The following is a 56,414-nucleotide window of genomic DNA, read 5'->3' as shown; positions in this document are numbered from 1 at the left end:
TGTGCGGCGCCAGCGCGCCGCCGGGCTGCTCGAACTGGTCGCGATGTCCGCGTATGCCGGGCGCAAGCCGGCGCAGTTATCCGGCGGCCAGCAGCAGCGCGTGGCGCTCGCGCGCGCGTTATTGAATCAGCCCGGCTGCCTGCTGCTCGACGAACCGCTGTCCGCGCTCGACCCGTTCCTGCGCGTGCAGATGCGCGCCGAACTCAAGCGCTGGCAGAAAGAACTCGGCATTACCTTCGTGCACGTCACGCACTCGCAGGAAGAAGCGATGGCGCTCGCCGATCTCGTCGTGGTGATGAGCCGCGGCCGTATCGAACAGAGCGGCACGCCGCACGAAGTGTTCAACCGTCCACGCACCGAATTCGTCGCGCGCTTTCTCGGTGGACATAACGTCTTCAATACGAATGGACGCCTCTTCACCGTGCGCGCCGATCATCTGCGGGTGGTGCCGCACGGCGTCACGCCGGTGCAGAACGCCAGCGGCGAGGGCGGCCTCACGCGCATCGGCGGCGTGCCCTGCAAGGTTCGCGAAGCCGAGTACCAGGGCACGCATCTGCGCATGACGCTCGACCCGCTCGACGGTTCGCCCGAATTGATCTCGCTCGTGAGCGACCGCGACTACGATGCGACGCGCTTCGGTCCCGACGCGCGTGTGGTGGTCTGGTGGAACGAGCAGGACGCGCATCCGCTGGCAGCGTGAGTGCCTGCGTGACAGCGGATCGCATCGCAGTGAATACAACGTCAACTGAGGAGAGCAAGCAATGAACGAAACGAACGAGAGCCCGGCAGCAGCCGCCACGGATGTGAAGGAAAAAGGCCTGTCGCGCCGCACGTTCATCAAGGGCGCGGTGGCCGCGGCCGGCATTGCCGGTTTCCCGTACGTGCATGCGCAGGAAAAGATCACATTGCGCTACCTCGGCACGGCGGTCAATCAGAGTGCCGACATCGCGAAGAAATTCAAGGAAGACACCGGCATCGAGATTCAATACGTACCGGTGACCACCGACGACGTCGCCAAGCGCATCATCACGCAGCCCAATTCGTTCGATATCGTCGACACCGAATACTTTGCGCTCAAGAAGCTGATTCCGGCGGGCACGCTCGCCGGGATGGACACCAAACGCATCAAGCTCGCCGACAGGATCACGCCCGTGCTGACGCGCGGTGAAGTGAACGGCAAGAAGATCGGCGACCAGGGGACCGCGCCGAAGAAGGTGATGTTCCTCACCGGTGCGCGCTCGACCGAATTCTCCGCGACACCCACCGAATGGATGACGTTGATCCCGACCACCTACAACGCGGACACGCTCGGCATTCGTCCCGACCTGATCAAGCGCCCGATCGACAGCTGGGCGGAACTGCTCAATCCGCAGTTCAAGGGCAAGGCGGCGCTGCTGAACATTCCCGCGATCGGCATCATGGATTCGGCGATGGCGATCGAGGCGATGGGCCACCTGAAATACGGCGACAAAGGCAACATGACCAAGGCCGAGATCGATCAGACCATCAAGATCCTGATCGACGCCAAGCACGCGGGCCAGTTCCGCGCGTTCTGGAAGGACTTCAACGAGAGTGTGAACCTGATGGCGTCGGGCGAAGTCGTGATCGAGTCGATGTGGTCGCCGGCCGTGACGAAGGTGCGCACGATGGGTATCGCGTGCAAATTCCAGCCGCTCAAGGAAGGTTACCGGTCGTGGGCGTCCGGCTTCGGCTTTCCGCGCTCGCTGCAAGGCAAGAAGCTCGACGCCGCGTATGAGTTCGTCAACTGGTTCCAGGACGGCTGGGCGGGCGCCTACCTGATGCGCCAGGGCTACTACCCCGGCGTGATCGAGACCGCGAAGACCCACATGCAGCCGTACGAATGGGACTACTGGATCGAAGGCAAACCGGCCGCGCAGGACATCAAGGCGCCGGACGGCCAGTTGCTCGAAAAGGCCGGCGCCGTGCGCGACGGCGGATCGTACACCCAGCGCATGAGCGCGATTGCGTGCTGGAACGCGGTGATGGACGAGAACATCTACATGGTTCAGAAGTGGAACGAGTTCATCGCGGCCTGACCGACGCAACCCGTGGCGATGTGTTTGCCGGCGCATAACGCGCCGGCCGCGGCTTTATATCGCCGTGTAGCCCAGCGCAGCCGTTTCCCTGCGCGGCGATTTTTGCCGCGCCAGTCATCCTGTAGACAACCCGCCCATGGCAACGATCGATCTTCCCTCGCACGCGCAGGACACCCCCGTCAAACACCGCCGCGCGCCGGCATGGTTGCAGGCGACGCCGCTGTCGCTGACCTTCCTGCTGTTCTTCATCGTGCCGCTGGTCATCACGCTGATCGTCAGTTTCTGGGACTTCAACGAATACCAGATCATTCCCGCGTTCACGCTGAAGAACTACGCGGCGATCTTCAACGGCTGTTCGTCGATGACCGATGTCTGTGTGACCTTCAAGACCTACTGGTCGACGCTGAAGTTCTGCGCGATCGTGTGGGCGGTGACGCTGCTGCTGGGCTTTTCGATCGCGTACTTCCTCGCGTTCCACGTGCGCACGACGAGCATGCAAACCGTGCTGTTCATCGTCTGCACGATTCCGTTCTGGACCTCCAACGTGATCCGGATGATTTCGTGGATGCCGCTGCTGGGCCGCAACGGCCTCGTCAATCAGGCGTTGCTCGGCGCGCATCTGATCGATCAGCCGCTCGAATGGCTGCTGTATTCGAACTTCTCGGTGGTGCTCGCGTTCGTCCATCTGTACACGTTCTTCATGATCGTGCCGATCTTCAACGCGATGATGCGCATCGATCGCTCGCTGCTCGAAGCCGCGCGCGACGCCGGCGCGAGCGGCTGGCAGGTGGTGCGTGACGTGGTGTTACCGCTGTCGAAGACTGGCATCGTGATCGGCTCGATCTTCGTGATCACGATCGTGATGGGCGACTTCCTGACCGTCGGCGTGATGGGCGGCCAGCAGATCGCGTCGGTCGGCAAGATCATTCAGGTGCAGACCGGCTACCTGCAATTTCCCGCCGCGGCCGCCAACGCGATCATCCTGCTCGCCGTGGTGCTGATGATCGTGTGGGGTTTGACGCGGGTCGTCGATATCCGCAAGGAGCTGTGAAGATGCAAGCCAATCGTGCCAAACACCGGGAACGCCGTCCGGCAAGTTTCTACTGGCTCGCGCTGCTGTTCGGCCTGTTCGTGCTGTTTCTGTACGGACCGGTGATCACGATTTTCATCCTGTCGTTCCAGGGCCCCGAGGGCGGCCTGACGTTTCCGATGCGCGGCGTTTCGCTGCACTGGTTCGCGGTGCTGCGCGACGGCGTCGGCGATGTCGATATCTGGGCCGCGTTCGGGCGCTCCATCCGGCTCGCGCTGGCGGTCACGGTGCTGACCGTGCTGTTTTCGGTGGCCGCGGGCCTTGCCTTCCGTCGAAAATTTCGCGGCGACACGGCGGTGTTTTACGTGTCTGTAGCGAGTCTGATCATGCCGTCCATCATCGTGTCGCTCGGTATCGGCCTGACGTTCCGGCTGCTGGATAACGGCGTGAAGTATCTCGCGTCGGCATGGGGCTATCAATCGTTCGCCGATAGCTATACGACCTCGATGGACCTCTTCACGTCCGCGCTCGGCGCGCATCTGACGTGGACGCTGCCGTTCGGTTTGCTGGTGATGTTCGCGGTATTCAACCGTTTCAATCCGGCCTACGAAGAAGCGTCGCGCGATCTGGGCGCGACGCCGTGGCAGAGTTTCCGGCATGTCGTGCTGCCGATCATCGGACCGTCGGTGGTGGGCGTCGCGATGTTCGGCTTCACGCTGTCGTGGGACGAGATCGCCCGCACGTCGCAGGCGATCGGCGATCAGAACACCCTGCCGCTCGAACTTCAGGGGCTCACCACGTCGGTGACGACGCCGGTCATTTACGCGCTCGGCACGATCACGACGGTGTTGTCGCTGACCGTGATGGGCACGTGTCTGCTCGCGGTGCGGTTGCTCGCGCGCCGGCGCGCGGCGGCGGGGTTGCGATAGAGGCTTGCACTTGCTTGCTCACTCGCGGCAAGCCTCATTCTCCTGCGATCATCCGCGGGGCCGCGTCTGTCTGAACGCCAATGCGCATAACGAGTGCTTCGGCATCGCGCGGCTTACCTCGACGGCCTGAATCATGTGGCACAGTATCGCCAGGTGCACGCACGACGCGTACGCCACCGTACAGCCCCATGAGCGACATGACGACATTGCCCGCCTACGAGCCTCCGGTCGACGAAAACGAACTACTGCTGAAGTGGATCCGCCGCGCACGCGAATCCCAGATGAGTCACTACGACATGGCCGACCTGCTGTCGGCGCGCGACCGCTGGATCGGCTGGCTGGTGACCGCCTTGACCGCCTTCGTGGGCACGGCGGCGTTCGCGGCGCTGACGCTCACCGCGATCTCGATAGAAATGCGGGTCTTCGTCGGGATCGTGAGCGTCACGGCCGTGGTGTCGGCCGCGTTGCAGACCTTCCTGCGCTATGCGGAGCGCGCGGAGAAGCACCGCGCGGCAGGTGCGCGCTATGGCGCTGTGCGTCGCAGGCTCGAAGCGGTTTTTGCCGGCGACCCCGACGCGCGCGACGGCCACTACCTCACCGCGATTCGCGACGAACTCGACCGGCTCGCGGAAGATTCGCCGAACGTGCCGCCGCACATCTTCTACCGCACGCAGCGCACGCTGTCGAGGGACACGCCACGCAGTCGCGATGCGTGAGCGACCGACCGACTGGCTGCGAAGAGTCGTTGCATACTCCCGCAGCGCGAGCCTTAACGCGACACACAAGCGAGCCTTTTTGCCAACCGCCTGGCCAATCGAATCGTGATGCTCGAAACGGCACGTTCGAAAGAATCCGAACGTGGCTGCCATCCTTCACCGCGTCAAAGATCGTCGGCGTTGATCCCCAACTCCGCCGCCATGCGCCGCACCACCGTTTGCAGCCTGCTCACCTCGTCGGCGAGGCGCTTCTGCTCGGCCTTCACCGCCTCGAAGGCGGACAACGGCACCGCATCATCCTCGACGCCTGGCTGCGCAAACTCGCTCGCGCTCACTTCGCCGCACAGCAGATGCATCCAGCGATTCTCGCGCTCACCCGGCGTGCGGCCCAGCTTGACGACGCGTGGCGGATCGTTGGCAGCCAGTTCATCCAGAAACGCCTCGACCGACGAGATATCGGCAAAGCCATGCAAACGCGCGCTGTTCAGCCGCAATTCGGCGGCGGTCTGCGGACCGCGCAGCAGCAACGTGGTCAGCAACGCCGCCGACTGGCTCGGCAAACCGAGCACGCGATTCATGTTGTGCTCGAAGCGCGTCACGCGGCTGCTGCTGCCCTCCATGACGAGGCTCAGCCGCTTCAGGCCGTCGACGGCGGTCAGCACCTCGGCCTCGGTCGCGTTCATCACCGGCGCGCGGCCGGTCTTCTGGTTGCAGCCGAGCGTCAGCGCGTTCAGCGAAAGCGGGTAACTGTCGGGCACGGTATGCTGCTTTTCGACGAGCACGCCGAGCACGCGTCCTTCGAGCAACGTCAACGCACGGATCGAAGGACGGGAGAAAGCGTCGGGAGTGGAGTTCATAGATGATGTCGCGGCATGAGCCGCCGGGTCTCGTGGATGATGCGCGTTACCGTTGCACAGCTGGCGGCGCGTTGTGGTTTGTGGGCACTATGATAAACGGCCCGGGGCATCGCGGGGTACGAATCCCGGCAGCTGGCGCGGGTCGGGCACACGGCGTGCTGCGGGCGATGGTTCCGGCTGGTCGAGCGTGGGCGAACCGGGCGGGCGTGATCTGTGGATGCTCACGCGCGAGCCACGGCCGGTGGCGCGCGAGAAGGATGCGCTGACCGAGCGGGTGCGCGCTCGCCTATGACACGTCGATGCAGAGGATGACGCGGCACGAACAGGTTGCGCTCGCGCTTTTCCTGGCACCAGGCAATCGCACGCGCCGCTCGCCGTCGCGACTTCTCACGCCGTCTTCGAATACTTGAACGTCCCCTGCGCGCTCGCGATCAGCAGCTTGCCGTCCACCCACGCTTCGCCGCGCGAGAAAAAAATCGAGCGGCCCTGGCGCTCCAGAAAGCCCTTGGCCGTCACCGATTCGCCGAGTCCCTTGTCGAGATAGTTGGTGGTCAACGACAGCGTGAATGCATGCCGCGCCGGCTGGCCCATTGGCGCATAGAGGCCCGCGTAGCCCGCCGCCGCATCGAGCAGGGTCGCGATCGCACCGCCTTGCAGTACACCCTGGCGATTGAGCTTGCTCGGGTCGATCGGCATGAGCAGTTCCGCGTAGCCGTCGCGCCATTGCGTCAGACGCACGCCGAGCGATTCGAGAAACGGGTTGTCGATGGGAAAGTCGGACATGTTCAAGCCCTTGCTGTTTTCAATCGGATCAGGAAGGCGCGCAGCGCGCGGCCAATGATGAACAGTGAGCATACTAGCGTTCGCTCTCCGGCAGCGCCGAGCCGGGCGCCCATCTCACCCGCCCGATCCCACGCTCGGACGCACAATCCCGGTTTCGTTCCACTCGCGGGCCCACGCCTGCGCTCCCCGGCAAATTCCGTCACATCTGCTAGTGTTGTCTGATCAGCATCTCTTTCGTGGAGGATCCATGCCAACCGCCCGCCTCGCGAAGCACGAGCCGGCGCAGCGCGCCGGCCGAGGGACTGACGCCGCCACGCGCCTGAGCGACGCGCAGATCGCGGCGGAAGCGATCCGCCGCCTCGCGTGGGACGCCGCCGTGCCCGAACACACGGTCAAGGTGAAAGTCTCGCGCGGCCGCATCACGCTGCGCGGCGAACTGCAACGCGAACAGCAAAAAGCCGCCGCGCTCGAAGACGTGACGCGCCTGTTCGGCGTAACCGGCGTGTCGGATCGCACGGTCGTCAAGCCGGGATAGCGTCGGCCCGCGCGGCTTGCAGCAGCGCCCGGCCGTGCCGCGCGATCTGCTTGTCCTCCTCGGTGTGAAGCGCCCTCACCTTGCCCGCCGGATTGCCCTTCGCGTCACTCTCCGTCAGCCCCATGAAAGCCAGCCCGAAGGGCTGGCATATTCATAGGCATCCCCGTTCAGCCTTTCCACGTCCAGTTGCGGATCTCTTCCTTGTCGATACCCTCGGCATGCGCGTAAGCCAGATGCTCGATGATCTGCCCGCGCAGCCATTCCTTTGTATGATCGCCGACGCCGCGCAGCGACGGCACGCGATTGATCACGTCGATCGCCAGCGAGAAACGGTCGACCTGATTGACGATCGCCAGTTCGAGCGGCGTGTTGATGTTGCCCTTTTCGTAGTAGCCATGCACGTGCAGGTTTTCGTGATTCGTGCGGTTATAGGTGAGCTTGTGCACGAGCGACGCATACGAGTGGAAGTTGAAGATCACCGGCTTGCTGGTGGTGAACAGCGAGTCGAAATCGCGATCGGACAGCCCGTGCGGATGCGCATGCGCGGGCATCAGCCGGAACAGATCGACCACGTTGACGAAGCGGATCTTCAGACCGGTAAAGCGCTCCTTCAGAATCTGCACGGCGGCGAGCGCTTCCATCGTCGCGATGTCGCCCGCGCAGGCGACCACCACGTCCGGATCGGCGCCCTGATCGGTCGACGCCCAGTCCCAGATGCCGATGCCTTTGGTGCAATGCGTGACGGCCGCGTTCATGTCGAGATACTGCAGATGCGGCTGCTTGTCGGACACGATCACGTTCACGTAGTCGCGCGAACGCAGGCAATGATCGGCGACGCTCAGCAGGCAATTTGCATCCGGCGGCAGATAGATGCGCACCACGTCCGGGCTCTTGTTGGTGACCACGTCGAGAAAACCGGGGTCCTGGTGCGTGAAGCCGTTGTGATCCTGACGCCACACGAGCGACGTGATCAGCAGGTTGATCGACGGCACCGGCTGGCGCCAGCCCAGGTCGCGCTTGGCTTTTTCCAGCCACTTCGCGTGCTGGTTGAACATCGAATCGATCACGTGGACGAACGCTTCGTAAGTGGCGAACAGACCGTGACGGCCGGTCAGCACGTAACCTTCGAACCAGCCTTCGAGCGTGTGTTCGCTGAGCATCTCCATCACGCGGCCGTCGGGCGCGAGTTCGCCGCCGTCCGCGTCGCCCGGCTCGGTGTCGGCGAGCCAGGTCTTCGGCGACGCTTCATAGACCGCGTTGAGCTTGTTGCTCGCGGTTTCGTCGGGGCCGAACACGCGGAAGTTCGTCATGTTGTTGCGCATCACGTCGCGCAGGAACGTACCTAGCACGCCGGTCGGCGACGTGGACGAGCCGCCGGGCTTCTTCACCGTCACCGCAGAGTCGCGAAACGGCGGCATGTCGAGCATCTTGCACAGCAGCCCGCCGTTCGCATGCGGATTCGCGCTGATGCGGCGCGTACCTTCGGGTGCGAGTTCGCGCAGTTCGTCGACGAACCGCCCGGCTTCGTCGAACAGCGTCTCAGGCCCGTAGCTGCGCAGCCAGCTTTCCACCAGCTTCAGGCTCTTGCTGTTGGTGGCCGGATCGAGCACCGGCACCTGGTGCGCGCGCCACGAGCCTTCCACCTTGTGGCCGTCCACTTCCTTCGGCCCCGTCCAGCCCTTCGGCGAGCGCAGCACGATCATCGGCCAGCGTGGGCGTGACGTGTCGCGGTTCGCGCGCGCATGTTGCTGGATCGCGCGGATTTCACCGATGCACTGTTCGAGCGCCGCCGCCATCAGCTGATGCATCGTGTCGGGATCGTCGCCTTCGACGAAATACGGCTTGTGCCCATATCCGGTCAACAGCGCTTCGAGTTCCTCGCGCGGAATCCGCGCGAGGATCGTCGGATTGGCGATCTTGTAGCCGTTCAGATGCAGCACCGGCAACACCGCGCCGTCGCGGATCGGGTTGAGGAATTTGTTCGAGTGCCACGAGGTGGCGAGCGGGCCGGTTTCCGCTTCGCCGTCGCCGATCATTACCGTGACGATCAGCTCGGGGTTGTCGAACGCGGCGCCGTACGCGTGCGACAGGCTATAGCCCAGTTCGCCGCCTTCGTGAATCGAGCCCGGCGTCTCGGGCGTGCAGTGCGAACCGATGCCGCCCGGAAACGAGAACTGGCGGAAGAAGCGCCGCATGCCGGCTTCGTCCTCGCTGCGGTCCGGGTAGATCTCCGAGTAATGCCCTTCGAGATAGCAATGCGCGAGACTGGCCGGCGCGCCATGACCGGGACCGGATAGATAGATCATGTCCAGATCGAGCTTGCGGATCATCCGGTTCAGATGCACCAGCACGAAGCTTTGGCCCGGGTCCGAGCCCCAGTGGCCGAGCAGGCGGTTCTTGATGTGTTCGGGTTTGAGCGGTTCGCGCAGCAGCGGGTTGTCGCGCAGATAGATCATGCCGACCGACAGATAGTTGCACGCGCGCCAGTAGCGGTCCATCTTGCGCAGCGTGTCGGGGTCCAGGGTTTGCGGCGGGGCGGGATGCGAAACGGCTTCGGCCATGGCTCACTCCTCGAAAAGGACTGTCAGGCAGGTTGGCGGATGCGGCGGCAGGTGTTCGTGATGTGGGCTGTGTTGGTTGAAACGGCGGCAGCTAAGGCTCTAAAGCGGCGGCAAGATCGCGGCGCGCGTCGAGCGTGTTCTGTCATGCTCGTGACACAACGAAGGTGTATTGATCAGCGGCCTGGTGCCTGAGGCTTTCCACGGCTGCGATCGTCAGGGATGTGACAGGACGCCCCCGTCATGGTTCGACGCAATCGCTCAAAGTTTGATACATATCAATCGACGGATTGCGCGAGTGCCGTCTTGCACTAGACTTCAAGTGCGCCACGGCACAATGTATTAAGCTGCTCAAACCGGGTTGCTGAACCGTGCCACGCTAGCCCGATGCACAGCGACGCCGCGCCACCGACGCGTCCCGCCTTCCCCTCTCTCCAACTTCAACGACCGCCATGTCGACACCCAGCCCAGCCAAAGTATTCGCGATCATCGTTCTCTCGCTCGTGCTGTTGTGCGTGGGCGTCGGCGTTCTGATCGGCGTGTTCGGGTTGCTGGTCAAACTGTTCGGCGTCGCGTAGCGCGCCGCCGGGGCGTCGTCCGCGCAAACTGTGTATCCTCAGCGATGTTCCGGCGCCGCTGCGGCGCCCTGGTCCCCGCTCGATCGCAAGGAGACTGCCATGACGGACCCCGCCGATACCACCCCGCCTTCGCCAATCGATCCCGAGTTGCAGGCGCTCGCGCAAGAGGTGTTCGATCTCGCGCGGTCCGGCGATGCCACGATGCTCGCCGCGGTGCTCGAAAAAGGCGTGCCGCCCAATCTGCGCAACGAGCGGGGCGACAGTCTGGTGATGCTCGCGAGCTACCACGGTCACGCGGATGCGGTGCGCACGCTGCTCGAACGCGGCGCCGATCCGAACCTGCGCAACGACAACGGTCAGACGCCGATCGCGGGCGCGGCCTTCAAGGGTTTCACCGGGGTGATCGAGACCTTGCTCGCGCATGGCGCGGACGTCGAAGGGGCATCGCCGGATGGCCGCACCGCGTTGATGGTGGCCGCGATGTTCAATCGCACCGCGATCATGGAGTTGCTGATTGCGCACGGCGCGAACCCGAATGCCCGCGACGCGGATGGCGTGACGGCAGGCGATGCGGCCGCGCGCATGGGCGCGGGTGATGCGCAGGCGCGCCTGAAAGAACTCGGCGGGTCGTGATGCGGTGAGCAGTGCGGGCGGCTTTGTTCTAGCGCTCGATGGTACGGATGTAGCTCACGCGTTCGCACCCGCATTTGCGCTTTGACACGCCGCTCGTCGCAAACCGCGCTACCCCTTCCCGCCCATCAGCGCATCCACATCGAAGTCCCCCAACTCGCCAATCCGCTCGATGGTCACATCCGCCGGCGGATGACTCGCGATCTCTTTCGGATCGAAAGCATAGTGGCCCTGGCGCGGAAACACCGACGTCAAAGTGCCGCCCCACGCACTCTTCATCGCGGCGAGAATGCGCAGCTTGTCGTCGACCATCACGTAGTGGCGGGCCGGATAGCATTCCATCACCTGATCGAGCATCAACTCCTTATGGATGTAAATCAGCACCCGTCCCTCGACCTCGTCCCATAAGCCCGAACGGGAAATCTTGCGCGGCTGGAACACCACGTCGCCATCGGACAGGATCACGGTGGGCCCGCGCTTGCCGACATGCCGCAGTGCATCCAGCGCGCCTGGATACAGCCGGTTCGCAAACGGATATTCGATCAGGAACGACGCCATCAACAAGAGCCGCGTGTCGCGCGGATGCTCGCGCCGGTAGCGTTGCAACGCGCCCAGGTAGTCGGCATAGCCCAGCTCGGTGCGCAAGTCCTCGAAGATTTCCCAGTACCGCGCGCTGTTCTCCGCGCCGAATTCGCGCATCATGTGCGAGCGCAAATCGGACAGCACGTGATCGTTGTCGAGCAGGGTGTTGTCGCAGTCAAACAGAAACACGACGTCGTGCGGCGTGGAGGTGGTGGCTTGCATTGCGGCTTCCTTGCGTGGCATTGGCTGGTCGGTTCGTGCGCCTCGTCTTCGCGCCTAGCTCTTCGGTCCCTGGCCCGGCTGCGCCGCTTTCTCGACGTGGCCGCCGAAATCATGCCGCATCGCCGACAGCACCCGGTTCGCAAAGTCGGCTTCGCCGCGCGAGCTGAAGCGCGCGAACAGCGCCGCGCTCAGCACCGGCGTGGGCACCCCCTCGTCGATCGCTGCCGCCACCGTCCAGCGCCCCTCGCCCGAATCCGATACGCGTCCCGCGTAGTTCTGCAGATCGGCGTCGCTGACGAGCGACCCCGCGATCAGATCGAGCAGCCACGAGCCGATCACGCTGCCGCGCCGCCAGACCTCGGTGACGTCGGCGAGATTCAGGTCGTACTGGTACAACTCGGGCCGCCGCAGCGGCGACGTTTCCGCGTCGGCTTCGCGTGCCTGCTTGCCGGCGTCGGCGTGGCGCAGAATGTTCAGGCCTTCCGCATACGCGGCCATCATCCCGTATTCGATGCCGTTGTGGACCATCTTCACGAAGTGCCCCGCGCCTTGCGGCCCGCAATGCAGGAAGCCCTGGTCGGCGGTGCTCGCGCTCGCGGTGCGGCCCGGCGTGGCCGGCGCCGCGGCAGCGCCCGGCGCGAGGGTCGAGAAAATCGGTTCGAGCCGCTTCACGACCTCGGGCTCGCCGCCAATCATCAGGCAGTAGCCGCGCTCGCGCCCCGCGACGCCCCCGCTCGTGCCGACGTCCACATAGTGAAGCTGGCGCGCGCCGAGTTCGTGGGCGCGGCGGATGTCGTCGTGGTAGTAGGAGTTGCCGCCGTCGATCACGATGTCGCCGGGCTCCAGCAAGGGCACGAGTTTTTCGAGCGTCGCGTCGACCACCGCGGCCGGCACCATCAGCCACACGGCGCGCGGCTTCCCGAGTTGCGTGACGAGGTCCTGCAACGACGCCGCGCCCGCCACGCCCTCCTGCTTGAGCTTCTCGACCGCGGCCTGCTGCACGTCGAAAGCGATGCATTGCTGACCGCCCTTCGTCAGGCGCCGGACCATGTCGGCGCCCATCCGTCCCAATCCAATCATGCCTAGCTGCATATCTCGCTCCGGAAGGTGGCTCGTTGCGCTGCTCGATCTGGGTTCGGCTGGTGGCCGCGAGGTGGTGGTTGTGGAGTCGCGGCGGCTGCTTCGGTGTGAATTCCCTGGTGAATTCAGTAGCAAATTCAATGGCGAAGCAAGCGGCCTCACGTGCTTATGCCGAACACTGTAGCCGCGTCGGCGCGCGAACGCCGGACACACGATAGCCGCCCTGGCTCATTCGTGCAGCGACGCGCGCGTCTAAAGACGATACGCCTCTTTGCAGAGGCGTGGCGCGGCATAAAAGTTCCTGGCGTGCATTTGCCTATGGCACATGCGTGGCCTGTACGTGCGCGCGTTCGTCCATGTCGGAGCGTGGGCGCTCGGTGCGTCTGAAAAAGAAGCATCAGCGTGCGCGCGCATGAGTGTCTACGTATGTGCGTTCATCTGCGTTATATTGCGCGCGCCCTGGCTTCAATCCAGCTAACTGCCTCCTTACACACCGGCAGCGCTTCAGTCAGCCCCACGCGTCATTCGCTGCGCCCCGGCACGCCCTGCCGCCGCCTCGCCAGAAGCCTCGCGTACTGCTCGCCCGTGAACCGCTTCACCGCCCGCCACATCAGCGGATAGCGATAGCCCGGCACCGCGAACAGCACCAGCGCGCACAGCGCCAGCAAGCCGCAGAACAGGAACGTGCCGCGATAGCTGAACGCCTGCACCAGCAGCCCCGACAGCACGCCCGACAGAATCGAGCCGACCCGCGCCGCGTTGAAGAACAACGCAGTGGCGCGGCCCGGCGAATGCGGCATCAGATCCTGCACATAGGTCATGCCCAGGCACGAGGTCACGGCGACCACGAATGCATTGAGCATCTGCATCGGAATCAGCACGTCGACCTTGCCCGCCAGCGACATCCCGACGAAGTACACCGCATGCACCGCCGCGCACGCGGCCAGCCAGTTCGGCTTGTGCAGCGACGCCGCCTTCGCGCCGAGTGCAAGCATCATCGGAATCTCCATCAACGCGCCGAGGCCGAGCATCACCGACACGTCCAGATGCGAGCCGTTCAGCCCATGCACGATGTAAAGCGGCAGCACGATCATCGTCGCGTTCGCGGCGAGGCCGAGCAGCGTCAGCGCGGCCACCGCGCGGCCGATGTCGTTGGCCGACGCGACGCCGGGCAAGTGCTCGTGCGCGTCCTCGCCCGGCGCGGTCAGCGGCGGCACGGTGATCGACGCCGACGGCTCGGACGCGGTGTCCTCGACCGTGTGATCGCCGAGATGGCCTTGCGGCTCGCGCATGCGCCAAACGATCGCCGCACAGGTTGCGAAGCTGGCCGCCGCGAACAGAAAGAGCCCATAGAAGCTGGAGGCCGCGAGCACCAGTGCGCCCACCGACGGCCCGAACACCCACGCCGCCGACAGGATGGTCCGCAGCGTCGCGCTCGCAAACACGCGCTCCTCGGGGTCCGGCACCGGCAGCGCCGCGCGGCTGAACGCGAACACCATCGAGATGGCCGAGCCGCCCGCGCCGATGAAGACGATGCCGACCAGCAGCAGCAGCCGGTAATCGCGCACGACGCACAGGCATAGATAGCCGAGCGCGGCGGCCACCAGCGCCGCCAGCAGCAGCGGCCGATGCCGCCCGCTGGCGTCGGTCCAGCGGCCCGCGAGCGTGCTGGCGAGCACCCCGCTCGCGGCGATCAGCGTCATGAACACGCCGAGCCGGAACGGCGTCATGCCGGCGCGCTCGACGCCGAACAGCGATAGATACGGAGCGGTGAACGACATCGCCACACCGAGCATGAGGGTGGCGGCGGCCAGCGGCTTGAAGCCAGGGATGCGCAGCAGGTCGAAAAAACGTGAGGTTTTCAACACGAGGGGCTGTGGGTCAGGTGGGGCGAGCCTGATAAGCGCGATGCGCGCCGGAGGTTCGGGGCCGGAACGACCGGGGCATTATCGACCTAGCTAGCGGGCGCGTAAACCCGCACCGCGCTGTCCCAAAATCGCGTGGCGCCGCGTGATTCGCGCGATGACGGCGAACTGAGCGCACGCTGACTGCTACTTGCCGTCGGTTGCGCGCATTTGCTGCGCTTGCGCCTTGTAGTCGTAGGTCGGATAAAACTCGGTGCTATAGCCGCCCCATGCGGTCGACTCGATCGCCCGGTTGACTTCGCGCAGCCGGCTCGCCGGCACGCGCAGCGTAACCACCTGGCCAATGCCCATCATCACGTACCACGACACGACTTCGATGCCGGGCGGCGGAAAGGTCTTGAAGAAGCCTTGCGCGCGCAACTGGTCGTTGATCTTCGGCAGCGGTTTGGATTCGTCGTGGCGCAGGAAGATGGTGAGCAGGAAGGTGTCGTCGGGCGCGGATGCGGCGAGCGGCGCTGACGCGGCGGCCGCCATCGTGGGCGTGCCTGGTGCGGCAGTTGTCGCGGCGGGCTCCGCGCCATAAGCAAGCGGCGCCACGACACAAGACGCAGCGAACCACGCGACAAACGACGCGGCCAGCGCCACGCGCATCGTGCGACGGCCGGACATCGCGGCATATCTGTCAGACCGGCTTGTGGCGATTGCAAATGCAATGGGCATAAGATGCCTCCATGACGAGTTGAGCAACATCTTCCGCAGACCCTTCGGCCACGCCGCCGCACACGATGCAGCCGACGCGGGCGCCTCCATCCTCGCGGCGGCGTGACACCTGCAAGATCCGCTCCCGCGAGACTACGCCCACGCGGACTACACCACGACGTAGCCGCGCTTTTCGAGCGTCCAGCGATGCCACCGGTTGCCATAAGCGCCGCACGCGACGGCGAACAGAATCGACAGCACCAGTCCGATCAGGTCGGCCGTCTCGCCCCACAAACCCATGCCGAACAGAATGACATTGACCGCCAGCATGACGAACGCGGCGAACCACATTTTCTTCGACAACGCCCAGATGAAACCCAACAGGCATGCTCCCCAACTGAAGCCGCTCGCGACCGCAACGGCTTCGTCGTTGCCGGGGTAGTGCAGATAGATCCGTGCTCCCATTTCCCTTCCTGAATGCAGTGGCGCGCCGCCCTCTTGCGGCGCAGGCACGATGTTTAACACGCGGCAGCGCAAACCGGCGAGTTTCGCGCGCAATCCGCACGAACCGCTCGCCGGCTCGGCTCGCGCTCCTGTCGAGCCGCTCTGTGACGATCCGCAGCATAGCTGCTACTCTTGGCAAATCCACCGCAGGGCACCCTGCCGGCAAAGTTTGAACACCATCGGAGCACGCATGGCAACCCAGACAGCCTACTCGTCAAAGGCCCCCTCACGCGCTGAACTCAACGCGCTCTCCGGCGTCACCGTCGTCGAATTCGGCACCGACTGGTGCGGCTACTGCCAGGGCGCGCAAGCGTCGATTGCCGACGCGCTCGCGCCGCATGGCGGCCTCAGGCATCTGAAAATCGAAGACGGCCCCGGCCGACCGCTCGGCCGCTCGTTCAAGGTCAAGCTCTGGCCGACTCTGGTGGTCGTGCGCGACGGTATTGAACTGGCGCGCGTGGTTCGGCCGCGGGGCGCGGAGGACATCAAGCAGGCGCTGGCGTCGCTCTGATCGGCGTGCCGCTGCGGGTCAGCGCTGTCAGGCAAGCCCGGACCCGGGGCACACGCGCCCGGTGCGCGCCGGTCCACAGCGCGACAGCCGCCAGCCCCAGACCCACTCCGCCGCCACGCCAGCCACCTCGATGATCATGCGACAAGCGATTCACCATCTGAGCGTCAAGGCCCGCACCCGGGGCCTCGTCGAGTTTACCGACGAAGCGCGCGGCTTCGTCGCCGGCCAGGGAATCAGCACCGGCCTGCTGACGCTGTTCTGCCGCCACACGTCCGCATCGCTGCTGATCCAGGAGAACGCCGACCCGTCGGTGCAGCGCGATCTGGAGCGCTACTTCGCGAGCCTCGCGCCCGAAGACGCCGAGCGTTACGAGCACGACGCCGAAGGGCTCGACGACATGCCGGCCCATCTGCGCACCGCGCTCACGCAGGTGCAGCTGTCGGTGCCGGTCGAGCATGGACGGATGGTGCTCGGCACATGGCAAGGCTTGTATCTGTTCGAACATCGCCGGCATACGCAGCATCGCGACATCGTGCTGCATCTGCTCGGCGAATGAAGTGGGCCTGGCGCGGTCGAGCCGCAATCGTCAACCGCGAGCCGTTGTTTCTTGCACATGAATCGATCGAAGGACTGTCACGGCATCTGATCCGCAAACCGGAGCAAAGGGGGGCATTTCATGGACACCCGTAGCGAGCTGCAAGCCACCGTCAAAGCAATGGTCCAACCCGGCAAGGGCCTACTCGCCGCCGACGAAAGCGGCCCGACCATCGCCAAACGCTTCAAAACCATCGGCCTCGATTCGACCGAGGAGAACCGCCGCGCCTATCGCAATCTGCTGCTCGGCACGCCGGGGCTCGGCGAGTTCGTGAGCGGCGTGATCCTCTACGAAGAAACGCTCGGCCAGAAAGCGGACGACGGCACGCCGTTTCCGCAGCTCGCCGCCCGCAACGGCATCGTGCCCGGCATCAAGGTGGACCTCGGCAAGGTGCCGCTCGCGCTCGCCCCCGGCGACGAGATCACCGAAGGACTCGACGGCCTCGCCAAACGCTTCGTCGATTACAAGCGGCAGGGGGCGCGCTTCGCCAAATGGCGCGCGGTCTACAACATCACCGCGAGCCTGCCGAGCCGCCTCGCGATCCAGGCGAACGCCGACTCGCTCGCGCGCTATGCGGCGATCAGCCAGGAAGCCGGCATCGTGCCGATCGTCGAACCGGAAGTGCTGATGGACGGCGATCACACGATCGAGCGCAGCGCGGAAGTCACCGAGGCGGTGTTGCACGAAGTGTTCGATGCGCTGCAACGGCATCGCGTGGTGCTCGAACACATTCTGCTGAAGCCGAGCATGGTGCTCGCGGGCTCCGAGCATGCGCAACAGTCGTCGAGCGCCGACATCGCCGCTTATACCGTGCGGGTGCTCAAGCGCAAGGTGCCGTCGGCTGTGCCGGGCATCGTGTTTCTGTCGGGCGGCCAATCGCCCGAGGAAGCCACCGCGAATCTCGACGCGATGAACCGGCTCGGCACGCTGCCGTGGAATCTGAGCTTCTCGTATGGACGCGCGTTGCAGGAGCCGCCGTTGCAGGCATGGCGCGGGCAGCCGGGCAACGTCTCGGCGGCCCAGCAGGCGCTGCTCAAACGCGCGCGCCTGAACGGCGCGGCCGCGCTCGGCAAGTACGACGCGGCGCAGGAAAAGAGTTAGGCGGGTGCTGTCCGGCGTTGCGCCGCGCGCCGGGCTTCAGCCTCGCGTGGCGTAACGCCATCACACCGGAACACCCCTCTTCGCTACAGCGGCGCGCCGACAAACGCCTGCCGCTGCGCGAGCGACACGAACGTTTGCGCAGCGCGCGCCGCCTGCACCACGGCGGCCATCCCGAAGAACTCGTGGGTCGCGCCGCGATAGTTGCGATGCTCGACCGCCGGCATCGGCATGCCCCGCCGGGTCCAGACCGACCATGCCTTTGATGGTGTCAGCGAGTGTCATGAGCAGGCTCCGGATGGATGAATGCACGGATCAAGGCAAGCGCTATTTCCGTCGAACGGGGCCGCGGGACGCGCCGACTGCGCGGGCCTGCGCCGCATTTCGCGATGACGCGTCTGAACAGCGTTTGAACCGCACAGGAAAGGACGCCGCGCGCGCCGGACCACGCGCTACGGTTCGCACGCCACCAGCGCGTGCAGTTCGTCGATATCGAAGGGCTTCGCGAGAATCGCCACCCCCAGACGGCGCGCGCGTTCGAGTTCGTCGGCGTAACCGGTCATCAGGGCGATCTTCTGCGACGGCCACGCGCTGCGGACTTTTTCCGCCAGGTCGATCCCATTGAGCTTGCCCGGCATCTGGATATCCGACAGCACGAGTTCGAAACGCTCGCCGCCGCTCAGCACGTCGAGCGCCTGGTCCGCGCTGGGCTCATGCCGCACCTCGCAGCCGAAGGTCTCCAGCACGGCCGCCACGCCGGCCGCCACGTCCTCGTTATCCTCCACCAGCAACACGACGCCGGACGGCGTCGGCACGGGCTGCCGCAGCGTCTCGGCATCCGCGGCCGCCGCCTTGCGCTCGCGATGACGCGGCAGGTACATCCGCACCGTGGAGCCGCTGCCCTGCACGCTGTCGATCTTCGCCGTGCCGCCCGCCTGCTCGCACATCGACAGCACCTGCGCGAGCCCGAGGCCGGTGCCCGACCCGCGCAGCTTGGTGGTGAAGAGCGGCTCGAACGCGCGGCGCGCGACCGCTTCGGGCATCCCCTCGCCGTCGTCGGTACAGGAGATCAGCACGTATTCGCCGTCGGGCAGCAAGGTATCGCTGCCGACCAGCCGGTTGTTCTGGCAGCGGATCGCGAAGCGCCCGCCATGCGGCATCGCTTCGCGCGCGTTGACGGCCAGGTTCACGATCGCGAATTCGAGGTCGGTCGGATCGGCCAGCACCGGCCATACGTCGTCCACCACGTTCAGTGCGAATTCGACCGTGTCACCGAGCGCGGCGTCGATCAGCGGCGCCGCAGCAGGCAGCCAGCGGGTCAGCTCGACCCGCTCCTGTTTGAGCGGCTGCTTGCGCGCGACGCTCAACAGGCGCCGTGTCAGCGATTCGGCGGCGGCGGTCGCGCGCTCCACCGCGAGCACTTCCTTCTCGACGTTGTTGTAGCCCTTGAGCCGCGCGAGCTCCGTGTTCGCGGACGCCACCATCAGCAGGTTGTTGAAGTCGTGTGCGACGTTGGCCACCAGGTTGCCGAGCGCGCCCATGCGCTGCAATTGCCGGGTCGACGCCTCGGCCGACAGCCGCATCGCCACCTCGCCCTGCCAGCGTTCCCACGCGCGGCGCTCGCCCGCCAGCTGACGCAGCGAGTAGAACACCAGCAGCCAGATCGCGATGCACGGCACGGCCGTGAGCGCCGCGATCATCAGGAAGTGGTGGCGCCAGGCGTCGGCGATCGAAGCGGTCGCGTACGCGCTCACCACGTAGAGCGGATAGTCGCCGACGCGGCGAAACGCCAGCAGGCGTTCGACGCCATCCACCGTCGAATGCAGACGCACACGCCCGAACAGCTGCTTGTCCCGCAAGGCCTCGGTGAACGCGCTGTGCGCACTCGGCCTGGCGTCCTCGGGCCAGGCCGGATAGCGCACCAGCAGATTGCCATCCTGACGATACAGGCCCAGCACGAGCGACGAGTCGCCGTCGGTCAGCTCGCGGTAGAAGCGCGAAAAGTATTCGTTGCGCAGCGCCACCGACACCACGCCGAGGAACTGGCCATCGGCGCCCGAGCGGCCGATCGCGGTGTTGAACACATTGGTTCTGGACACGGTCCCGTACATCGGCAGCGAGAAATACGGCTGCGGGCGCATCGCTTTTGCGGCGAGGAAGTCCTCGCGCTGACCGACCGCGATGACCGGCACGGGATACGCGAGACTCGACGCGAGCAGGTCGCCCTTCGCGCCGAGCAGATTGATCGACGACACCTGCGGGAAGTCGCCGCCGATGTCGCGCAGCCGGTCGTGCAATTCGGCTTCGCGCGCGCGGACGTGCGCGTCGTCCGCGTTGCCCAGCAATTCGACGATGCGTGAGGCCATCTGCTGGTTGAGGTCCAGCACCTTGGCGGCCTGCTCTTCGGTGACGCGCGCGAGCCGGTCGATCATGTCGTTCGAATCGGCAATCCGGCGCTGGTAATCGAGATAGCCATAGCCCGCGAGGCAGGCGAGCGGAAACACGATCGACACCGTGAGCACGATGAGCAGCATGCGCCGTGTCGCCGCGAAATTGCGCGACGGCATGGGGAAATCGACTGCGACACGCTCGGCACGCTGCACGGTCACGATCTCCGTGAAAAAAACGTATGTCAGGAACGGTGTCGCACGTGATGTGCCACGCATGTGGTCGTGCGCTAATTCCCTTCGCCGGAATTTACCGCACTTCCACCGTTCTTCCAAAGCATGCCGAACGAAAGTCCGCCGTGCGGCGACACGCGTCGGGGCGGGCACGTGGATTGCTGGTGCACGTGGATTGCTGGTGCACAGACACTCCGCGCGTTCCGACTTGTATCGCGATGCAGCGCGGGATGCGACTGCTCGCTGCTTGATGCGTTTAATGCGGGCGCCCGAGTTTTGCAGCTTCATTCGCTGCTTCACGTGCCAAAGACCACTGCTTCGTGAGAGACCGATCATGCCAACGACTGCCCGCCGCGTCGCCCAGCTATCGCAACTGCGGGCGGACCGCGCCGAACGCGTGGTGGTGGACGACGAAAACATTCTGCTGGTGCGCGACGGCGATACGGTTCACGCGTATGCCGCCGACTGTCCGCATGCGGGCGCGCCGCTGGAAAAAGGCGCATTGTGCCGCGGCAGGATCATCTGTCCGTGGCACAAGGGGACGTTCGACGCCGCCACCGGCAACGTACTCGAACCACCCGCATTGATTGCGCTCGATCGCTACCCGGTGGTCGTGAGCGGCGACGACGTGATGGTGACGCCGCAACGAATCCCGCAACCGGTGATTCGCGTGCACGCGCAAGCGCCGCATTTCGTCGTGATCGGCGCAGGCGCGGCGGGCGCCGCCGCGTGCGCCGCGTTACGCAAATGCGGCTTCGGCGGCCGCATCACGCTGATCGGCGACGAGCCGCATGCGCCCTACGATCGCACCGTGCTCACCAAACTCGTCCCGTCGGGCGAGATGACGCCGGATGACGTGCCACCGCTGCTCGCGCCGCACTGGCTGGAGCGGCACGGCATCGAGCGGATCGTCGCGAAGGTCGCGCGACTGGACGTGCCGGCGCGCACGCTGCACTTTGAGAGCGGCGCGACGCCGGCGCAGATCACTTACGACAGCGCGTTGCTCGCCACCGGCAGCGTGCCGAAGCTTCCCGCGATCCCCGGTTGCGAACTCGGCGGCGTGCACGTGCTGCGCAATCTCGACGACGCCGCCGCGCTACTCGACACGCTCGGCGACGACGCCCCGCAGACTCGGGTCGCAATTCTCGGTAGCAGCTTCATCGGGCTCGAAACCGCTTCCGCGCTGCGCAAGCGCGGCGCGCCGGTGACCGTGATCGCGCCCGACAAGGTGCCGTTCGCCAAACAGTTCGGCGAGCGCGCGGGACAGATGTTCCGCGCGTTGCATGAACGCAATGGCGTGACGTTCCGTCTCGGCGCGCAGGTCGCGTCGCTCGAAGGCGAAGAAGGCAACGTGCATCAGGTGATGCTCGAAAGCGGCGAGCCCATCGCCGCCGACGTGGTGCTGCTGGGCACGGGCGTTGCACCGGCTACGGGGTTTGTCGAAGGCTTGCCGCTGCTGAAGGACGGCGGCGTGATCGTCAATGCGGGCATGCAGGCCGCGCCGGGGCTCTATGCGGCCGGCGATATCGCGGCGTTTTCGCTGCATGAGAATGAGGAGCCGTTGCGCATCGAACATTGGCGGGTCGCGCAGCAACACGCGCGCATCGCCGCGCAAAACATGTGCGGCGCGCGCAACCGTTATGTCGGCGTGCCGTATTTCTGGACCTATCACTTCGGCAAGAGCTTCGAGTATTTCGGGCATGCGCACGAGTGGGACGAAATCGTGATGGATGGCGAACTCGAACGCCAGTCGTTCGTCGCACTGTATCTGCAGGACGACAAGGTCGCCGCCGTGCTCGCGTGCGAACGCGAAGCGCATACCGCGCGATTGCTCGATGCGATGAGAGATGGACTGTCGCGCGCGGACGCGTTGGCGATCATCGAGGATGAAACGCGGCGCGCGCGTTAGAGCATTGGAGCAACTGAATCTCGGCCGGGTCTTGCGCAATGCGCGTGGCTCATCGCACCACGTCTCACTGATTCGATTCCCTCAAGGAGAAACCGCTATGACAGCACACAAGGAAAAGCATCCGAACAGCGACAAGAGCGAGAAACAGATCGACAAACAGGTTGAAGACAGCTTTCCCGCCAGCGATCCGCCGTCGACCGGCGGCACCACGAAGATCGTTCCCGACAAGGATGCGAAGTCGAACGACAAGTCGAAGGCCGGCAAACCGGCCGGCGGCTAGGCGCGTCGAACGCATCCGGCAGGCGAGCGTCGTCCAGCGCGGTCGCTGACGCAGAGTCCGGCCGCCGCGCTGGCGGCGGGCGGCTTTCTCGCGCTCATTGCTCGCGTTGATTGCTCGCGCTCGTTGTTTGCGCTGTTTGCTGAGACGGCCAATCAGCAACCCTCCACCACCGTCACCTCGCTGCGCTCCGCCCTCTTCACCGAATCCATTCTCCGGCAAGCCGCCAGCACGTCCTGCAACGAGGTCGCATAACACTCCGCGCCCATCGCGCTTTGCAACTCGGCGCTCCATTTGTCCGTATCTTCCTGCGCCCACAAACCCACCACGATCGACACATGCGGCAAGCGCGCGCGAACGCGCCTCACCAGATAGCGCAGATGCGAAGGAATCCCGTCGATCTGCAAATAGAAGATGCAGACGATGCCGACATCGTCCGCTTCCAGGCTATCGATCGACGCGCGCGACGCAGCCTCGTGCTGTACCGACCGCGCCGCAAAACCGTGCTTGCCGAGCAGTTGCAACAGGATCGTCGTCGCGAGCGAATCGAGCGGCCCACGCCCGGGAATGCACAGCACCCGGCTATGTGCTGCGTGAAATGACGCGGCGGATTCCGGTGCGGCTTCATCGTCCGCCGCGCTCCTCGTCACGCCTCGCTCGACAAGTGCATGCGAGTCGCCCTCCCGCACACGCTCGTCCACCGATGGCGCGACCGGCGCAACTGCGCACCAGTTCTGCTCCCCTATCTGCGAAGCCGGCTGACGGTCCTCATAGCCGTCGAGTCCGTCCACCAGATCGTTGGTGGTCGCCTCGATGCGCGCGAGTTGCGGCGCGGTCACGCTGCCGCGCATGACGTCGTTTGCCGCGAGCTGCAAGCCCTTGATCGCCACCTCGTCGTAGTAAGCCGACAGCGAACGCTCGCGCAGCAAGATCTCCGCTTGCTCGATCGCTTCGTCCGGGTCGCCCGCGAGTGCGCGCTGGTAGAAGTTTTCGATCGGCGTCAACGCAGGCTGATCGCCGAGCAGCACGTCGAGGAATTCCAGCCGCCGGATATGCCGGCCGAGCACCAGCAGGCACAGCGTCAGCGGCGTCGACAGGATCAAGCCGATCGGCCCCCAGATCCAGCTCCAGAAGATCGCCGCGACCACCACCGAAAACGGCGACAGTCCCGTGCTGCGACCGTACAGCAGCGGCTCGACCACCTGCCCCACCAGCAATTCCACGGTGACGAACAACGCCAGCGACCCGATCGCCATCGCCCAGCCGGGACTCACCGCGGCGGCCAGCGCGGTGGCGAGCGTGGCCGAGATCCAGATGCCGACATACGGCACGAGCCGCAGCAACGCGGCGAGAATGCCCCACAGGATCGGACTGGGCACGCCGATCAGAAACAGCCCGGCGCCGATCACGAGGCCCACGCCCGCATTCAGTCCGAGTTGCGAAACGAAGTAGCGGCTCAGACGCCGCGCCGCTTCATCCATCACCGTGGTCGTGCGGTGCAGGTCGCGCGAACCGAACAGACGGATCGCGCGGTCACGCAGGTCGTCGCGTTGCAACAGGATCACCACCATTACGACGAACACGATGAAGGCCGTTTCGAGCGGACTGATGGCCGGCGACAGCACGCGCCTCGCGAGCTCGAACGGCGTGGGCACCGGCTCGCGCACTTCGACCGGCACGGCGGCCGGTGCATGCGCGCTGCCCGCAGCCGACGCGCCGCGCGGCGTAACCGGTTGCGGCGGCTCGACAGTCGCGCGTTGCAGCGCCTGGCCGGCCGCGCCCGCAAGCCGGGTCAACTTGCCGATCGTCAGACTGTGCACGGTCTCCATCTTGCGTTCGATGGTCGCCTGATAGCGCGGCATGCCCGCGGCGAGATCGCTCAGTTGCGTGGCGATCACGGCGCCGAGCATGGCGATGACCGACACCGAAATCACCACGGCCGCGAACACCGAAGCGACATGGCCGAGCTTCAGCCGGGCCAATGCATCGACCAGCGGCGCCACGAGGAAGCTGAGCAGAATCGCGAGCGTGATCGGGATCAGCACGGCGCTCGCAAAGTACAGGCAGGCGACCGCGGTGACGCCCACGCCGAGCGCGACCAGCCCGTCGATGCCGAATGCGGCGGACGCCTGGATGCGCGCGGCCGGTCTCGCGACGCGTGGATCGGGTAAGTCCTTCATGGTGCGATGTATTGGATGTCCGGTTTTCTTTTCTATGGCGCGGGATACGTCGTGCAGCAGGCGAGCTACCCGCGCCGTTGGCGTCGCAGCGCCGATGCCGCGCGAGCACCGACGTTGCAACTCGCTGCGCAGTGCGTTGATTCGTTCAATGCCGCTGATTAGATGAGCCGCGATGACGTGCGCGTTATGCGTCACGCGTCACGCGCCAGGTCAGAAGAGCCGCGCATTACATCGCGTACACCTCGCATACACCTCGTTTTGCACTCACAGACCATTGCTCATTATCTGCGCGCATTGCGACGCGCTTACTTCACCGGCCCACCGGCAATCGGCCCGCTTTCTATCGGCGGCGCTTCCTTCTCTATCTCCTCACGGGCCTGCTCCCAGTATTCGTCAGGCGTGCCCTTGGGGTCCGCGGCCTGTTCCCACAGGTAATAGGCGCGCGTGCGAATCTGTTCCTCTTGAGCGGTTTGTTCCTGTTCCATTTGATCACCTCTGGTTGGACCTCGCGAAGACCGACATCGGCTGCGACGCGCGCTCGCCGCCATCGCGGCGAGCACACTGTCATCGGCGATCGAGCAAGCCCTATACCTGGCCGCCTGCGGCTCGACCGAACTCGCCTGCGTTCGCGACCCCGCGCGCGCACCGCCGTTCTTCGCGACCGGCCATCACGAACCAGTCGATGCTTCGCCTTCATCGGAAGTGAGTTGCTCTTCAAGCCGGTCGAACACGCGCTGGGTCGCGCGGCTCGGCGCTTCGAGCGCGAGCAGCAGCAGCGAGCGCCCCGTCACCTGGTAAGCATCGCCTGCGCTGAACTGCGGCAACTCGGGCCGCACCGGCATGTTGGTGTCGAGCAGGCAGGTCCACGTGTCGCCTTCCGGAATATCGGGCAGCGTGAAATTGACGACATCGTGATGCGCATTCAGCACCAGCAGCAAGGTCGCATCGGATGCGAGACGGCGGATGCCGCTCGCCTGCGCGCGTCCGTCGATCACGAGCCCGAAGCAGCGCATCGACGGGTCCTCCCATTGTTCCGCGGAGATATCCGTGCCGTCCGGCGAGAGCCAGCGGGCATCCGTCACGTCGAGCCCCTCGTTGTATTCGCCGGTGAGAAAGCGCCCGCGCCGCAACACCGGCAGACGGTGACGCAGCGTGGTCAGATTCCTGACGAACTCGGTGAGCGCCCGGCCATCGTCGTCGATCGCTTCCCAATCGACCCAGCTGATCTCGTTGTCCTGGCAATACGCGTTGTTGTTGCCCTTCTGCGTGCGGCCGAATTCGTCGCCCGCGAGAAGCATCGGCGTGCCCTGCGACAGCAGCAGCGTAGCCAGCAGGTTGCGCTTCTGACGCTCGCGTTGCGCGCGAATCTCGGCGTCGTCGGTCGGGCCCTCCACGCCCATGTTCCAGGACTTGTTGTCGGAGTGGCCGTCGTTGTTGTCCTCGCCGTTGGCCTCGTTGTGCTTGTCGTTGTACGACACGAGATCGTTCAGCGTGAAGCCGTCGTGCGCGGCGATGAAGTTGACGCTGGCCCACGGACGCCGGCCGCGATGATTGAACTTGTCGCCCGAGCCGGTGAGACGCGTGGCGAGATCGGCGACCTTGCCTTCGTCGCCCTTCCAGTATTCGCGCACCGTGTCGCGAAAGCGGTCGTTCCACTCGGCCCAGCCGGGCGGAAAGCCGCCCACCTGGTAGCCGCCGGGACCGCAGTCCCACGGCTCGGCAACCAGCCGCACGCTGGAGAGCACCGGGTCCTGCCGGCAGCTATCGAGAAAGCCGCCGCCTTCGTCGAAGCCATGGGTCTCGCGCCCGAGTATCGTCGCGAGGTCGAAGCGGAAGCCGTCTACTTTCATTTCGGTCACCCAGTAGCGCAGGCTGTCGGTGACCATCTGCAGCACGCGCGGATGCGACAGGTTCAGCGTGTTGCCGGTGCCCGTATCGTTGATGTAATAGCGCGGCTCGTCGGGCATCAGACGATAGTACGACGCGTTGTCGATGCCTTTGAACGAGATCGTCGGGCCGCGCTCGTTGCCTTCGGCAGTGTGGTTGTAGACCACGTCGAGAATGACTTCGAGATCGGCCTGATGAAAGCGGTCCACCATCTCCTTGAACTCGGCCACCGAGCCGGTCAGCGACGCGAAGAAACGCGGATCGGCCGCGAAAAAACCGATCGTGTTGTAGCCCCAGTAGTTCGTAAGACCTTTGTCGAGCAGATGGCTGTCGTTGACGAAAGTCTGAATCGGCATCAATTCGACCGACGTCACCCCGAGGTTGCGGATGTGGTCGAGCACGGCCTGCTGTCCCAGTCCGGCAAAAGTGCCGCGCAATTTCTCCGGCACCTCCGGATGACGTTTGGTGAAACCGCGTACATGGGTTTCATAAAAAATCACGCGTTCCCATGGCAGCGCATTGCGTTCGGGATGGCTCCACGAGAAATTGGCGTCGACCACTATGCACTTCGGCACGAAGGGCGCGCTGTCGCGCTCGTCGAACGACAGGTCGGCCTCTTCCGAATCGAGCGTATAGCCGAAAATTTCCGGCGCCCATTTCAGTTCGCCGATGTGCGCTTTCGCGTAGGGGTCGAGCAGCAGCTTGTTCGGGTTGAAACGATGTCCGTTTTCGGGCTCGTACGGGCCATGCACGCGGTAGCCGTAGACCGCACCCGGTTTCAGATTCGGCACGAAGACGTGCCAGACCTCGTCAGTGTACTCGGGCAGCTCGATACGTTCGATCTCGTTCTGGCCGGTCTCGTCGAACAGGCACAGTTCGACCCTGGTCGCGTGCGCCGAGAACAGCGCGAAGTTGACACCGTTTCCGTTCCATGTCGCGCCAAGCGGAAAAGGCGTGCCTTCCGAGATGCGCGTCGAGTAACTGGCCTGGGATGACATAGTGGTTCCTGTGGAAACAAGAGGCGCTTGCGCGCGAGTTCGGATGTAGGCAGTGGTTCGGTCGATGCAGGCAATTCCGGGCCGGCGGCACTCCATCAGAACTCGCGGATTGAGCGGGACGCTCGGCCTGGCGCGGCTTTCCGGCGCGTGAGCGTTGGCGCATCAAACATGCGAGCCCGCTGGATGAGCAAGTTCCAGACCTGATGCGGTGCGGCGTGGACATTGACGACTTGACGGCGCTGGGTCCAGCTTCGCGGCACAACCGCGGCACAATTTTTGCAGCCAACCAGATAAAAGCGATGCGCGAAGGCCGCCGTCCACGTGCTGCCGGAGCGCGCCAAACACCACAGGGAGAACATTAATCATGCGCAAAATGCAGATCAAGCCGCTCGTCGCCAGCGTAATGCTTTTCACGACGCTCGCCTCTTCTTACGATAATACGTACGCCCAAGGCGCTCCTCAGGCGATTACCGAAAAACGCACGGACGTGGTTCAGCTCGCGAGTGGCTACCGCGCGTCGAAGCTCAGTGGCGCTGACGTGTACAACCGCAACAAGGACAACATCGGCACGCTGGACGATCTGATCGTTTCGCCGGGCGGCGATCGCGGCACCTACGCGATCCTGTCGGTGGGCGGTTTTCTGGGGATGGGCAAACACCTGGTCGCCGTGCCTTTCAACGACTTGCAGATAGAGAACCGGCGGGTAGTGCTGCCGGAAGCCACGAAGAAGTCCCTTGAAGCGCTACCTGAATTCAAGTACGCACCCGATTAAGCGATTGAGTAATCGTGGGCAGCTGACAGGCGTTGTTGACGGATACGGCGTGAGCGCCCGAAGGCGCCCACGATCTGCTGCAAACAGCCTGCAAACAATAAGCCGTACAACATAGTCAATAACCCTAACTAACTTTACTGATTCATTTCACCCAGTTGTTTCACCCGGGGTATTTCAACCCGATAGTCATCACGGAATATAACGGTGACATCCCGCTATAACCGGCTACAACTGAAGCAAGCATTTTGCAAGCAGGTATGCGAAGAACGATGATCAGCCCTGGGACTTCACTTGAATCAAGCCGAGGGACATGACGCGTTTTTTCGCAGCTTTGTGGCCGTTTGATGACAATGGCCGCGGAATCATGTTCGACGATACGCAATGCATTACCGGGACGCGCACGATGCCCGCCTCCCTCACGGCGGTCCGACGGCATGCAGCGCCGCCGCCGACTCCAGCACGCGCAACAGCCGCTCCGGCGTCAACGGCTTGGCGCAATGCGCATCGAAGCCCGCCGCCCGCGCGCGTGCGCGGTCATCCCTCGAAGCGAACGCGGTACACGCAACCAGCAGCATCTGCGAAGTCGACGGATGAGCGCGCAGCCGACGCGCCAACTCCAGCCCATCCAGCCCCGGCATCTTGATGTCCAGCACCACCGCAAATGGCTGCCATTCGCTGGCCATGTCACAAACGGCGAACGGATCGTCGAGCGCACGGCACTCGAAGCCGTCGGCGGTCAGCAGCATCTGCAATGCCTCCGCCGCTTCCCGATAGTCGTCCACCACCAGCACGCGACGATGCGAGGCCATTGCATACTGAATTGGCCGCCACACCACGACGTCATCGTTTTCATCCATTCTTTCATCGAACGTCACCATCTTCTCCTTGGCTTTTGCGTGTGCCGCCGCCGGACACCCCGGACGCGGGTGCAAGATTCGCTCCCACTCCGGCGATCAAGCTCATCGCTCGCCACGCGATAGCTTTGAATGACGTCGCCCCGCTGTCACATCACCGCTGCCTACGGCTTGCGCCGCACCCACGGTTTGCGAAGCAAGCCGCCGCCTGCCCATTGACCCAGCCGATGCGATGCGAAATCGCGCGATGCCCACGCGCATCGCGGATTCGAAAACGCACTTCTGCCGTGCACCTCGACCTTGCCACGTGCATCGCATGAAGCGCTTGCAGCGGTCCGTCCGGCTGCGCGAAGCCTTGCAGCGAGAACGAAAATTTGACGTGTGTTCACGGCGCAATCGGTAGCGTCGACACACTCACAGAATAAGCGAGGAAGCTTGCCGAAATAACGTCAACGTTTTAGGGGTTTGCGCGCAGCGGGTTATCCCGCACGATTGTCGATGAAGCCCTTGAGCATGGCTAACGTATCGGCATCGTCGATCTGTTTATCGGTACGCCAACGCAGCATGCGTGGAAAACGCACTGCCACACCCGACTTGTGACGCGGACTCGGCTGAATCCCTTCGAAGCCGATTTCAAACACCTGTGTGGGCGTCACGCTACGCACAGGGCCGAACTTTTCAACGGTGGTCTTGCGCACGATCGCATCCACCTGACGCATCTCTTCATCGGTCAGACCGGAATAAGCCTTCGCAAACGGCACAAGCGTGCGTACGCCATTCGCTTCATCCCACACGGCGAACGTGAAGTCGGTATAGAGGCTCGCACGGCGGCCGTGACCACGTTGCGCATAAACCAGCACGGCATCTACTGCATATGGGTCGATCTTCCATTTCCACCACGTGCCCGAAGCCTTGGTGCGGCCCACGCCATACAACGATTCGCGCTGCTTGAGCATCAGCCCTTCCACGCCGCGCGCACGGCTCTCTTCGCGCAACGCCGCCAGCGCGTGCCAATCGGGCGCGCTAACCAGCGGCGACACGCGCAACAGGTCGCGCGCCAACGTGCCGTCGACAGCCGCAGCCAACTCGTCGAGCCGCGCGCGCCGTTCGACGAGCGGCGTCATGCGCAGATCCTGGCCTTGCGCTTCGAGCAGATCGTAGGCCAGCAGCGCGGCGGGCGAATCGGCGAGTGCTTTTTTTGTCAGCGTTTTACGAGCAATGCGCGGTTGCAGACGCGCGAACGGCAAAGGCGCGGCGGCGCCCGGCTCCCACGCGAGAATCTCGCCGTCGATCACATGACCGTCGGGCAACGCGTCGCCTAAGGCAGCCACTTCGGGAAAGCGGTCGGTGATCAGATCTTCGCCGCGCGACCACAACCACACACGTCCGCCGCGTTTGACGAGTTGCGCGCGAATGCCGTCCCACTTCCATTCGATCAGCCAATGCGAAGGATCGCCCAGCGTCGCCGGATCGGCCTGCAACGGATGCGCGAGAAAGAAGGGATACGGTAAGCCCGGATCGCTGTCGCCCGGTGGCTCATGTGCATGCTCGCCGGTTTGCGTGCCCTCGCCTGTCACGTCGGGTGCGATCAAACGCAGATAGCGCGCGGCGTCCGGCTTCTGATGCGAATCGGTCCAGCCGACCATGCGTTGCGCGACCCGCTTATGATCGACGCCCGCCACTTCGGCCAACGCCCTGACCACCAGCTGACGCGCGACACCGACGCGAAAGCCGCCGCCGATCAGTTTGGTCAGCAAAAAGCGGCCGCCCCAATCGAGTTCGTCCCAATAGCTGAGTAAGCGCGTGCGCAATTCCTCAGGCGGCACGCCGCGCAAAGTCAGCACGCGCTGCTCGATCCATTGCGTAAGCCCCAGCTCTGATGTGCGCTGCGCGGGCGGCAAGATATGTGCGATGGTCTCCGCGAGATCGCCGACCGCGTGATACGACTCCTCGAACAGCCACGGCGGCAAGCCGGCGCGCTCACGCGCAATCTCGCTCAGCAGACGCGTGGGCACCGACTGACGCGGCTTGCCGCCGGCGAGGAAATACGACGCCCATGCGGCGTCTTCGGGCTCGGCCGCGGAGAAATAGCTGGTGAGCGCTTCGAGTTTGTCGTGGGTGGACGTGGTCGCATCGAGCGCGGTATAGAGGGCGGCGAAGCGTTTCATGTGCGACTCGCCGCTGCCGGTTCGACGCTGCCCGCGGCATCGGCTTCGACGGTGTCGTCGCCATACTGCGTTTCGAATGCGCCTGCTTCGAGGCCCTGCTCACGCAGCCATCGCACCATCGGCTCGACCGAACCATGCGTGACGATCACGCGCGCGGCGCCGGTTGCGTGTATCGCGCTTTGCAGGCTGGGCCAGTCCGCATGATCCGACAGCACGAAGCCGCGATCGACGCCGCGTCTGCGGCGCGCGCCACGCAGACGCATCCAGCCCGACGCGAACGCATCGCTATAGTCGCCGAAGCGCCTGAGCCATGCGCTGCCTTGCGCGGAGGGCGGCGCGACGATCAACGCCTGTCTGAACGCCGCCTTGTCTTTAACGGGGATTTCACCGACCAGGCCGACCGGCGGCAAGCGCACGCCGGCTTCGCGATACGCGCGATTGAGCGGGTCGACCGCGCCGTGGCAGAAGATCGGGCCGATCGCCGCGTCGACGCTCGCCAGCACGCGCTGCGCCTTGCCGAACGAATAGCAGAACAGCACGGAAGCGCGCCCTGCGGCGGCATTGTGACGCCACCATGAGTCGATACCGTCGAACACCACTTGCGGCGCGTCCCAGCGATAGATCGGCAAGCCGAAGGTCGATTCGGTAATGAAGGCATCGCAACGCAGTGGTTCGAACGCATCGCAGGTCGGGTCGGGGTCGAGCTTGTAATCGCCCGATGCCACCCACACTCGCCCGGCGTGCTCGATGCGCACTTGCGATGAACCGAGCACATGTCCGGCCGGATGCAGCGATACGATCGCGGCGCCGATCGCGAGCCGCTCGCCATAAGCGAGCGTTTGCAACGTGATGCCGGGCAAGCGCGACAACAGCACGTTCGCACCGGCACGCGCAGCGAGGTAGTGCCGGTTTCCGAAGCGCGCATGATCGGAGTGCGCATGCGTGATCACCGCGCGCTCGACCGGACGCCACGGATCGATATAGAAATCGCCCGCCGGGCAATACAGTCCTTCCGGTCGCGCGACGACGAGATCCCGCGTGTCGGGTTCGTCCTGTTTGTCCGGTTTGTCCGACCCGATGTTCAATTGATGTTCCGGCTGATCCATCGGGCAGTTCCTGAAGTCTGGCTCGGTGGTGAGAGGACGTGCTGAGTGCAGCTTGATAGGCGCGAACGCGCGTGCCTCATGAGTGTCGATACACGGTGACTCATATCGCGATGTATCCGCGCAAACGGCACGAAGCAAACAGCATTCCTGGGCCCATACCCGGCGCGCCTGATCCTCCGCATGCACGAGGCCGGGTCTGGCTGCGTTCTTGCTTACGGTATATAAAGCAAGCAGGCGTGTCGAGACGGGCTGCCAGCCGGCAGTCCCCGATTCGCATCGCGAGACCCCATGCAAAGCCTCTTCGACCAACACGCGTTGTATATCGCGAAACATCCCGGCCCGTTCATCCTGCAAACGTTGAAGGCATTTCGCGCGAACCAGGGTTTGCTGCTCGCGGGCGCGGTCGCCTATTACGCTTTGCTGTCGATCGTACCGCTTCTGATCCTGATCGTGATCGCGCTGTCGCGCTTCCTGCCGCAACAGGTGTTGCTCGCCGCGCTCGCCCATCTGCTGCGATGGCTGGTGCCCGGCCAGTCGAATGCGCTGGTGCAGGAGCTCGCCAATTTTCTCGAACATCGCGCGGTGATCGGCTGGGTGCTGTTGCTGACCATGATCTTCTTCAGCTCACTCGCATTCACCGTGCTCGAAAACGCGATGTCGCTGATCTTCGTGCACCGCGTGGTGATCCGGCGGCGGCACTTCCTGCTCTCGGCGCTGCTGCCCTATTGCTACATTCTTTTTCTCGGCGTCGGCCTGCTGATCGTCACGTGCGTGTCGAGCGGGCTCGAATCGATTGGAGCCGAGGGCGTAGAACTGTTCGGCCTGCATGTTTCGCTCGAAGGGCCTACGCGTGTGCTGTTGTATCTGCTGGGCCTCGCGGGTGAGATTTTCGTGTTGACATCGATCTATCTGGTCATGCCGGTCGGGCGACCGTCGGTCAAACATGCGCTGTTCGGCGGCGTGGTGGCCGCCGTGTTGTGGGAGATCACGCGCCATGTGCTGGTCTGGTACTTCGAGACACTCTCGCAGGTCAGTGTGGTGTATGGCTCGCTGACGATGGCGATCGTGATCCTGCTCAGTCTCGAATGGCTGGCTACACTGCTGTTGTTCGGCGCGCAGGTGATTTCGCAATACGAACGATTCGGCCGGGAGCCGCTTCACGCGCCCCAGCCGGAAATCAAAACCGATTGATCTCACGTGCAACGAACGAAGCAGCGACCCACGCGAGCAGCTACGCCGCCAACAACGCGCAACGCGCACCGCTCGACGGACGCATCACGCCCCTTCCGGCGGCGAGACTGCGGTAAGATTCCCCCGATGCCGACCTGCTGCATTCCCCGCAGCGCTTTCGCAGACATCAGGACTCGACAATGAGCATGACCCAGCGCAACAGCATACGGATCTCCGGCAGCGGCAAACGGACCATGGTGCTCGCGCATGGCTTCGGCTGCGACCAGACCATGTGGCGCTACCTCGCGCCGTCGTTTCATCCCGAGTTCCGCACCGTGCTGTTCGATCACGTCGGCAGCGGCGCGTCGGACCTGTCCGCTTACGACACCGTCAAATACGACTCGCTGGGAGGCTACGCCGACGACCTCGTCGAAATCATCCGCGCGGTGGCCGACGAGCCGGTCGTGTTCGTCGGCCATTCGGTCAGCGGCATGATCGGGCTGATCGCGAGTCTGAAGGCGCCGCATCTGTTTGCCGCTCAGGTAATGGTCTGCCCATCACCCTGCTATGTGAACGACGGCGACTACATCGGCGGCTTCACGCGCGAGGACATCGAAGATCTGCTGCGCACGCTGGAAAGCAACTATCTCGGCTGGTCGAGTACGATGGCGCCGGTCATCATGGGCGCGCCGACCCAGCCGGAACTCGGCATCGAACTGACCAACAGTTTTTGCCGCACCGACCCCGAGATCGCCGGCCAGTTCGCGCGCGTCACGTTCCTTTCCGATCATCGCGCGATACTCCCGCGCAACACCACCCCCACGCTGATCCTGCAAAGCAGCGAAGACATCATCGCGCCGTGCGCGGTCGGCGAATACATGCGGCGAACCATGCCGCTCAGCACGCTGCATGTGATCGAGAACGTCGGCCATTGTCCGCACCTGAGTTCGCCCAGCGCCAGTTCGGCGGCGATCAACGCCTTTCTCGCACAGTTGAGCCTGTAACGCGATGTCCCCCACCGACCACCCGCTGCCGTCAGCCGACGTGTTGTACGAGCACGCCGCGTGCGGCCTGCTCGTCACCGACGCCAACGGCCGCATTCAGCGCGTGAACGCGACGCTCTGCGGCTGGCTCGGCTACGGCGCGGCGGAATTGATCGGCGGCAAGCTCATTCAGGATCTGTTGAGCGCCGGCGGCAAGGTGTTCTATCAGACGCACTGGGCGCCATTGCTGCAAATGCAGGGCTCGGTTGCCGAGGTGAAGCTGAACATGATCCACCGCGACGGCCGCATGGTGCCGATGCTGCTCAACGCGGTGTGCAGCCGTCACGCCGGCGCGAGCTACTTCGAAGTGGCGGTGCTGATCGTTGCGGACCGCCACAAGTACGAACAGGAACTGCTGCTCGCGCGGCGCAACGCCGAGGCATCGGTGGCCGCACACAAGCTGGCGCAGAAAGCGTTGCAGGAAAGCCGCGACGTGCTGAGCCTCGCGATGCGCGGCGCGCGCATGGGCGCGTGGTCGCATGATCCGGCCTCCGGCAAGTTCTGGTGGAGCCGCGAACTGGAGGCGCTCGCCGGTTACGCGGAAGGCCGTTTCGCGCACACCGCCGGTGGCTTTTTCGAACTGATTCATCCAGGCGATCTGGTCGGCCTGAACGAAGCGGTCGATCGCGCGGTGGCGAGCGGCGACGACTATGTCGCCGAATTCCGCTTCATGCATGCGAGCGGCGACTGGTGCTGGATGGAAGGCCGCGGCCGCGCCACCTACGACAGCAACGGCGAGCCGCTGACCATCTACGGCCTCGGCCTCGACATCACCGAGCGCAAGGAGGCGCAGACCGTGCTGCTGCGCCAGGCGGCGATCTTCGAGCACTTGAGCGACGCGATCGTGATCACCGATCTGCGCGGCAACATCACCGACTTCAATGTCGGCGGCGAACGCATGCTGGGCTATCGCATGCGCGAGATTCTCGGCAAGCCGGTGTCGATCTTCCATCCGCCGGAAGACGCGCTGCGCATTCGCCGCGAAGCGCTCGCCGCGCTCGCGGCCGACGGCACGTGGCGCGGCGAGCTGACCTTCGTGCGGCGCGACGGCACGCGCGGCGTGTGCGACACCATCGTCAAGCCGCTCGCGAATGCACGCGGCGACATCTACGGCGCGGTGTGCGTGAGCCGCGACATCACCGAACGACGGCGCGCCGAGCAGCAACTCACGCGACTGAATCTCGAACTCTCGAAGGCCGACCGTCGCAAGGACGAATTTCTCGCCACGCTCGCGCACGAACTGCGCAATCCGCTCGCGCCGATGCGCAACGTGCTCGAGATTCTGCGCCTGAAGGAATTCGCGGACCCGCAACTGAGCTGGTCGCGCGACGTGTTCGACCGCCAGCTGCAGCACATGACGCATCTGGTCGACGACCTGCTGGAAGTGTCGCGCATCACCCAGGGCAAGCTCGAGTTGCGCAAGCAACGGCTCGAACTCGCGCGCGCGATGCAGTCGGCGATGGAAGCGGCGCGGCCGAGCGTGCAGGCCTCGTCGCATCATCTGAGCGTGACGCTGCCGCGCGAGCCGCTTTATCTCGACGCCGATCCGACGCGCCTGTCGCAGATGATCCTGAATCTGTTGAACAACGCCGCCAAGTACACGCCGGCCGGCGGCCGCATCTCGCTCGCGGCGGAGCGCGAAGGCAACGAGGCCGTGATCGTCGTGCGCGACTCCGGCATCGGCATTCCGCGCGAGCATCTGAACAGCGTGTTCGAAATGTTCTCGCAACTCGCGCCCGCGCTGGATCGCTCGCAAGGCGGCCTCGGCATCGGCCTCGCGCTGGTGCGCGGGCTCGCGGAATTGCACGGCGGTTCGGTTGCGGCATTCAGCGGCGGCCCGGGCACGGGCAGCGAATTCATGATCCGCCTGCCGCTGTCGGCGGCGGCAGGCGAAGCCGCCGACAGCGCGATGCCGGAAATGCCGCACGCGGCCGGCATGCGCATCGTGATCGTCGACGACAACGCCGACGCCGCCGACAGCCTCGCGATGGTGCTCGAACTCGAAGGCCACGAAGTGCGCACGGCCGGCGACGGCCTCGCCGGTCTCGCACTGATCGGCGAATTCGCGCCGCAGGCGGTGATTCTCGACATCGGCTTGCCGCAGTTGAACGGTTATGAGGTGGCGCGCCGCATCCGGCGCGATCACCCCGACGCCGGCATTCTGCTGATCGCCGTCACCGGCTGGGGTCAGCAGCAGGACAAGCAGACGGCCGTCGACGCCGGCTTCGACCATCACTTCACCAAGCCGGTCGATCCTCGCGAATTGCAGCGGGTGTTGAGTCAGCAGCGGGTTTGACGGAGAACGTGGCTGCTAAAATGGCGCGATCTTCGCCAGCCGTCACGTCATGTTCAACGACCTCGCCGCCGCCTTCACCTCACGCTCCTCCACAATCCCTGCTTTGCTCTTCGCGCCGTGCACCGGCACGCTCAGCCATGCTTGACGAAGCCCGCATCACCCGCAAGCTGGCCGCGCGCGGCATCATGCCCGACGCGCGCCAGCGCGACGCGATCGCGGCGCTCGTCGCGCTCCTCGGCGCAAACGGATCGCAACGCGCGAAGCCGGGCGCCGCATTCGCGCAACAAGGTGTCTATTGCCACGGATTGCCAGGACGCGGCAAGAGCCTCGTCGTCGATACGGCATTCGAGCTGGCGAACTGCCGCAAACGGCGTCTGCACTTCCACGAATTCCTGCGCGAGATGAACCGGCGCCTGGTCAGCGCGCCGCGTGGCGATGACCGGCTCGGCGCGGTATCGCGTGAATGGCTCGACGGTGTCGAGCTGCTGTGCTTTCGATGAATTCCACGTGCACGATATCGCCGACGCGTTCCTGATGGGCCGCTTTCTCGATACCGCGATCGGCCTCGGCACACGTGTCGTGCTCACGTCGAACTACGCGCCGGATGCGCTGATGCCGGACCCCGAGTTTCACGAGCGCTTCCTGCCGACCATCGAGCAGATCAAACACCGCTTCACCGTGATTCATTTCGACGGCGCGCGCGACTACCGTTTCGGCGGCGAACTGGCCGAGGTGCAGCGTTTCTTTGCGCCGCTCGATACGTCGAGCCGCGCCGCGCTGCGGCACATTTTCACGCGCCATGAAGGCGGCAGGAGCGTCGAGCCGCGCACGCTGAGCGTGGCAGGCAGGCCGCTCGCGGCGCGCGCGGCGGGCGCGGCGCTGCTGTGGGCGGACTTCGAAAGCCTGTGCGTGGCGAGCCGCTCGCACCTCGACTACCTCGATCTCGCCGAGCAATGGCACGGCCTGATTCTCGACAATCTGCACACCGCGCGGCTCGCGCACGCGCATACGCTGCAGCGTCTCGTGTGGCTGATCGACATCTTCTACGACCGCAAGCGCGCGCTGTTCATCGCGTCCGATCAACCGCTCGATACGGTATTGATCGGCCTCGAAGGCGCGCATGACCTGTCGAGAACGTTGAGCCGGCTTGCTGAAATGCAGTCGCGCGCGTATCGCAGCACGCTCGAAGAGCGCGGCCACGGCGCTGAAAAGCGCGCGGCCGGGTCTTGATGGCTCCTCGTCACGCTTCACGCATAGACGCGCGACGCGCGTAGCGCCGCTCGCGCTCGTGCAAATCTTGCAAGGCAGCGGCAAATCCTGCACGACGACTCACTCGTCGACTGGAAGCGCAAACCGCCTGCTCATGGGCTGAAACGGACCAATCGCGCATCACCGCGCAGTCGGTGGGCGGCTTGCAGAACGGCAATGCGCTCGGCGGTGAGAACAGCGCGGGCGCGCCCGGCTTCTTCGAATTGCTGCGGGCATTGCGGCGTCTGCAACTGGCCGGCGAACTGAACGTCGAATCGCGCGAGGCGCAAGGCGGGGACGGCAAGAGCAGCCCGATGGGCGTGTTTCTGGTGATAGGTGCGACCACCAGCGGCGAGTCGCCGCAAACGGCGGCCGACGTGGCGCGTGTGCGCAAGCTGCTGCGTCTGGCGTCGAATACGCGGACTTACGAGCTGGTGTATGGGCCTTCGTCGACATCGCGCAAGGGCGACAAGATTCCGATAGTGACGCGCTCGGTGCTCGGCATATTGACCGACCTCGGCGCGCAGGTGCAAGTGCCGGTCGAGCGGATCAGCGACGGGTCGACCACGCCCACCGTGGGTCTGATCGGCGGCGAGACGCGGCCGACGATCATCATTCATTCGGGCCAGAGGGCGCCCGAGAATACGTATGTGTCGATTGCTTAGGGTCCGTCGATGTGCTGGGTCGAGCGCAATGACTTCGACTCGAAATACGCGTTCACGGTCGTGCAGAATGTGATGGCGCTGGCCGAAGCCGATACGAGCAGCAAGGCGCCGGTGGTGACGATTCCGGCGAACTGAGGCCGAGCGCCCCCGGCCATCAGGCGCTCGGGCAGACGGACCATGCGGCAACCGGCGGCCTGAATGCCGCCGGTTGTTTCATCGCACTCGTCGAGCCATCAAGCGCCGCGCTTCGACTGCACCCGCGCGATCTGCTGCTTTGCCGTTTCGTACACACGCTCGGGCGTAAAACCGAACTTCTTCTTCAGGTCGGCCAGCGGCGCGGATGCACCGAACGTACGCATCACCACCTGCGCGCCGAGCCGGCCCACATAGCGATCCCAGCCGAGCGACGCGGCCTGCTCGACGGCGACGCGCGCTTCCACGTCCGCAGGCAGCACCGAGTCCTGGTACGCTTCGTCCTGGCGCTCGAACACATCCCACGACGGCATCGACACTACGCGCGCCGGGATGCCCTCGCTCTTGAGCTTCTCGTAGGCGTCAACGCATAGGGACAGCTCGCTGCCCGTCGCCATCAGGATCACCTGCGGCTTCTCTCCGGCGGGTGCATCGGCGAGCACATAGGCGCCCTTCTGCACGCCGCTCGCGGCGGCGTAGCGGCTGCGGTCGAGCGTCGGCAACGGCTGGCGTGACAAGACGATGCACGACGGCCGGCGCGGGTCCGCCAACGCCACGCGCCATGCCTCGGCCACTTCGTTCGCGTCGCCCGGACGCAGTAGGGTCAGCCCCGGCACGCCGCGCAGCGACGCCAGTTGCTCGATCGGCTGATGGGTCGGACCGTCTTCGCCGAGGCCGATCGAATCGTGCGTGAACACCCAGATGGACGGCACTTCCATGATCGCCGAGAGACGGATCGGCGGTTTCATGTAGTCGCTGAAGATCAGGAAAGTCGAGCCGTACGGCCGCAGATTCGACACTGCAAGCCCGTTGACCACCGCGCCCATCCCATGTTCGCGAATGCCGAAATGCAGATTGCGGCCCGCGTAGTTGTCGGCCTCGAAGCTGCCCGCGCCTTCGAACTTCAGATTGGTCTTGGTGGACGGCGACAGGTCGGCCGCGCCGCCGATCAGCCACGGCACGCGCGCGGCGATCGCGTTGAGCACCTTGCCCGACGAGTCGCGTGAGGCGACGCCCTTCGGGTCCGCGTCGAAAGTGGGAATGTCACTGTCCCAGCCGGCCGGCAATTCATGCGCTTCGATCTGCGCGAATTCACGCGCGAGGTCCGGGTACTTTTTGCCGTACGCGTCGAGCCGCGCCAGCCATTCGGCACGCGCCGCCTTGCCGCGCGCGCCGATGCCCGCCGCGAAACGTTCGTGCACGCCGTCCGGCACATAGAAGAATTTGTCCTCGGGCCACCCATAGGCCTTCTTTGCGAGCGCCACTTCCTCGACGCCGAGCGCTTCGCCGTGCGCCGCCGACGTGTCCTGCTTGTGCGGCGCGCCCCAGCCGATGATGCTGTGGACCACGATCAGCGTGGGCCTGTCGGTGACGCTCTTCGCTTCCACGAAGGCCGCTTCGAGCGCCGCGACGTCGTTGGCGTCGTCCACGTGCAGCGTGTGCCAGTTGTAGCCGTGAAAGCGGCTTTCCACGTCGTCGCTATACGCGAGGTCGGTGTGGCCTTCGATGGTCACGCGGTTGCTGTCGTAGATCCAGATCAGGTTCGCCAGCTTCAGATGACCAGCCAGCGACGCCGCTTCGTGCGAGATGCCTTCCATCATGTCGCCGTCGCCGCACAACGCGTAGACGCGGTAGTCGAACAGTGGCGCGTCCGGCTGGTTGAAACGGCTCTCATACCAGCGCCCGGCCATCGCCATGCCGACGCTGTTGCCGAGCCCCTGGCCGAGCGGACCGGTGGTGGTTTCGACGCCGCTCGTCAACCGGTACTCGGGATGGCCCGGTGTGTTGCTGTCGATCTGGCGGAAATGCTCGATGTCGTCGAGCGACACGGCGGGTGAGCCGGTCGGCTTGCCGTCGTGATCGACGGCCTTGACGTTGGCCAGATGCAGCAGCGAGTACAGCAGCATCGACGCATGCCCGACCGACAGCACGAAGCGGTCGCGGTTCGGCCATAACGGCTCGTCGGGGTCGTAGCGCAGATGGTTTTGCCACAGCTGATAGGCGACCGGGGCTAGTGCCATCGGCGTGCCCGGGTGCCCGGAATTGGCCTTCTGCACAGCGTCCATCGACAGCGTGCGAATCGTGTTGATGCACAACTGATCGAGGGCGGGATCGTTTTGCATGGAACGCTCCTTGTTCGGCGAGTGGGAAGATGACCGGCACGCACGCTCGACGCTCTGAGCGAGCGTGACGGCGGACCGTTTGGCGTGGAACAACGCATCGGGAACCGCAGCAAGACTCACCGATGATGCGCCGATGCGCGAAACTCTGCACGGTGCTTTCCATGCGGTGGGCCCGATAGCGGCTGGAACGGCGAATGAGCTTTCAGAGTACTTGCGATGGAACGTCGTTTTTCCGGACGTGCTGGACGCGTGGCCTCCGGCCATATCGACGTCGACTAGAGGTCATACCCGGAGGTCATATCGAGGCAGCACGTCGCCGCCGCATCAAGAGCGCCTCACGCCGCGCGCAACCAGTATTCGACGAGCGGCCCGTGCTTGCCGTCGATCGGGTCCAGCGCGGGGAACGGCAGCGCGTTCATCGCCTGCAACTCCTGCGGTGACAGCGCTTCGCGCCGAATGTCCCACTGCTGCCCCTCCGGATAACCGGCCACCACCTGAAATTGCCGCTCGAACGATTGCAGACAGTGGCCGGTGCCGGCGGGCAGCAACAGCGCGTCGCCGGCCGATATCGTCACCACTTTGCCGCCCGGGCCGCCGACAATCACCTGCGCGGAGCCACCCGACACGCCGAGCACTTCGTGCGCGGTCGCGTGGAAGTGGTGATAGTCGAAGATGCCGTTGCGCCACTGCGCCGGCCAGGCGTTGCGCTCGAACAGGATTTCGAATGCGGCGGCCAGATCGCCGCTCGCCGGCATCAATGCGCGCCGGTAAATCACCACTGGCAACTTGCGGTTGTTCGGCACCCAGGCGTGCGGTTCGAGCAGGAATGCCTCGTACTCGGTTTTGGCCGCGTCGAATCCGTGTTTCGTATCGTTGAACATGAATGGCTCCTGTGCGTTCCGGGGCTCGCAGCAAGTGCGTCGATGCGGGTGCGAATCGAGGACGAATATGGGCGGCGACGCGTATGGCGGATTCACCGCTGCCAAAACGGCCCGATCCTTGCAGGTCCGCTAGCGCTAGTCGTGACGAACTGCATGAGGCGCTGCACGGCCGCCTACGCAAAAAGTTCGTGCAACCGAAGTGGAGCTCGCATAAATCGCGCCCGCGCAGGAGCGAGCGAGGCATCAGCGATATCCCCGAATGGTGGACGTCGCGCTGCCTCATTGCGCGGAAAATCCGCATTGGTCAGCGCTGACCAATGCGTCAAAGATGCGCGCCCTAGCGTGTCCGGCAACGCGCGGCTTACCCGATGCCACACTTCCGATGCCACACTTCCGATGCCACACTTCCGATGCCACGCTCAGCAGCCATCCGCGCGTCTCGCTCACTCTGCGTCACGCTTGCGCGCTCCGGCCTGCGCGCCCTGCACTCAACCGCCGCCAATCCCCTGCAACACCTTGCCGGTGCCGCCGCACACCGCGCAACGCGCGCCTTCCACCTTGCCTGTGCCGTGGCACGCGGCGCAGGCATCTGCGCCGATACCCGGCGCGGCCGGTGGCGCTTCGTGGCCGGGATTCCGTGCTTCATTGTCCTGTTGCATATGTCTCTCCGTTCGGTTTCTAACTCGTGATCAAGCGCGGCTACGCCGTCAACCCTTGCGTTGCGATTCGCGTCCGCCACCACCCGGCGGCTCGGCGTGCATGCCGGTGCCGAGCGGCACTTCGGCGGTCTGCGCCGGGCGCTCGCCCGAGCGCGGCGGATTGGTCTGCGCGTCCACGCCGGTCTGCTCGACCGGCTCGATGCCCAGCGGGCTCGGCTCGACGTAATGCGTCCCGCTCGGCTTGTTGCGCGCCCTCGTTTCCGGCGAGACGTCCGGCTTGTCGCCGTTCTTACCGCGTTCGGTGTCCTGCATGGCGCTCTCCTTCGAATAAGCATTCCTTCGATGCAGCAACATCCGGTCCCTGTACGCCAATCGGCGGCTCGATCGCCCTTCGCCAGCGGCGCAGGCGCGAGCGCGGCGCGCTGGGCATGGCCGTTGCGAGCCCGGTAATGAAGGTCTGGCCCACGTTTTGTAAAAAGGAGAACGTCATGACGATCACGACGATTCGCATATCGGACACCGAAGTCCAGGTTGAGCGGACCCTATACAAGTTCGCGCAAGAAAACGACGCCGATGCATTCCAACGCTGCCTCGCCGACACATCGATCGACCGCTGCTATCGCGCGCATCCGCCCCTGTCAGCGCGGCCCACGGCGCCCGGTCAACACCCTGACGATCCTGGCCGCGGCACCACGATCTCGCCGTCGCTCGGCGGCAGGCCCTGAGAAGCAGCGCTGCCGATCGAGCTTTGTCGCGCGGCACGTTCCCGCCGCGCATCGGCGCTGTGCGATTGCTCATCTCCATCACTTTTCGGGCGCCGCGCGATCCGCAGCGACGATCTCGCGCCCATAGTCGATCGCGGCCTGCCGTGCCTCGTCGGCGGTCGCGTAGGGCCCGATCTGGGGTGCGCCATCGAACGGAAACAGGATTCTCCTGTCCGCTTTCCTGACAACCTTCAGTCCACCTACGTAACGGCCGTCGCCTGTTCCGTGATAGCTGGCGTAAATCTCGAAGTCATCGTCAGCAACGTCGGCCTTATGTCGCGCCATGTGTGTTCCCTCGTCCCTGCACGGTCAGTGCGTGATGTGTCGTGTGCGATGCGCATTGCAGAAGCGGCTTTGCGTATGCGCTTGCCGGCTCCGAGCAATAGCCGTTCCACACGACGCCAGCCCGTTGCTTAGCGGCTTATCTTGCGGCCACTTACGCAGTGCTGCGCGCAGGCACGAGGGCTAGAGGCATGGGGGTTGCGTTCATTTGAAGAAGACGAAATCCCCATACGGAGACAGCGATGAATTTATCGACCACCTCCCCTCGCGCCATCGGCACACGTCGCATCTCACGCTGGCGCATGCATACTCCGACGCCACCCGAGGTCGATCCTGACGCCCCCTTGCCGGACGTCGATCCCGATCGGCAACCGGACGAGGATGAGCCCGAGAACCCGTCGCGCGCTCCCGACGGCGATCCGCCCGCCAAGCCGCCGCCGGTGTACACCATGAGGCATCACGGGCAGCGCGAGCACCGGCTCGACGCGCATTGAAAGCGCAATTTAATACACAGGTCCGTTAATTGCGGACGCTCCAGCGTGAGCCGGCGCGCGAGCGCAAATGGAAGACCAAGAACGGCAAGGCGAATTTCATCGCGCCCGACACGCTCGATGAAGACCCCGACATGCCACCCACCGGCCCGGACGTGCTGCGTCTGATGACCGCGCGCGGCGACAGCCAGTTCAACACCACGGTCTACGGCCTGGACGATCGCTTTCGCGGCGTGCACGGCACACGCGATGTGCTGCTGCATGAGGACGCATGACGCGCCTCGGCTTCGCGGAAGGCGACGCGGTGTGCGTGTCGACGGCTTCGGACGACGGCGTGACGCGCGAGATAGACGGCCGGCGGGTTCATGCATTCGATATTCCGCGCGGCTGCGTGATGGGCTTCCCGCTGTCGCATCACGCGAAAGAGAGCCTGGTGCCGGCGTCGACGTCGATACCGGTGCGGCTGCGCAAATCGACTGGAGCCGACGAACAGGTCGCGGCCTGACGACCCCGAAGGGGCACTCAAAAAAACGCCGGCGTCGAGCGCGTGTAAAGAAGGCGGCGGTCCAGGAAGACCGCCGCATTCAGAGCCATACGCTACATCATGAATTCATCGTGGCGTCGCTTCGAACGGCGCACCATTCCTGCAATGCGTTGCGCACTTCTTCGATAACCGTGTCCCATTCGCCCAGATTGCGCTGACGGAATAGCCGCATCGACGGATACCAGGGAGTATCCTTTCTTTCGGTCATCCATCGCCAGTCCGTGTATGCGGGGACAAGCACCCACACAGGCAAGCCCGCGGCCCCCGCCAGATGTGCGACCGATGTATCGACAGTGATCAGCAGGTCGAGAGCGTGCAATATTGCAAGGGTATCGGTGAAGTCACAGATGCCCGGTCCCAGCGTGTGCACGTCAAACTGCCGCGCTAGTCCTTCGGTTTCACGTTCTTTCGCGCCCTTTTGAACCGAAAACCAGGTGATATCCGGTAGAGCAAATACCGCGTTCAACTTGTCGAACTGGATAGAACGGAAACGATCAAGAGCCGGGCGAGGATCGCCCGCCCATACGATGCCAATTCGTCGTTTTCCTGCCGACGCCCCCCGTGCTGAAACGGCTTCGATGCTGGCCTGCCAATAGCGCACCTTCGTCGGGTTCGGAGCGAGATACGGCATGACTACGGGAAGCATGGGCAGATCGAGTTTCATATGCTCCGGCACGCTGAACATATGACACCAGTAATCGTAAGGGCCGGGCGGCATGGCGGTGAACACGTGTCGCACTCCGCTCATGGACGTCGCCAGGGCCGCTATTGGCGTGTCGACGAGAACATCCACGGTGGCCCCCCGCAGGTACAGCCACTGCGCAAACCGAAGGAACTGTATCTGATCCCCAAGCCCCTGCTCGCCGACAAGCAGGAACTGGCATCCGGAGACTGACTCACCCTTCCATTCGGGGAAATCAGGCCAGGCCATTACCACGCGATTCTCCGGAATCTCGTAAAACGACTTGTGTCGCCGCCAGCCTTCCTCAAATTCGCCAAGACAAAGCAGCACGCCCGAGTAGCGGTATTGCACCACCGGATTATCAGGCAACGCCAACGCGGCCTTCTGACTGTACGCTCGACACTCTGCGACCCTCCCCAGCGTCCTGAGTGCCCATGCCGCGTTTTGACACAGGACCGCATCATATTGGTCAACGGCGAGTCCCTGCTGGGCTGCTGCGAACGCTTCCTCATAACGGTGGCTTTTAATCAGCACATATACAACTGCGTTTATGGCGGCGGTATCGTCTGAAAAGCGGGTTCTAATCTCACGGATGGTTTTGTCGAGTGTCGCGACGTGACTGCTATCGGTGATCGCCACAATGCTGTCAAGGTCATCTTTCGATGCCGCTGGCTGGAGCAACCAGGTGCGCATCCAGTAGACCACGGCCTTATCGACGTTGCCGAGTTCTGCATTGATCCCGGCAAGCGCGCGACTGGCGTGCCTTAATCCTGGCTCTATTTCGAGGGATTTCTCGTAGTGCATTATTGCTTCGCCAAAACGGCCCGACTGCCGCAGGCGGTCGGCGAGATTTCTGTGCAAGCTGGCGCTATCCCCCGCTAGTCCGAGCGCGCGCAGATAGTACGTCTCAGCAGATCCGAACTGACTGTTCAACGCAGCGAGCAGACCCGCGTGCTCCCATAAATCAGCCCGGTGAGGGGCGACCTGCAGCGCCCCATCTATATAGGCGCGTGCCTGGTCCAGATCGTTCAGATGAACACAAGTGAGGCCCATGCGATGCAGCACATGCTCATTGAACGGGCGCACAGCCAAAACCATCCGATAACACGCAGCCGCTTCTGTCATACGCAGTGAAGAAAAGTGCATATCAGCTCGCGCAACAAGCGCGTCTATGTGCATTTCGTCATCGTACATAAGAGATCGCATCGTGCATGAACAGTTCTAGTTGAATGTGCCCATCTTTTCAGATGGCTAACGTAGTCTTAGTAACCGTTAGTCAAGACATCCGACGTTTGCCAATTAGTAGCTGCGAATACGATGGATGCGTTAATCGCCGTCGATGGCTTTACCATTGCGTAAAAATTCCCTCCAGAGCCCGGCAGCGGGATAGTGCATTTGGCCGGTGTGCGCTGCGCCATAGAGGCAGTACAGTCTGGACTGGCCATGTTTATAGAGTTGGATCGGACAGACAACGTTGCGGTGTCGCTGGCCCCATCCGGCGTAAGAGTAAAGGTCAAATCTTTCCAGCCTACCCGGTTAGGCGTGCCGTCAGGACCGACCATCATCATCGAATGTGGGCCAGCCGGAATCGTGACCATGAAATAGAGCGTCTGATCCGGTGTCATTGGAAACCTGACCGGGCCGTAATCGTTGGTGAGATCAGTGACCGCTGGCGCTTTAACCTCGAACGGCCGCGTGTACTTGCTCACGACCCCATTGTTGTCAGTCACCGTCAAACTAATTTTATAAACGCCAGGCAAGTCATAGTTCCATACCGGACTGCTTGATTTCGTGCTTACGGTATCAGCAGCGCCAATGCCGAGATTCCACGCCCAGGTCTTGATTGGCACTCCTCCCCTGGCGGTAGACAGGTCGGTGCAAGTCACCTGCATCGAATCCTGGCTTTGTGAGCAATTGAAATCCGCCGCTACAGGTAGCTTTCCCGCTCTGGCCGCAATGACCGCCGCGTTTGCATCGAGAATGCCCGGCCCAATGTATTGGTCCGGTTGGCCGGTGGCGAAGGGTTGGACAGTCAACTGCAGAAGGTTACGCATTTCCGCGACTGTCAGGGATTTGGGGGCAATCGACTGAACCAGCGCAGCAACACCTGTGACGTGCGGCGCCGCCATCGACGTCCCGCTCATGTATGAGTACGACTCCGCTACTGGCTGTTTGGTCCCGCTGTTATAGGTGGACCAGATGTCCTGGCCAGGGGCGGCAATATCAATCATCTCCCCATAGTTCGACTGGTTGTATCTCCCGCCCAGGCTGGTCCCGGCGACGCTGATGACATTGCGACAGTTGGCGGGAGTGGAACTCGATACATCTCTATTGTCGTTTCCGGCGGCTGCGACAACAATCGCACCGCGGCTGGTGGCATCGTCGATTGCGCTTTGCAAAGTCCGATCACAGGTGCCGCCTGCGCTGACGCTCACGTTGATAACCTTCGCTGGGTAAGGATTGACGGGTGCGCCCGGGACACTACCGCCTGCAGCCCACACAATACCCTCGGCAACATTAGACATAGACCCTCTGCCGCACGCATCCATTGCGCGTACCGGCACGATCCTGGCCCCGGGAGCAATGCCAGCTATGCCATTGCCGTTGTTGGTCATTGCACCCATGATGCCGGCGACGTGCGTACCGTGCCAAATGACCGACGTACAGTTGTCTCCCGTGATGATGCCAGGCTCCGTGCCGTCTCCCCCCGAGTTATCTCCCATGAAACCGTAACCCGGCAAGACGTTGGCAGTCAGGTCGCTATGTTGAGTCACACCCATGTCAACGAGTGCCATCACGACGCCATGTCCATTCGCAAGATCCCATGCTCCTTCTGCGCGTATCCCGATGCTTTTGCTAGTCGGGTCCGATTTCGGCGCCCATTGCCTGGCATATTCCGGGTCATTCGGAACCAGCTGTATGGACATCTCCCGGTCTGGTTCTACATATTCGACATCGGGGTCCGACGCAATCGCGCGCATAAACGCTCTGGCTTCCCTGGCGTTCAGCTTGCGTGCCGTTATTACGACGTCTGCCCCAGCACCCAAGCGGCGTGAATGGCGTGCCTTTGAGGGGAATGCATTTCCAAACCGGTCAAGTTTTGATTGGACCGCTGTGGGAGAACGGCCTTCTGCGGTCCCATTCCGGTACTTGATGATGAAGCGGTCGTGGGTCACTTGCGGGTCGAGATTTTGCGTGTTCATCTTTAACGCGGATCGCAGCTGGACGGTAGATGACGATGCAGCTCTAGCAGCCTCTGCTACATCTGGTGGTGTCGGTGTCTGTGCCGCTACAGGCCGACTTATTGCACACGCCAGAAATGCTATCGAAAACAAACAACGGCCAGCAGCATGGATGCGACGCCGTGTTACTTTCAACCATAAAGTGCCGATCCGGGCATAACCTGGCTGGGAAACGCCCCAACCCGTATCACGTTTCTTCGTCTGCATTTTTCTTGTCCTTCTTTACCGCATTGGAAAGCCATAGCTCTTTTACGAAGGATCACGCACCGTCAATGGTTGCGAGTCAGTGCAACCTGGTGCACCTAATCTTCCATAAGCAAATGGCCAACTTAGCTCAAATGAGCTAAACAATAGCCTACTTAGCTCGAGCGGGCTAAGCAGTAGGCGTTTTCTTTTTCTTGCCTGGGAAGATTCAGCCGGACCAGAAGTTTGATGCGACGCGCATTGAAAAAGCAAAAAGCGCGATTGCTCGCGCTTCTTCTTGAGGTGACGTACGCCGTTTTACATCGGTGCGCTGGGATAGCCCGCACAAGCAATGAGGAGCGCCTGGAGTCCATGACTTTGCGATTTTTTGGATCAGCGCATCGGGCAATAGAAGCTCTCATGCCCGCAACGCGTGGGTCCGTTGCATGGCAAACGCCCTGCTCCAATCCCGCGCACACCAACTCGCTCAGCGCAGCTTCGCAACACCCTTGTTAGTCACTCGTGCTGCGGACGGATTACCGAATTGTGTCGTCACGCAATGGGTGAGGGCGGCGGTCTGCGCATCGTTCAATTGCGTGGCGAAGGCCGGCACGCCGACGTCGCTGCCCTTCGTCGTACAGCGCACGCCATGCAGAATCACCTGCCCAAGTCCCTTTGGGGAATTCGCCATGAGAGTCTTGTGGAATCAATCGTTTTATCCCAAGCAAGGCGCTTTCTTCAACGCGCATTACGGGACATGCGGGGTATTGCTGTTCCGGCTGCCACGCGCGTGACTCGGGACCCCGTTATCGATACTGCCCATGCCGATGCTGCCTGGCTCGCACCGCTGCCAAGGCCGGCAACGACGCATCAGAACTGATGCATCATCCCGACATAAGCGCCGGTTTGCGACTCGCCGACCAGAGGATTCGTGTTACTCGTCGAATCGCGCGGCGACGCTTCGAGCGAGAAATTCGAACTGCTCGCGTTGCGCACGTAGCCCACCGTGCCGTACAGGAAGGTGCGCTTCGACAGGTTGTAGGTCGTGCCAAGCACATACATCATCGCGTGCCCGGACGGATCGTGCGCAGCGTCGCCTCCGCCGTCGCCGACGTGGATGTAATAGCCGCCGGCCGTCACCGCCCAGCGCGACTGCACGTTGTACGTGGCGCCGAGCCAGTAGTGATCGGCGGTGTCGGCCACGCCGGCCGGCGAGTCCGGCGCCGAGTAATGCGTAAACGCGCCCTGGATCTTCACCGCGTCGAAATGCACGTTCGCGCCGACGAAAAATTCGCGCGACGCCTGGAAGATATTGCTGAAGTGGCCGTTGCTGTCGCGCAGTTCGTCGTAGATGCCGCGCACGTCGAACAGCGGCGAGTGATAGGTCAGCATGATGCCGTCCGAGCGGCCGAACTCACCCGGCGCGCCGCTGTTGAACGCGCCCAGCTGATTGCCGAACGAGTACTGCCCCTGCACGTCGAAGCCCCAGAACACCGGGCTCTTATATTCGACGTTGTTGTTAGTCTGCTGCCAGTTGCGCCCACGCACGAGCGACGCCGACGCAAACGCCTGCTGCACGAACGGATCGAATTCCCATACGCCGTCGCTGTCGATGAAGAGATTACGTCCGGCCTGCAGCGTGCCCCACTGGTCGCTCTTCAAGCCGACGAACGCGCGCCGCGACCAGAGCCGTCCGCCGCTCGTCGTGCCGTCCATGATTTGCAGACCGGTTTCCAGATTGAAGATTGCATGGAGCCCGCCGCCCAGTTCTTCATTGCCCTTGAGGCCCAGCATGCTGGTGCCCCAGTTGCCGCCTTCGGCGCGCCAGCGGCTCGCACTGCCGCCCGCGCCGTCGTTGATGTGATTCAGGTATTCGATGCCGCCGTCGAGACGTCCATATAGCGTCACGCTGGTTTGACCGTATGCGAGAGGACTCGCCACCACCAGAGTTGCCACGAGTTTTACAGGTAGTCTCATTGTTTTGCCGTGAGTCGTTGTCCAACATGGGGCAAAGCGGACTGCTGACAAATCGGAACTGCAAGGCATCCGGGACGCGACCCGATTCGCGACACTACGCACCTGGCCGTGCCTGACTGCAACGGATACGCCCCTGTTACGCGGTGCTCGCAACGCGACGAACTTTGGCGAGGTGTGTGCTCGACATGACAAGCTGCAACACCGGGCACATGCCGTGTAGCGATTCATGTGGAAGATCGAAAGCTGCAGAAGATAAGATAGCCGGTCATTCGGCTTCAGCCAAATCGAAATGCATTCCGTTGATCGACCCTTCATCTATTTGCCATGAATGCGACCGCACTGACCGAAGACGAAAATGACGACGCAAACCTGGGTCTCTACCAGCGCGCGACGCAAACCGGCGCGGAATGGTGGCGCGTCAGCGTGGCCGACCGGCCCGAGACCTATCGCCTCGAACATGGCGTCGACGATGCCAGCGGCACGGGCGCGGTCGATATCGATCTCGTGGTCGACGCGGAAAACCTGCGCGCAAAGCTGAAGAAATGGCGCCGCGAAGGCTTCGCGATCGACTCCGGCGACACCGCGAGCGCACCCGGCGCGCTTGAGCGCAAGGCCTTCATGCCGGAATTGCGGCGGGTCGCGGCGCTCGCCGCAGCGGCAAGGCACCGGCCTGATGACGACACGGGCGAGACCGTGCGCATCGGCCGGGTCGAGGTGCGCTGCGGCGCCGGCGGCGCGCTCGTGCCGCGCGTCAACCCCGCCTATCTGTTCGCGGCGCGCTTTAACGACATCGTCGAAGACATCGGCGAGAATCGCCGCGTGATGCTGATCGGTCACACCGGCGCGGGCAAGACCAGCCTGATCGAACAGGTCGCTGCGCGCTCGCGTCACGGCGTGCTGCGCTCTAACATGAACGGGCAGACCACCGTCGGCGATTTCGTCGGCTTCTGGACCGTCAAGGGCGGCGAGACGCTGTGGGTCGACGGCGTGCTGCCCACGGCGATGCGCGAAGGGCTCTGGCTGATCGTCGATGAAATCGATTTTGCCGAGCCGTCGATCCTCGCCGCCCTCACCGCCGTGCTCGAACCGCATGGGCGCCTCGTGCTGAAGGAGAAAGGCAACGAAATTGTCGCGCCGCATCCGTCATTCCGCCTCTTCGCGACGGCGAACGCAGTCGGCGCGATGAGCCAGTTCCGGCAGCTGTACCAGGGCGCGAATCTGATGAACGAGGCGTTTCTGGATCGCTGGCGCGTCTACCTGCTCGACTATCTGACGCCCGCCGAGGAAGCCGACGTGCTGATGCGAACGCTAGCGCCGAATATGACGCGCACACTGGCCGCGACGCTCGCCGCGATCGCCGCCGACTGCCGCGCGGCATTCGCCCGCGAGGATCTGTCGAGTGCGTTCTCGACCCGGCGCCTGCTCGACTGGGCCGAGCTGATGCTACGCACCGGCGACCCCGAGCGCGCCGCCGGCCCGGCGATCTACGCGAAGGTGAGCCCGGAGGACGCCGCGTTGATTCGCGGCATCGTCCGCCATCACATCGCGCCGGCCGCGTGAGCGGACGGCGGCAAGGAATGCGACAAGCAAAGCGACCAGGAACGCGCGCATGAACGCCGCACACACAACGCACGATAAGCGCGGTTTCGCATTCGAATCGACGCTTGGCAAGGTGGCCCGCGTGCTCACCGGACAATACGGCGTGACCGTCGTGTTCAGTCCCGAGGGACCGCGCGTCGAACCCGGCCGCATCGTGATTCCCGACTACGAGATGAACGGCGGCATCGACCGCGATGTGCTGGTCGGCTATCTGGACCTGCTGGTGGCGCGAGCGAAGCATGCGTCGCTCGCGCAACTCGACGCGCTGCCCGCTGGTATCGCCGCGAATCTCGCGCAAGTGATCGAGGACCGCCGCGTGTGCGCGCAACTGCTCGACGAATATCCGGGCTCGCGCTGGTTCATCGGCAAGCTCCGCGAGCACGCCGCGGAGCGCGTGCGGCAACGCTGGCCGAAGCTGCATTGGCGCGAGCGGCTGGTGTGGCTGGTCGAGCGCGCGCTGTGGGACGAACCGCCGAGCCGCACCGAAGCGAGCCCGTCGCTCGTGGCCGCGCTGCATGCCGCGCAGGATCTGCTACGCGACGCGCGCGCGAGCGGCTCGACCGCGCAGAGCATCGCGGCGGCGCACGCGCTGGTGGCGCGCGTGCGGGCCTTGTCGGCGGGCGACGTGAACAGCATGGCGTTCAGCGCGGATGCGGTCGAGGACATCGACACGCAGAGCGCCGCCGCATCGTCCGCGCCCTTCGACGACGACACCGTGCTGCCCGATCACGACAGCGCGGCCGCGCCGAGCGCCGAGCGCAGCGGCGGCGCGCAGGCCGACGATGTGCTCGGCATGGGACAGTCGCTCGCCGACTCGCAGCAGCCGTCCACCCGCTCCGAAGGCGCAGCGGGCGCGAGCGCAACGCATGCCCCGCGGGCCCGGCTATCGATTCCGCTCGCCACCGAGTTCGACGTGCTCGCCGACCTCACGGGCCAGGGCGACAGCGCGGTGTGGCGCGCGCTGCGCGCGCAAGCCCGTGCCGACACCGCGCCGCTGAAGGACAAACTCGAACGCGCGCTGAGCGCCGACGAGCGCGTGCGCTGGCGCCGCGAGCAGGAGCGCGGCGAAATCGACCGCACCGCGCTCGCGCGGCTCGCGACCTCGCCCGGCTACCGCACGCCGTTTCGCACGCAACGCGCGGCCAAAGGGCGCGACGTCGCGGTGACGCTGCTGATCGACCGCAGCGGCTCGATGGCCGGGCGCAAGATCGAACTCGCGCGCCTGTGCGCGGCGGCGCTGTGCGATGCGCTCACGCAGCTCTCGTTCGATTGCGAAGTGCTCGGCTATTGCTCGCTCGAATCCGCGCCGATGCGCCAACTCTACGAGCGGCAGCTGGCGACCGGCGCGGACTTGCGGCGCTACAACCGCTTCGTCGAGCGGCTCGATCTGAAGGTGTACAAGCGCTTCGGCGCGGCTGACCTGAGCGGGATCGCCGCGATCGACTGCGGTCACGAGAACCCCGACGGCGAAGCGCTCGCGTGGGCCGCGACGCGGCTCGCCGATCATCAGGCCGCGCGGCGCATCCTGATGGTGTTTTCCGACGGCTATCCGTCGACCGGCGACGGCGATCCGCAAGTCTTGCGCCGCGATCTGCGCGAACGCGTCGCGGCAATCGGCAAGCGCGGCATCGAACTGGTAGGGATCGGCGTGCTGACCGACGCGGTCGAGGACTTCTATCCGCGCAACGTGGTGGTCAGCCGCCTCGCCGAATTGCCGTCGACGGTGTTCTCGGTGCTGAGTTCGTTGCTGCTGACGCGCTAGCGTTCCCATATCTCACGCCGTGACCCTTCGAGGTGGAGCTGCAACGCGCCTGTTCACGCCAGTTGCGGCTTGAACGGGAAGTGCTCGATCTCGCCGCCGCGCGCGACCACCGCCGAACTTTCGGGAATCTCCTGCCACCAGCCCGGCAAATCCGCGAGCGGCTCCGATAGCACCAGGAACGCATTCTCGCCGGCCAGCGCGATGCGCGGATCGTCGGGATACAGCTCGTGCAGATGACGGAACGACGTGCTGTGAAAGAGCGACCGCGACTGCCCTTCGCTCGAATAACGGACCGCGACGATCTGCTCGCCGTCGGTCGCGCACACAGTCATGTTCACCGGCTCGTCCACGCCGTGCCGGCGGCCGGTGGCCTCGACGAACCCCACCATCCGTTCGAGCGCGGTGACGGGCGCCAGCTCCAGGCCGAATGTCAGCGCCAGGAAAAACAGCACTTCGGAATCGGTCGACCCTTCGATCGACGGGAACAGGTCGGGGTCGATCGCCACCATCAGATCGCGGCGCACCGCCGGATAGTTGCGCACCAGCCCGTTGTGCGCGAACAGCCAGCGGCCGTGACGGAACGGATGGCAGTTGGTTTCCTGCGACGGCGTGTCGGTCGCCGCGCGTATGTGCGCGACGAACAGCGGCGCGTGAATCGCCCGCGCGGCCTCGCGCAGATTGCGGTCGCTCCATGCGGGCTGGATGCAGCGGTAGCGGAACGGAATGTCGGTCGGATGGCCGTACCAGCCGATCCCGAAGCCGTCGCCATTGGTGGTGGTATGGCCGAGCCGCGAATGCAGGCTCTGGTCGATCAGTGAATGTTTGGCGTTGAACAGCACCGTTTCGAGCTGAAGCGGGTTGCCGGTATAAGCGAGCCAGCGGCACATGAATGCTCTCCTCTTGAATGGGGCCGAGCGCTGCGGCGCGACCCGCCGCCGGGGTGAAGGGCTATTTGACCACGGGCTGCAGCGTCGCGATCGGAATCAGGAATTCGGAGAAGCCGGTCAGCATGATCTGTACGCCGATGCACAGCAGCAGAAACGACGATACACGCATCGCCACCTTGGTCCCTTCCACACCGAGGTATCTGGCGAAAATCACCGCGTGGCTATAGATCAGATAGACGGTGACGGCCACCGCGAACGAGATCACCACCGACGCAATGCTCGACAGCACGAACTCCGACAGCTTGTGCGTGCGGTTCGCCGTCAGCGCGATCGCGGTCGCGATCGAGCCGGGTCCGGTGGTCAACGGAATGGTGAGCGGGAAGAATGCTTTGGACATCGCGTTGTCCGCGTCGACGCGCTTGACGGCCGACGGATCGGCCGGCGGCGTGTCGGGTGCGTTGAGCATCTGCCAGCCGCCCACCGCCACCGCGAGGCCGCCGCCGATGCGCAGCGCCTCTATCGAAATGCCGAAGAAATGCAGGATCGGCGTACCGATAAAGAACGCCACCAGCAGCACGCTGACTACGTTGATGGCGATTTTCCTCGCGAGCGCGGTGCGCTCCTCGGTGGTTAATGCCGCGGTCCGGTCAAGGAAGACGAATGCAATGCCGATCGGGTTGATGATGCTGATCAGGCCGGTGAAGCCAAACAGAATGTCCGAGATCAGACTGGCAACCATATGCGTTCCGTGTCGAACGGCGGCCCGGTTGGCGCGACGCCCAGTCGGCCCGCCGAAGACGCCCAGCCATGTTGATGAACCCGGAGCGCTTTGCGTGATCCGGACCATGCTCGCACTGCGTGCTGCAGATCATATCGCGGCGCGCCAGTCAAAGCCGCAAAAAGCCGCGCGCGCGGCCGGCCACCCGTCGGCGTGCCGCTGCGCGCGCGCCGCCTTGCAGCGCAGCAAGCGCAAGCCGAACGATGCGCTCGCAACTTTCATAAAGCCTACACTTTTTTGTAGCCCTTTACGTAAGCAAACTAACAGGCATACAGTCCTCACCGAAGCCGCGCTTTCTACGAGACGTACTTAACCGTTCGAGGAGTTGCCCCTATGTTGCTTCGT

General features: G+C 64.2%; 50 protein-coding genes and 3 pseudogenes (2 of these 53 cut by a window edge). 25 read left to right on the top strand and 28 right to left on the bottom strand.

The window, feature by feature from the left end; translation table 11 throughout:
- From FVF58_RS08435 to FVF58_RS08415, 5 genes are all read left to right on the top strand, one after another.
- Positions 1-700, top strand: partial view of an ABC transporter ATP-binding protein gene (locus FVF58_RS08435; protein WP_149669437.1) — the 3' portion only. The gene continues 359 nt to the left of window position 1, outside the view; only the last 700 of its 1,059 coding nucleotides appear in the window; its start codon lies beyond the left edge, outside the window; it ends in the stop codon at positions 698-700.
- Between the two features lie 61 nt (positions 701-761).
- A complete protein-coding gene (locus FVF58_RS08430; RefSeq protein WP_149669436.1) occupies positions 762-2,057 on the top strand; it encodes an ABC transporter substrate-binding protein in 1,296 nt (431 codons plus the stop codon).
- 136 nt (positions 2,058-2,193) lie between these two features.
- Positions 2,194-3,108 carry an ABC transporter permease gene (locus FVF58_RS08425; protein WP_149669435.1) on the top strand — a complete coding sequence of 305 codons (915 nt, stop codon included), beginning with the start codon at positions 2,194-2,196 and terminating at the stop codon, positions 3,106-3,108.
- 2 nt (positions 3,109-3,110) lie between these two features.
- Positions 3,111-4,016 (top strand): ABC transporter permease, encoded by a 906-nt coding sequence (locus FVF58_RS08420; protein WP_149669434.1) that lies wholly within the window; start codon positions 3,111-3,113, stop codon positions 4,014-4,016.
- 197 nt (positions 4,017-4,213) lie between these two features.
- Positions 4,214-4,732: an SLATT domain-containing protein gene (locus FVF58_RS08415; protein WP_149669498.1), complete on the top strand. Its 519-nt coding sequence runs from the start codon at positions 4,214-4,216 to the stop codon at positions 4,730-4,732.
- Positions 4,733-4,896: 164 nt separating this feature from the next.
- Here the strand turns inward: FVF58_RS08415 and FVF58_RS08410 are convergent, their stop codons facing one another.
- A complete protein-coding gene (locus FVF58_RS08410) occupies positions 4,897-5,589 on the bottom strand; it encodes a YceH family protein (RefSeq protein WP_149669433.1) in 693 nt (230 codons plus the stop codon).
- Between the two features lie 387 nt (positions 5,590-5,976).
- Positions 5,977-6,372 carry a PaaI family thioesterase gene (locus FVF58_RS08400; RefSeq protein WP_149669432.1) on the bottom strand — a complete coding sequence of 132 codons (396 nt, stop codon included), beginning with the start codon at positions 6,370-6,372 and terminating at the stop codon, positions 5,977-5,979.
- Between the two features lie 247 nt (positions 6,373-6,619).
- Here FVF58_RS08400 and FVF58_RS08395 point away from each other — a divergent pair, with 247 nt between their 5' ends.
- Entirely contained in the window at positions 6,620-6,907 is a 288-nt protein-coding gene (locus tag FVF58_RS08395; RefSeq protein ID WP_149669431.1) for a BON domain-containing protein, read from the top strand.
- Here the strand turns inward: FVF58_RS08395 and FVF58_RS51285 are convergent.
- The gene (locus FVF58_RS51285) at positions 6,894-7,031 is read right to left on the bottom strand and encodes a hypothetical protein (RefSeq protein WP_188130751.1); all 138 of its coding nucleotides are present in this window, start codon (positions 7,029-7,031) and stop codon (positions 6,894-6,896) included. The two genes, FVF58_RS08395 and FVF58_RS51285, sit on opposite strands and share 14 nt — an antisense overlap.
- A 43-nt stretch (positions 7,032-7,074) precedes the next feature.
- Complete coding sequence (locus tag FVF58_RS08390; RefSeq protein ID WP_149669430.1) at positions 7,075-9,468, bottom strand: phosphoketolase family protein; 2,394 nt, start codon at positions 9,466-9,468, stop codon at positions 7,075-7,077.
- Between the two features lie 449 nt (positions 9,469-9,917).
- Here FVF58_RS08390 and FVF58_RS54120 point away from each other — a divergent pair, with 449 nt between their 5' ends.
- Both FVF58_RS54120 and FVF58_RS08385 read left to right on the top strand, forming a co-directional pair.
- Positions 9,918-10,043, top strand: coding sequence for a hypothetical protein (locus FVF58_RS54120; RefSeq protein ID WP_281291156.1), 126 nt, complete (start codon positions 9,918-9,920; stop codon positions 10,041-10,043).
- 99 nt (positions 10,044-10,142) lie between these two features.
- A complete protein-coding gene (locus FVF58_RS08385; RefSeq protein WP_149669429.1) occupies positions 10,143-10,676 on the top strand; it encodes an ankyrin repeat domain-containing protein in 534 nt (177 codons plus the stop codon).
- Between the two features lie 108 nt (positions 10,677-10,784).
- Here FVF58_RS08385 and FVF58_RS08380 read toward each other — a convergent pair whose 3' ends face one another.
- The 5 genes from FVF58_RS08380 to FVF58_RS08360 form a co-directional block, all read right to left on the bottom strand.
- Positions 10,785-11,477 (bottom strand): HAD family hydrolase, encoded by a 693-nt coding sequence (locus tag FVF58_RS08380; protein WP_149669428.1) that lies wholly within the window; start codon positions 11,475-11,477, stop codon positions 10,785-10,787.
- A gap of 54 nt (positions 11,478-11,531) precedes the next feature.
- Positions 11,532-12,569, bottom strand: a complete 1,038-nt coding sequence (gene gnd / locus FVF58_RS08375; RefSeq protein WP_149669427.1) for a phosphogluconate dehydrogenase (NAD(+)-dependent, decarboxylating) — start codon at positions 12,567-12,569, stop codon at positions 11,532-11,534.
- Positions 12,570-13,078: 509 nt separating this feature from the next.
- On the bottom strand, positions 13,079-14,425 hold the full coding sequence (locus tag FVF58_RS08370) for a sugar efflux transporter (protein ID WP_149669426.1): 1,347 nt from the start codon (positions 14,423-14,425) through the stop codon (positions 13,079-13,081).
- Positions 14,426-14,608: 183 nt separating this feature from the next.
- The gene (locus FVF58_RS08365; RefSeq protein ID WP_425468936.1) at positions 14,609-15,091 is read right to left on the bottom strand and encodes a hypothetical protein; all 483 of its coding nucleotides are present in this window, start codon (positions 15,089-15,091) and stop codon (positions 14,609-14,611) included.
- A 198-nt stretch (positions 15,092-15,289) separates the two neighbouring features.
- A complete protein-coding gene (locus FVF58_RS08360; protein WP_149669424.1) occupies positions 15,290-15,586 on the bottom strand; it encodes a DUF2628 domain-containing protein in 297 nt (98 codons plus the stop codon).
- 229 nt (positions 15,587-15,815) lie between these two features.
- Here FVF58_RS08360 and FVF58_RS08355 point away from each other — a divergent pair, with 229 nt between their 5' ends.
- From FVF58_RS08355 to FVF58_RS08345, 3 genes are all read left to right on the top strand, one after another.
- A complete protein-coding gene (locus tag FVF58_RS08355; protein ID WP_149669423.1) occupies positions 15,816-16,136 on the top strand; it encodes a thioredoxin family protein in 321 nt (106 codons plus the stop codon).
- Positions 16,137-16,272: 136 nt separating this feature from the next.
- The gene (locus FVF58_RS08350; protein ID WP_149669422.1) at positions 16,273-16,692 is read left to right on the top strand and encodes a secondary thiamine-phosphate synthase enzyme YjbQ; all 420 of its coding nucleotides are present in this window, start codon (positions 16,273-16,275) and stop codon (positions 16,690-16,692) included.
- A 120-nt stretch (positions 16,693-16,812) separates the two neighbouring features.
- Positions 16,813-17,832, top strand: coding sequence for a class I fructose-bisphosphate aldolase (locus FVF58_RS08345; RefSeq protein WP_149669421.1), 1,020 nt, complete (start codon positions 16,813-16,815; stop codon positions 17,830-17,832).
- Positions 17,833-17,915: 83 nt separating this feature from the next.
- Here FVF58_RS08345 and FVF58_RS51280 read toward each other — a convergent pair whose 3' ends face one another.
- Complete coding sequence (locus FVF58_RS51280; RefSeq protein WP_188130750.1) at positions 17,916-18,062, bottom strand: hypothetical protein; 147 nt, start codon at positions 18,060-18,062, stop codon at positions 17,916-17,918.
- Between the two features lie 219 nt (positions 18,063-18,281).
- On the bottom strand, positions 18,282-20,432 hold the full coding sequence (locus FVF58_RS08340) for a hybrid sensor histidine kinase/response regulator (RefSeq protein WP_188130754.1): 2,151 nt from the start codon (positions 20,430-20,432) through the stop codon (positions 18,282-18,284).
- Positions 20,433-20,784: 352 nt separating this feature from the next.
- On the opposite strand from FVF58_RS08340, the gene FVF58_RS08335 reads away from it, so the two are divergent.
- The gene (locus FVF58_RS08335; protein WP_149669419.1) at positions 20,785-22,359 is read left to right on the top strand and encodes an FAD-dependent oxidoreductase; all 1,575 of its coding nucleotides are present in this window, start codon (positions 20,785-20,787) and stop codon (positions 22,357-22,359) included.
- A 97-nt stretch (positions 22,360-22,456) separates the two neighbouring features.
- The gene (locus FVF58_RS08330; RefSeq protein ID WP_149669418.1) at positions 22,457-22,639 is read left to right on the top strand and encodes a hypothetical protein; all 183 of its coding nucleotides are present in this window, start codon (positions 22,457-22,459) and stop codon (positions 22,637-22,639) included.
- 152 nt (positions 22,640-22,791) lie between these two features.
- Here FVF58_RS08330 and FVF58_RS08325 read toward each other — a convergent pair whose 3' ends face one another.
- From FVF58_RS08325 to glgX, 3 genes are all read right to left on the bottom strand, one after another.
- Positions 22,792-24,816: an AI-2E family transporter gene (locus FVF58_RS08325; protein ID WP_149669417.1), complete on the bottom strand. Its 2,025-nt coding sequence runs from the start codon at positions 24,814-24,816 to the stop codon at positions 22,792-22,794.
- 305 nt (positions 24,817-25,121) lie between these two features.
- Positions 25,122-25,301 carry a DUF2934 domain-containing protein gene (locus FVF58_RS08320; protein WP_149669416.1) on the bottom strand — a complete coding sequence of 60 codons (180 nt, stop codon included), beginning with the start codon at positions 25,299-25,301 and terminating at the stop codon, positions 25,122-25,124.
- A gap of 183 nt (positions 25,302-25,484) precedes the next feature.
- The gene (gene glgX / locus FVF58_RS08315) at positions 25,485-27,701 is read right to left on the bottom strand and encodes a glycogen debranching protein GlgX (RefSeq protein WP_149669415.1); all 2,217 of its coding nucleotides are present in this window, start codon (positions 27,699-27,701) and stop codon (positions 25,485-25,487) included.
- A gap of 364 nt (positions 27,702-28,065) precedes the next feature.
- On the opposite strand from glgX, the gene FVF58_RS08310 reads away from it, so the two are divergent.
- The gene (locus FVF58_RS08310) at positions 28,066-28,473 is read left to right on the top strand and encodes a PRC-barrel domain-containing protein (protein ID WP_188130749.1); all 408 of its coding nucleotides are present in this window, start codon (positions 28,066-28,068) and stop codon (positions 28,471-28,473) included.
- Positions 28,474-28,889: 416 nt separating this feature from the next.
- Here FVF58_RS08310 and FVF58_RS08305 read toward each other — a convergent pair whose 3' ends face one another.
- The 3 genes from FVF58_RS08305 to FVF58_RS08295 form a co-directional block, all read right to left on the bottom strand.
- Positions 28,890-29,330, bottom strand: a complete 441-nt coding sequence (locus FVF58_RS08305; protein WP_425468935.1) for a response regulator — start codon at positions 29,328-29,330, stop codon at positions 28,890-28,892.
- Positions 29,331-29,806: 476 nt separating this feature from the next.
- The gene (locus FVF58_RS08300) at positions 29,807-31,495 is read right to left on the bottom strand and encodes an ATP-dependent DNA ligase (protein WP_149669412.1); all 1,689 of its coding nucleotides are present in this window, start codon (positions 31,493-31,495) and stop codon (positions 29,807-29,809) included.
- The gene (locus tag FVF58_RS08295; protein ID WP_246216978.1) at positions 31,492-32,601 is read right to left on the bottom strand and encodes a ligase-associated DNA damage response exonuclease; all 1,110 of its coding nucleotides are present in this window, start codon (positions 32,599-32,601) and stop codon (positions 31,492-31,494) included. The genes FVF58_RS08300 and FVF58_RS08295 overlap by 4 nt, the downstream gene beginning before the upstream one ends.
- A 288-nt stretch (positions 32,602-32,889) precedes the next feature.
- Between FVF58_RS08295 and FVF58_RS08290 the strand changes: the two genes are divergently transcribed.
- From FVF58_RS08290 to FVF58_RS08270, 5 genes and pseudogenes are all read left to right on the top strand, one after another.
- Positions 32,890-33,792 carry a YihY/virulence factor BrkB family protein gene (locus FVF58_RS08290; RefSeq protein WP_149669411.1) on the top strand — a complete coding sequence of 301 codons (903 nt, stop codon included), beginning with the start codon at positions 32,890-32,892 and terminating at the stop codon, positions 33,790-33,792.
- A 179-nt stretch (positions 33,793-33,971) separates the two neighbouring features.
- Positions 33,972-34,775, top strand: a complete 804-nt coding sequence (locus FVF58_RS08285; protein ID WP_149669410.1) for an alpha/beta fold hydrolase — start codon at positions 33,972-33,974, stop codon at positions 34,773-34,775.
- Between the two features lie 4 nt (positions 34,776-34,779).
- Entirely contained in the window at positions 34,780-37,110 is a 2,331-nt protein-coding gene (locus FVF58_RS08280; RefSeq protein ID WP_149669409.1) for a hybrid sensor histidine kinase/response regulator, read from the top strand.
- A gap of 137 nt (positions 37,111-37,247) precedes the next feature.
- Positions 37,248-38,340 (top strand): annotated as a pseudogene (gene zapE / locus FVF58_RS08275) (cell division protein ZapE).
- Positions 38,341-38,495: 155 nt separating this feature from the next.
- Positions 38,496-39,158, top strand: a pseudogene (locus FVF58_RS08270) (hypothetical protein); the annotation flags it as partial.
- 98 nt (positions 39,159-39,256) lie between these two features.
- On the opposite strand, the gene tkt reads toward FVF58_RS08270, so the two are convergent.
- The 4 genes from tkt to FVF58_RS08255 form a co-directional block, all read right to left on the bottom strand.
- Positions 39,257-41,338 carry a transketolase gene (gene tkt / locus FVF58_RS08265; protein ID WP_149669408.1) on the bottom strand — a complete coding sequence of 694 codons (2,082 nt, stop codon included), beginning with the start codon at positions 41,336-41,338 and terminating at the stop codon, positions 39,257-39,259.
- A 335-nt stretch (positions 41,339-41,673) separates the two neighbouring features.
- Positions 41,674-42,219, bottom strand: coding sequence for a cupin (locus FVF58_RS08260; protein ID WP_149669407.1), 546 nt, complete (start codon positions 42,217-42,219; stop codon positions 41,674-41,676).
- Between the two features lie 488 nt (positions 42,220-42,707).
- Positions 42,708-42,878 (bottom strand): hypothetical protein, encoded by a 171-nt coding sequence (locus tag FVF58_RS51275; RefSeq protein WP_188130748.1) that lies wholly within the window; start codon positions 42,876-42,878, stop codon positions 42,708-42,710.
- Positions 42,879-42,926: 48 nt separating this feature from the next.
- A complete protein-coding gene (locus tag FVF58_RS08255; protein ID WP_149669406.1) occupies positions 42,927-43,190 on the bottom strand; it encodes a hypothetical protein in 264 nt (87 codons plus the stop codon).
- Between the two features lie 176 nt (positions 43,191-43,366).
- On the opposite strand from FVF58_RS08255, the gene FVF58_RS08250 reads away from it, so the two are divergent.
- Entirely contained in the window at positions 43,367-43,603 is a 237-nt protein-coding gene (locus tag FVF58_RS08250; protein WP_149669405.1) for a hypothetical protein, read from the top strand.
- A 78-nt stretch (positions 43,604-43,681) separates the two neighbouring features.
- Here the strand turns inward: FVF58_RS08250 and FVF58_RS08245 are convergent, their stop codons facing one another.
- Positions 43,682-43,927 (bottom strand): DUF6723 family protein, encoded by a 246-nt coding sequence (locus FVF58_RS08245; protein ID WP_149669404.1) that lies wholly within the window; start codon positions 43,925-43,927, stop codon positions 43,682-43,684.
- 239 nt (positions 43,928-44,166) lie between these two features.
- On the opposite strand from FVF58_RS08245, the gene FVF58_RS08240 reads away from it, so the two are divergent.
- Positions 44,167-44,418 carry a hypothetical protein gene (locus tag FVF58_RS08240; protein ID WP_149669403.1) on the top strand — a complete coding sequence of 84 codons (252 nt, stop codon included), beginning with the start codon at positions 44,167-44,169 and terminating at the stop codon, positions 44,416-44,418.
- A 53-nt stretch (positions 44,419-44,471) separates the two neighbouring features.
- Positions 44,472-44,920, top strand: a pseudogene (locus FVF58_RS08235) (FdhF/YdeP family oxidoreductase); the annotation flags it as partial.
- Positions 44,921-45,017: 97 nt separating this feature from the next.
- Here FVF58_RS08235 and FVF58_RS08230 read toward each other — a convergent pair.
- The 4 genes from FVF58_RS08230 to FVF58_RS08215 form a co-directional block, all read right to left on the bottom strand.
- Positions 45,018-46,835, bottom strand: coding sequence for a tetratricopeptide repeat protein (locus tag FVF58_RS08230; RefSeq protein ID WP_188130747.1), 1,818 nt, complete (start codon positions 46,833-46,835; stop codon positions 45,018-45,020).
- A 68-nt stretch (positions 46,836-46,903) separates the two neighbouring features.
- Positions 46,904-48,844, bottom strand: coding sequence for a S8 family serine peptidase (locus FVF58_RS08225; RefSeq protein ID WP_188130746.1), 1,941 nt, complete (start codon positions 48,842-48,844; stop codon positions 46,904-46,906).
- A gap of 709 nt (positions 48,845-49,553) precedes the next feature.
- Positions 49,554-49,757: a hypothetical protein gene (locus FVF58_RS08220; protein WP_149669400.1), complete on the bottom strand. Its 204-nt coding sequence runs from the start codon at positions 49,755-49,757 to the stop codon at positions 49,554-49,556.
- Positions 49,758-49,936: 179 nt separating this feature from the next.
- A complete protein-coding gene (locus FVF58_RS08215; RefSeq protein ID WP_149669399.1) occupies positions 49,937-51,043 on the bottom strand; it encodes a porin in 1,107 nt (368 codons plus the stop codon).
- Between the two features lie 324 nt (positions 51,044-51,367).
- Here FVF58_RS08215 and FVF58_RS08210 point away from each other — a divergent pair, with 324 nt between their 5' ends.
- Positions 51,368-52,603 carry an AAA family ATPase gene (locus FVF58_RS08210; RefSeq protein WP_149669398.1) on the top strand — a complete coding sequence of 412 codons (1,236 nt, stop codon included), beginning with the start codon at positions 51,368-51,370 and terminating at the stop codon, positions 52,601-52,603.
- Between the two features lie 49 nt (positions 52,604-52,652).
- Positions 52,653-54,404, top strand: coding sequence for a cobaltochelatase CobT-related protein (locus FVF58_RS08205; protein ID WP_149669397.1), 1,752 nt, complete (start codon positions 52,653-52,655; stop codon positions 54,402-54,404).
- 53 nt (positions 54,405-54,457) lie between these two features.
- Here FVF58_RS08205 and FVF58_RS08200 read toward each other — a convergent pair whose 3' ends face one another.
- Complete coding sequence (locus FVF58_RS08200; protein ID WP_149669396.1) at positions 54,458-55,291, bottom strand: class II glutamine amidotransferase; 834 nt, start codon at positions 55,289-55,291, stop codon at positions 54,458-54,460.
- Between the two features lie 61 nt (positions 55,292-55,352).
- A complete protein-coding gene (locus tag FVF58_RS08195) occupies positions 55,353-56,030 on the bottom strand; it encodes a MarC family protein (RefSeq protein WP_149669395.1) in 678 nt (225 codons plus the stop codon).
- Between the two features lie 372 nt (positions 56,031-56,402).
- Here FVF58_RS08195 and FVF58_RS08190 point away from each other — a divergent pair, with 372 nt between their 5' ends.
- Positions 56,403-56,414, top strand: the start of a protein-coding gene (locus tag FVF58_RS08190) for a DUF3311 domain-containing protein (protein WP_149669394.1). The gene runs 204 nt beyond the window's last position; 12 of the gene's 216 nt are visible here — the first part of the coding sequence; its start codon is at positions 56,403-56,405; the stop codon falls past the right edge of the window.

This window comes from Paraburkholderia panacisoli (assembly GCF_008369935.1).
In the GTDB taxonomy this organism is placed as follows: Bacteria; Pseudomonadota; Gammaproteobacteria; order Burkholderiales; family Burkholderiaceae; genus Paraburkholderia; species Paraburkholderia panacisoli.
The sequence above is the reverse complement of the archived record's forward strand: the minus strand, read 5'-3'. Positions and strand labels throughout refer to the sequence as shown.

What these genes read in the sequence shown, in the direction of transcription:
- FVF58_RS08430 (WP_149669436.1), top strand. Translation starts at nt 762, where the DNA reads ATGAACGAAACGAACGAGAGCCCGGCAGCAGCCGCCACGGATGTGAAG.
- FVF58_RS08425 (WP_149669435.1), top strand. Translation starts at nt 2,194, where the DNA reads ATGGCAACGATCGATCTTCCCTCGCACGCGCAGGACACCCCCGTCAAA.
- FVF58_RS08420 (WP_149669434.1), top strand. Translation starts at nt 3,111, where the DNA reads ATGCAAGCCAATCGTGCCAAACACCGGGAACGCCGTCCGGCAAGTTTC.
- FVF58_RS08415 (WP_149669498.1), top strand. Translation starts at nt 4,214, where the DNA reads ATGACGACATTGCCCGCCTACGAGCCTCCGGTCGACGAAAACGAACTA.
- FVF58_RS08410 (WP_149669433.1), bottom strand. Translation starts at nt 5,589, where the DNA reads ATGAACTCCACTCCCGACGCTTTCTCCCGTCCTTCGATCCGTGCGTTG.
- FVF58_RS08400 (WP_149669432.1), bottom strand. Translation starts at nt 6,372, where the DNA reads ATGTCCGACTTTCCCATCGACAACCCGTTTCTCGAATCGCTCGGCGTG.
- FVF58_RS08395 (WP_149669431.1), top strand. Translation starts at nt 6,620, where the DNA reads ATGCCAACCGCCCGCCTCGCGAAGCACGAGCCGGCGCAGCGCGCCGGC.
- FVF58_RS51285 (WP_188130751.1), bottom strand. Translation starts at nt 7,031, where the DNA reads ATGGGGCTGACGGAGAGTGACGCGAAGGGCAATCCGGCGGGCAAGGTG.
- FVF58_RS08390 (WP_149669430.1), bottom strand. Translation starts at nt 9,468, where the DNA reads ATGGCCGAAGCCGTTTCGCATCCCGCCCCGCCGCAAACCCTGGACCCC.
- FVF58_RS54120 (WP_281291156.1), top strand. Translation starts at nt 9,918, where the DNA reads ATGTCGACACCCAGCCCAGCCAAAGTATTCGCGATCATCGTTCTCTCG.
- FVF58_RS08385 (WP_149669429.1), top strand. Translation starts at nt 10,143, where the DNA reads ATGACGGACCCCGCCGATACCACCCCGCCTTCGCCAATCGATCCCGAG.
- FVF58_RS08380 (WP_149669428.1), bottom strand. Translation starts at nt 11,477, where the DNA reads ATGCAAGCCACCACCTCCACGCCGCACGACGTCGTGTTTCTGTTTGAC.
- gnd (WP_149669427.1), bottom strand. Translation starts at nt 12,569, where the DNA reads ATGCAGCTAGGCATGATTGGATTGGGACGGATGGGCGCCGACATGGTC.
- FVF58_RS08365 (WP_425468936.1), bottom strand. Translation starts at nt 15,091, where the DNA reads ATGTCCGGCCGTCGCACGATGCGCGTGGCGCTGGCCGCGTCGTTTGTC.
- FVF58_RS08360 (WP_149669424.1), bottom strand. Translation starts at nt 15,586, where the DNA reads ATGGGAGCACGGATCTATCTGCACTACCCCGGCAACGACGAAGCCGTT.
- FVF58_RS08355 (WP_149669423.1), top strand. Translation starts at nt 15,816, where the DNA reads ATGGCAACCCAGACAGCCTACTCGTCAAAGGCCCCCTCACGCGCTGAA.
- FVF58_RS08350 (WP_149669422.1), top strand. Translation starts at nt 16,273, where the DNA reads ATGCGACAAGCGATTCACCATCTGAGCGTCAAGGCCCGCACCCGGGGC.
- FVF58_RS08345 (WP_149669421.1), top strand. Translation starts at nt 16,813, where the DNA reads ATGGACACCCGTAGCGAGCTGCAAGCCACCGTCAAAGCAATGGTCCAA.
- FVF58_RS51280 (WP_188130750.1), bottom strand. Translation starts at nt 18,062, where the DNA reads ATGCCGATGCCGGCGGTCGAGCATCGCAACTATCGCGGCGCGACCCAC.
- FVF58_RS08335 (WP_149669419.1), top strand. Translation starts at nt 20,785, where the DNA reads ATGCCAACGACTGCCCGCCGCGTCGCCCAGCTATCGCAACTGCGGGCG.
- FVF58_RS08330 (WP_149669418.1), top strand. Translation starts at nt 22,457, where the DNA reads ATGACAGCACACAAGGAAAAGCATCCGAACAGCGACAAGAGCGAGAAA.
- FVF58_RS08325 (WP_149669417.1), bottom strand. Translation starts at nt 24,816, where the DNA reads ATGAAGGACTTACCCGATCCACGCGTCGCGAGACCGGCCGCGCGCATC.
- FVF58_RS08320 (WP_149669416.1), bottom strand. Translation starts at nt 25,301, where the DNA reads ATGGAACAGGAACAAACCGCTCAAGAGGAACAGATTCGCACGCGCGCC.
- glgX (WP_149669415.1), bottom strand. Translation starts at nt 27,701, where the DNA reads ATGTCATCCCAGGCCAGTTACTCGACGCGCATCTCGGAAGGCACGCCT.
- FVF58_RS08310 (WP_188130749.1), top strand. Translation starts at nt 28,066, where the DNA reads ATGCGCAAAATGCAGATCAAGCCGCTCGTCGCCAGCGTAATGCTTTTC.
- FVF58_RS08305 (WP_425468935.1), bottom strand. Translation starts at nt 29,330, where the DNA reads ATGGATGAAAACGATGACGTCGTGGTGTGGCGGCCAATTCAGTATGCA.
- FVF58_RS08300 (WP_149669412.1), bottom strand. Translation starts at nt 31,495, where the DNA reads ATGAAACGCTTCGCCGCCCTCTATACCGCGCTCGATGCGACCACGTCC.
- FVF58_RS08295 (WP_246216978.1), bottom strand. Translation starts at nt 32,601, where the DNA reads ATGGATCAGCCGGAACATCAATTGAACATCGGGTCGGACAAACCGGAC.
- FVF58_RS08290 (WP_149669411.1), top strand. Translation starts at nt 32,890, where the DNA reads ATGCAAAGCCTCTTCGACCAACACGCGTTGTATATCGCGAAACATCCC.
- FVF58_RS08285 (WP_149669410.1), top strand. Translation starts at nt 33,972, where the DNA reads ATGAGCATGACCCAGCGCAACAGCATACGGATCTCCGGCAGCGGCAAA.
- FVF58_RS08280 (WP_149669409.1), top strand. Translation starts at nt 34,780, where the DNA reads ATGTCCCCCACCGACCACCCGCTGCCGTCAGCCGACGTGTTGTACGAG.
- tkt (WP_149669408.1), bottom strand. Translation starts at nt 41,338, where the DNA reads ATGCAAAACGATCCCGCCCTCGATCAGTTGTGCATCAACACGATTCGC.
- FVF58_RS08260 (WP_149669407.1), bottom strand. Translation starts at nt 42,219, where the DNA reads ATGTTCAACGATACGAAACACGGATTCGACGCGGCCAAAACCGAGTAC.
- FVF58_RS51275 (WP_188130748.1), bottom strand. Translation starts at nt 42,878, where the DNA reads ATGCAACAGGACAATGAAGCACGGAATCCCGGCCACGAAGCGCCACCG.
- FVF58_RS08255 (WP_149669406.1), bottom strand. Translation starts at nt 43,190, where the DNA reads ATGCAGGACACCGAACGCGGTAAGAACGGCGACAAGCCGGACGTCTCG.
- FVF58_RS08250 (WP_149669405.1), top strand. Translation starts at nt 43,367, where the DNA reads ATGACGATCACGACGATTCGCATATCGGACACCGAAGTCCAGGTTGAG.
- FVF58_RS08245 (WP_149669404.1), bottom strand. Translation starts at nt 43,927, where the DNA reads ATGGCGCGACATAAGGCCGACGTTGCTGACGATGACTTCGAGATTTAC.
- FVF58_RS08240 (WP_149669403.1), top strand. Translation starts at nt 44,167, where the DNA reads ATGAATTTATCGACCACCTCCCCTCGCGCCATCGGCACACGTCGCATC.
- FVF58_RS08230 (WP_188130747.1), bottom strand. Translation starts at nt 46,835, where the DNA reads ATGTACGATGACGAAATGCACATAGACGCGCTTGTTGCGCGAGCTGAT.
- FVF58_RS08225 (WP_188130746.1), bottom strand. Translation starts at nt 48,844, where the DNA reads ATGAACACGCAAAATCTCGACCCGCAAGTGACCCACGACCGCTTCATC.
- FVF58_RS08220 (WP_149669400.1), bottom strand. Translation starts at nt 49,757, where the DNA reads ATGGCGAATTCCCCAAAGGGACTTGGGCAGGTGATTCTGCATGGCGTG.
- FVF58_RS08215 (WP_149669399.1), bottom strand. Translation starts at nt 51,043, where the DNA reads ATGAGACTACCTGTAAAACTCGTGGCAACTCTGGTGGTGGCGAGTCCT.
- FVF58_RS08210 (WP_149669398.1), top strand. Translation starts at nt 51,368, where the DNA reads ATGAATGCGACCGCACTGACCGAAGACGAAAATGACGACGCAAACCTG.
- FVF58_RS08205 (WP_149669397.1), top strand. Translation starts at nt 52,653, where the DNA reads ATGAACGCCGCACACACAACGCACGATAAGCGCGGTTTCGCATTCGAA.
- FVF58_RS08200 (WP_149669396.1), bottom strand. Translation starts at nt 55,291, where the DNA reads ATGTGCCGCTGGCTCGCTTATACCGGCAACCCGCTTCAGCTCGAAACG.
- FVF58_RS08195 (WP_149669395.1), bottom strand. Translation starts at nt 56,030, where the DNA reads ATGGTTGCCAGTCTGATCTCGGACATTCTGTTTGGCTTCACCGGCCTG.